Origin of the sequence: Paraburkholderia sp. JHI869, from assembly GCF_038900775.1 — a bacterium.
Classification (GTDB): Bacteria; Pseudomonadota; Gammaproteobacteria; order Burkholderiales; family Burkholderiaceae; genus Paraburkholderia.
Window position 1 is genome coordinate 171025 of record NZ_JAYMSC010000013.1, and the last position, 57671, is coordinate 228695.

The 57671-nt window shown below is 62.4% G+C and carries 47 protein-coding genes and 1 pseudogene (2 of these 48 only partly in view); 17 read left to right on the forward strand and 31 right to left on the reverse strand.

Translation table 11 applies throughout. From position 1 onward, the window contains the following. Together VSR72_RS22700 and VSR72_RS22705 are read left to right on the forward strand one after the other, a co-directional pair. A protein-coding gene (locus VSR72_RS22700; RefSeq protein ID WP_342954572.1) for a LysR substrate-binding domain-containing protein crosses the window boundary here: on the forward strand, window positions 1-483 show its 3' end. The gene continues 501 nt to the left of window position 1, outside the view; the window shows 483 of its 984 coding nt (coding positions 502-984); the start codon falls outside the window, past its left edge; it ends in the stop codon at window positions 481-483. Between the two features lie 34 nt (window positions 484-517). Further along, window positions 518-1378: a class I SAM-dependent methyltransferase gene (locus VSR72_RS22705; protein WP_342954573.1), complete on the forward strand. Its 861-nt coding sequence runs from the start codon at window positions 518-520 to the stop codon at window positions 1376-1378. Between the two features lie 59 nt (window positions 1379-1437). On the opposite strand, the gene VSR72_RS22710 is transcribed toward VSR72_RS22705, so the two are convergent. From VSR72_RS22710 to VSR72_RS22720, 3 genes are all read right to left on the reverse strand, one after another. Beyond that, window positions 1438-1644 carry a hypothetical protein gene (locus VSR72_RS22710; protein ID WP_342954574.1) on the reverse strand — a complete coding sequence of 69 codons (207 nt, stop codon included), beginning with the start codon at window positions 1642-1644 and terminating at the stop codon, window positions 1438-1440. Window positions 1645-1766: 122 nt separating this feature from the next. Further along, complete coding sequence (locus VSR72_RS22715) at window positions 1767-2075, reverse strand: DUF4148 domain-containing protein (RefSeq protein ID WP_342954575.1); 309 nt, start codon at window positions 2073-2075, stop codon at window positions 1767-1769. Window positions 2076-2104: 29 nt separating this feature from the next. Beyond that, window positions 2105-3136, reverse strand: coding sequence for an AraC family transcriptional regulator ligand-binding domain-containing protein (locus VSR72_RS22720; RefSeq protein ID WP_342954576.1), 1032 nt, complete (start codon window positions 3134-3136; stop codon window positions 2105-2107). Window positions 3137-3342: 206 nt separating this feature from the next. Here VSR72_RS22720 and fabF point away from each other — a divergent pair, with 206 nt between their 5' ends. Continuing rightward, a complete protein-coding gene (gene fabF / locus VSR72_RS22725) occupies window positions 3343-4581 on the forward strand; it encodes a beta-ketoacyl-ACP synthase II (protein WP_342954632.1) in 1239 nt (412 codons plus the stop codon). Between the two features lie 290 nt (window positions 4582-4871). On the opposite strand, the gene VSR72_RS22730 is transcribed toward fabF, so the two are convergent. Next, on the reverse strand, window positions 4872-5759 hold the full coding sequence (locus VSR72_RS22730) for a LysR family transcriptional regulator (RefSeq protein ID WP_342954577.1): 888 nt from the start codon (window positions 5757-5759) through the stop codon (window positions 4872-4874). Between the two features lie 208 nt (window positions 5760-5967). Here VSR72_RS22730 and VSR72_RS22735 point away from each other — a divergent pair, with 208 nt between their 5' ends. Further along, on the forward strand, window positions 5968-6105 hold the full coding sequence (locus VSR72_RS22735) for a DUF3563 family protein (RefSeq protein ID WP_342954633.1): 138 nt from the start codon (window positions 5968-5970) through the stop codon (window positions 6103-6105). 69 nt (window positions 6106-6174) lie between these two features. Here VSR72_RS22735 and VSR72_RS22740 read toward each other — a convergent pair whose 3' ends face one another. After that, window positions 6175-6516, reverse strand: coding sequence for a hypothetical protein (locus tag VSR72_RS22740; protein ID WP_342954578.1), 342 nt, complete (start codon window positions 6514-6516; stop codon window positions 6175-6177). Window positions 6517-7204: 688 nt separating this feature from the next. On the opposite strand from VSR72_RS22740, the pseudogene VSR72_RS22745 reads away from it, so the two are divergent. Together VSR72_RS22745 and VSR72_RS22750 are read left to right on the forward strand one after the other, a co-directional pair. Continuing rightward, window positions 7205-7949: pseudogene (locus tag VSR72_RS22745) on the forward strand (bestrophin family ion channel); the annotation flags it as partial. Window positions 7950-8826: 877 nt separating this feature from the next. Then, the gene (locus tag VSR72_RS22750) at window positions 8827-9423 is read left to right on the forward strand and encodes a TetR/AcrR family transcriptional regulator (protein WP_342954579.1); all 597 of its coding nucleotides are present in this window, start codon (window positions 8827-8829) and stop codon (window positions 9421-9423) included. A 93-nt stretch (window positions 9424-9516) separates the two neighbouring features. On the opposite strand, the gene VSR72_RS22755 is transcribed toward VSR72_RS22750, so the two are convergent. Beyond that, entirely contained in the window at window positions 9517-10254 is a 738-nt protein-coding gene (locus VSR72_RS22755; protein WP_342954580.1) for an SDR family oxidoreductase, read from the reverse strand. 503 nt (window positions 10255-10757) lie between these two features. On the opposite strand from VSR72_RS22755, the gene VSR72_RS22760 reads away from it, so the two are divergent. Genes VSR72_RS22760 through VSR72_RS22775 form a run of 4 tightly spaced genes read left to right on the forward strand, consistent with a single transcriptional unit; the run spans window position 10758 to window position 17466 of the window. After that, window positions 10758-11789 (forward strand): efflux RND transporter periplasmic adaptor subunit, encoded by a 1032-nt coding sequence (locus VSR72_RS22760; protein ID WP_342954581.1) that lies wholly within the window; start codon window positions 10758-10760, stop codon window positions 11787-11789. A gap of 14 nt (window positions 11790-11803) precedes the next feature. Next, the gene (locus VSR72_RS22765; protein WP_342954582.1) at window positions 11804-14980 is read left to right on the forward strand and encodes a multidrug efflux RND transporter permease subunit; all 3177 of its coding nucleotides are present in this window, start codon (window positions 11804-11806) and stop codon (window positions 14978-14980) included. Then, window positions 14977-16452 (forward strand): efflux transporter outer membrane subunit, encoded by a 1476-nt coding sequence (locus VSR72_RS22770; RefSeq protein ID WP_342954583.1) that lies wholly within the window; start codon window positions 14977-14979, stop codon window positions 16450-16452. Before VSR72_RS22765 ends, VSR72_RS22770 begins: the two co-directional genes overlap by 4 nt. A 42-nt stretch (window positions 16453-16494) precedes the next feature. Beyond that, entirely contained in the window at window positions 16495-17466 is a 972-nt protein-coding gene (locus VSR72_RS22775) for a LysR family transcriptional regulator (RefSeq protein WP_342954584.1), read from the forward strand. A gap of 12 nt (window positions 17467-17478) precedes the next feature. Here VSR72_RS22775 and VSR72_RS22780 read toward each other — a convergent pair whose 3' ends face one another. Continuing rightward, entirely contained in the window at window positions 17479-18051 is a 573-nt protein-coding gene (locus VSR72_RS22780; RefSeq protein WP_342954585.1) for a helix-turn-helix domain-containing protein, read from the reverse strand. A gap of 116 nt (window positions 18052-18167) precedes the next feature. Here VSR72_RS22780 and VSR72_RS22785 point away from each other — a divergent pair, with 116 nt between their 5' ends. The 4 genes from VSR72_RS22785 to VSR72_RS22800 all read left to right on the forward strand — a co-directional run bounded on the left by VSR72_RS22785 (window position 18168) and on the right by VSR72_RS22800 (window position 22010). Beyond that, the gene (locus VSR72_RS22785) at window positions 18168-19346 is read left to right on the forward strand and encodes an MFS transporter (RefSeq protein WP_342954586.1); all 1179 of its coding nucleotides are present in this window, start codon (window positions 18168-18170) and stop codon (window positions 19344-19346) included. Window positions 19347-19379: 33 nt separating this feature from the next. Further along, complete coding sequence (locus tag VSR72_RS22790) at window positions 19380-20192, forward strand: isocitrate lyase/phosphoenolpyruvate mutase family protein (protein WP_342954587.1); 813 nt, start codon at window positions 19380-19382, stop codon at window positions 20190-20192. Window positions 20193-20240: 48 nt separating this feature from the next. Continuing rightward, entirely contained in the window at window positions 20241-20504 is a 264-nt protein-coding gene (locus VSR72_RS22795) for a DUF1272 domain-containing protein (protein WP_342954588.1), read from the forward strand. Between the two features lie 504 nt (window positions 20505-21008). Then, a complete protein-coding gene (locus VSR72_RS22800) occupies window positions 21009-22010 on the forward strand; it encodes a dienelactone hydrolase family protein (protein WP_342954589.1) in 1002 nt (333 codons plus the stop codon). A gap of 501 nt (window positions 22011-22511) precedes the next feature. On the opposite strand, the gene VSR72_RS22805 is transcribed toward VSR72_RS22800, so the two are convergent. The 13 genes from VSR72_RS22805 to VSR72_RS22865 all read right to left on the reverse strand — a co-directional run bounded on the left by VSR72_RS22805 (window position 22512) and on the right by VSR72_RS22865 (window position 33785). Continuing rightward, complete coding sequence (locus VSR72_RS22805) at window positions 22512-23129, reverse strand: type II secretion system protein (RefSeq protein ID WP_342954590.1); 618 nt, start codon at window positions 23127-23129, stop codon at window positions 22512-22514. Beyond that, window positions 23126-23515 (reverse strand): type II secretion system protein, encoded by a 390-nt coding sequence (locus tag VSR72_RS22810; protein ID WP_342954591.1) that lies wholly within the window; start codon window positions 23513-23515, stop codon window positions 23126-23128. The genes VSR72_RS22805 and VSR72_RS22810 overlap by 4 nt, the downstream gene beginning before the upstream one ends. Window positions 23516-23524: 9 nt before the next feature. Next, window positions 23525-24052, reverse strand: a complete 528-nt coding sequence (locus VSR72_RS22815; protein ID WP_342954634.1) for a type II secretion system protein — start codon at window positions 24050-24052, stop codon at window positions 23525-23527. A gap of 24 nt (window positions 24053-24076) precedes the next feature. Next, on the reverse strand, window positions 24077-26335 hold the full coding sequence (locus VSR72_RS22820; protein ID WP_342954592.1) for a type IV pilus secretin PilQ: 2259 nt from the start codon (window positions 26333-26335) through the stop codon (window positions 24077-24079). Further along, window positions 26336-26941 carry a hypothetical protein gene (locus VSR72_RS22825; protein WP_342954593.1) on the reverse strand — a complete coding sequence of 202 codons (606 nt, stop codon included), beginning with the start codon at window positions 26939-26941 and terminating at the stop codon, window positions 26336-26338. Next, window positions 26938-27504: a hypothetical protein gene (locus VSR72_RS22830; RefSeq protein ID WP_342954594.1), complete on the reverse strand. Its 567-nt coding sequence runs from the start codon at window positions 27502-27504 to the stop codon at window positions 26938-26940. Before VSR72_RS22830 ends, VSR72_RS22825 begins: the two co-directional genes overlap by 4 nt. Beyond that, window positions 27501-28034 (reverse strand): hypothetical protein, encoded by a 534-nt coding sequence (locus VSR72_RS22835; protein WP_342954595.1) that lies wholly within the window; start codon window positions 28032-28034, stop codon window positions 27501-27503. Before VSR72_RS22835 ends, VSR72_RS22830 begins: the two co-directional genes overlap by 4 nt. Beyond that, the gene (locus VSR72_RS22840) at window positions 28031-28921 is read right to left on the reverse strand and encodes a hypothetical protein (protein ID WP_342954596.1); all 891 of its coding nucleotides are present in this window, start codon (window positions 28919-28921) and stop codon (window positions 28031-28033) included. The genes VSR72_RS22835 and VSR72_RS22840 overlap by 4 nt, the downstream gene beginning before the upstream one ends. Beyond that, on the reverse strand, window positions 28902-30626 hold the full coding sequence (locus tag VSR72_RS22845; protein ID WP_342954597.1) for a GspE/PulE family protein: 1725 nt from the start codon (window positions 30624-30626) through the stop codon (window positions 28902-28904). The genes VSR72_RS22840 and VSR72_RS22845 overlap by 20 nt, the downstream gene beginning before the upstream one ends. Before the next feature lie 18 nt (window positions 30627-30644). Next, on the reverse strand, window positions 30645-31847 hold the full coding sequence (locus VSR72_RS22850; protein ID WP_342954598.1) for a type II secretion system F family protein: 1203 nt from the start codon (window positions 31845-31847) through the stop codon (window positions 30645-30647). A gap of 55 nt (window positions 31848-31902) precedes the next feature. Then, window positions 31903-32340, reverse strand: coding sequence for a type II secretion system major pseudopilin GspG (gene gspG, locus VSR72_RS22855; protein WP_342954599.1), 438 nt, complete (start codon window positions 32338-32340; stop codon window positions 31903-31905). Window positions 32341-32492: 152 nt separating this feature from the next. After that, window positions 32493-33149, reverse strand: a complete 657-nt coding sequence (locus tag VSR72_RS22860) for a response regulator transcription factor (protein ID WP_342954600.1) — start codon at window positions 33147-33149, stop codon at window positions 32493-32495. Window positions 33150-33197: 48 nt separating this feature from the next. Then, window positions 33198-33785, reverse strand: a complete 588-nt coding sequence (locus tag VSR72_RS22865) for an SCO family protein (protein ID WP_342954635.1) — start codon at window positions 33783-33785, stop codon at window positions 33198-33200. A gap of 326 nt (window positions 33786-34111) precedes the next feature. Between VSR72_RS22865 and VSR72_RS22870 the strand changes: the two genes are divergently transcribed. Next, complete coding sequence (locus tag VSR72_RS22870) at window positions 34112-35245, forward strand: ATP-binding protein (RefSeq protein ID WP_342954601.1); 1134 nt, start codon at window positions 34112-34114, stop codon at window positions 35243-35245. A 41-nt stretch (window positions 35246-35286) separates the two neighbouring features. Here VSR72_RS22870 and VSR72_RS22875 read toward each other — a convergent pair whose 3' ends face one another. Beyond that, a complete protein-coding gene (locus VSR72_RS22875) occupies window positions 35287-36066 on the reverse strand; it encodes a response regulator transcription factor (protein ID WP_342954602.1) in 780 nt (259 codons plus the stop codon). A 552-nt stretch (window positions 36067-36618) separates the two neighbouring features. On the opposite strand from VSR72_RS22875, the gene VSR72_RS22880 reads away from it, so the two are divergent. Continuing rightward, a complete protein-coding gene (locus VSR72_RS22880) occupies window positions 36619-37251 on the forward strand; it encodes a lytic transglycosylase domain-containing protein (RefSeq protein WP_342954603.1) in 633 nt (210 codons plus the stop codon). Window positions 37252-37780: 529 nt separating this feature from the next. Here VSR72_RS22880 and VSR72_RS22885 read toward each other — a convergent pair. The 7 genes from VSR72_RS22885 to VSR72_RS22915 form a co-directional block, all read right to left on the reverse strand. Then, window positions 37781-39505, reverse strand: a complete 1725-nt coding sequence (locus VSR72_RS22885) for a c-type cytochrome (protein WP_342954604.1) — start codon at window positions 39503-39505, stop codon at window positions 37781-37783. A gap of 2 nt (window positions 39506-39507) precedes the next feature. Continuing rightward, on the reverse strand, window positions 39508-40257 hold the full coding sequence (locus VSR72_RS22890; protein ID WP_342954605.1) for a hypothetical protein: 750 nt from the start codon (window positions 40255-40257) through the stop codon (window positions 39508-39510). A 117-nt stretch (window positions 40258-40374) separates the two neighbouring features. Next, window positions 40375-41307, reverse strand: a complete 933-nt coding sequence (locus VSR72_RS22895) for an outer membrane lipoprotein-sorting protein (RefSeq protein WP_342954606.1) — start codon at window positions 41305-41307, stop codon at window positions 40375-40377. A 43-nt stretch (window positions 41308-41350) separates the two neighbouring features. Continuing rightward, window positions 41351-41881 (reverse strand): hypothetical protein, encoded by a 531-nt coding sequence (locus VSR72_RS22900; protein WP_342954607.1) that lies wholly within the window; start codon window positions 41879-41881, stop codon window positions 41351-41353. Beyond that, entirely contained in the window at window positions 41878-50136 is an 8259-nt protein-coding gene (locus VSR72_RS22905; RefSeq protein WP_342954608.1) for an Ig-like domain-containing protein, read from the reverse strand. Before VSR72_RS22905 ends, VSR72_RS22900 begins: the two co-directional genes overlap by 4 nt. A 17-nt stretch (window positions 50137-50153) precedes the next feature. Next, entirely contained in the window at window positions 50154-51701 is a 1548-nt protein-coding gene (locus VSR72_RS22910; protein WP_342954636.1) for a multicopper oxidase family protein, read from the reverse strand. A 117-nt stretch (window positions 51702-51818) separates the two neighbouring features. Then, the gene (locus VSR72_RS22915; RefSeq protein WP_342954609.1) at window positions 51819-53387 is read right to left on the reverse strand and encodes a multicopper oxidase family protein; all 1569 of its coding nucleotides are present in this window, start codon (window positions 53385-53387) and stop codon (window positions 51819-51821) included. A gap of 563 nt (window positions 53388-53950) precedes the next feature. On the opposite strand from VSR72_RS22915, the gene VSR72_RS22920 reads away from it, so the two are divergent. Further along, window positions 53951-54805 carry a hypothetical protein gene (locus VSR72_RS22920; RefSeq protein ID WP_342954610.1) on the forward strand — a complete coding sequence of 285 codons (855 nt, stop codon included), beginning with the start codon at window positions 53951-53953 and terminating at the stop codon, window positions 54803-54805. A 123-nt stretch (window positions 54806-54928) separates the two neighbouring features. On the opposite strand, the gene VSR72_RS22925 is transcribed toward VSR72_RS22920, so the two are convergent. The 3 genes from VSR72_RS22925 to VSR72_RS22935 form a co-directional block, all read right to left on the reverse strand. Further along, the gene (locus VSR72_RS22925; RefSeq protein WP_342954611.1) at window positions 54929-55669 is read right to left on the reverse strand and encodes a 3-ketoacyl-ACP reductase; all 741 of its coding nucleotides are present in this window, start codon (window positions 55667-55669) and stop codon (window positions 54929-54931) included. Window positions 55670-56022: 353 nt separating this feature from the next. Continuing rightward, window positions 56023-56274 (reverse strand): hypothetical protein, encoded by a 252-nt coding sequence (locus VSR72_RS22930; RefSeq protein ID WP_342954612.1) that lies wholly within the window; start codon window positions 56272-56274, stop codon window positions 56023-56025. An 84-nt stretch (window positions 56275-56358) separates the two neighbouring features. Then, window positions 56359-57671, reverse strand: partial view of an AI-2E family transporter gene (locus VSR72_RS22935; protein ID WP_342954613.1) — the 3' portion only. The gene runs 643 nt beyond the window's last position; only the last 1313 of its 1956 coding nucleotides appear in the window; its start codon lies off the right edge, out of view; the stop codon is at window positions 56359-56361.

Sequence of the window (57671 nt, forward strand, 5' to 3'; positions counted from 1 at the left end):
CAGTTGCGCTACGAACCGCTCGCGGGCGAACCGGTATGCGCCGTGGTGCGGCCGGGGCATCCCATGCTCGAGAAGGCAGCGGATAAAGCCCAACCGATCACGCTCGCCGACATCGCGCGCGCCACCTGGGTCGTGCCGCCGGTGGGCAGTGTGCTGCGCCACCGCTTCGAACTCATGTTCCAGCGCGCGAGCCTCGCACCCCCTTCGAACGTGGTCGAAACGCCCGCGCTGCTCTTCATCACGCGCGTACTGGAGCAAAGCGACATGATCGCCGTGCTCACCGAAGACGTGGCGCGCTACTACGCGGCGCACGGCATGGTCGCGATCCTGCCCGTGCCGATGGATTGCCAGATGGACGACTTCGGCATCATCACGCGTGCGGACGGCCTGCTCACGCCTGCGGCGAGCGTAATGATCGACGCGTTGCGGCAAGTGAGCGCCGACATTTACGGGGCGCACAGCCGCGAGCCAGCCGCGCGATAATCGTGTGACGAAACCCGCACCAGAGGACTGCACCATGCCCGCCAGCCATACCGCCGCTCCCGACAGCACCGCCATTCGCGTCGCGCTGTGGCGCGCGCTGCACGTCCAGGTCGACGACGCACCCTATGTGCTCGAAGACGAAACCGGCATGCAGATCGCCGCGCCCGAGTCGAACTGGCGCGAGCGGCCCGATATGCACCCCGAAGGCACGCGCGGCTATCGTGCCTCGATCGTCGGGCGGGCGCGCTTTGTCGAGGACCTCGTGGCCGAACAGACCGCAAAAGGTCTCGCGCGGCAGTACGCGATTCTCGGCGCGGGGCTCGATACGTTCGCGCAGCGACACCCCGAGATCGCCTCGCGCCTGCACGTGTACGAGGTGGACAAGCCGGGCACGCAGGCCTGGAAGCGTCAGCGGCTCGCGGAGCTGGGGTTTCGCGAGCAGCACTGGCTGCGCTTCGTGCCGGTGGATTTCGAAGCCGGCGAGTCGTGGTGGGAACGGCTCGCCGCGGCCGGGTTCGATGCCGCGAGTCCCGCGGTGATCGCCTCGACGGGCGTCTCGATGTATCTCACGCGCGAAGCGAACCTCGCGACGCTGCGACAGATCGCAAAGCTCGCACCGGGATCCACGCTCGTCATGACCTTTCTCTTGCCGCTCGAACTCATCGACGAGCCGGAGCGCTCGCAGCATGCCGCCGTGTATGAACGCGCGAAGGCGGCGGGCACGCCGTTCGTGAGCTTCTTCGCGCCCGACGAGATGCTTGCACTTGCGCGCGAAGCTGGGCTGCGCGACGCACGCCATGTTTCGACTGCCGATCTCACCGCACGTTATTTCGCAGGCCGTAGCGATGGGCTGCGGCCTGCGAGCGGAGAGTCGATTCTGGTGGCGACGGTTTGAGCGGCGATCGCAACTGTGACGATCACCTGATTCAGAAACTTTCCAGGGAATCCAGTTTTCTAATATTCCTCAATTAATCGGGCTAGCGATTCGGCCTCTCGGGCGACAGCTTCGTCTGCTGATACACCATCGCTTATCCATAGCTGGACAGTATCTGCGAACGCTTTCTTTGCCGCGCCGCACAACTGAGCGATGCGAATTCTATAAACGCCGTCGAAGCTGAATACCTCCAGCTGCCCCTCGTACTCACGCGCATAGAACTTCATGGTTCGCTCCTTGAGTCGCCGCCGCGCCTGGACGTGCTGCCGACTTTGTACCAGCGCTACCAGAAAGCCGGATTCGCCTATCGTGCGCTCAATTGGCCAGCGGTCAAGGATTTCGTGATCTCTCACCCAGATCGAAACGCCTTGCACTCCGCGTTGAACCAATCGTCGACCCGGCGCTGCGCCGCCTGTAGATCCTCTGGGTAGTATGGGTCGTCCCATGGTGACGGGTTGTAGCCCGCCTTCCTCAGGGCCGCAAGTTCGCTGTCGCGTTGCGCCTTCGTCGGAGTCGCGTTGCTTTTGAGCGCAGCCAGATCATGACACTCCGTTGGGCTCAGATGCGGTCCGCTTTGTGGTGCACCGCCAACGGCACAGCCCGTTAGCAGGAGCGTCAACGCAGTGAGCGTCGAGCGGCTTTTAATGCGGCTTTCCATAGTGCATCTCCACACATGACGCTTTCTCGTCACTCACCCTGGCGCGTACCCTTGCGATAATCAGAAGGACTACTGCCGGTCCAATGTCTGAATGCGCGACAAAATCCGGTGGCGTCGGAAAAGCCGAGATCAAACGCCAGCACTGCCACGCTCGTGTTCGAGTTTGCCAGCCGATGGACTGCAATGTCCCGTCGCAGTCCGTCCTTCACCAACTGGAACTGCGTACCCTCCTCGGCAAATCTACGGTTGAGCGTACGTACCGAGGTGTGCAACGCCTGCGCAAGGTCCCGTATCGTTGTCGGCTGCTCGATATGCTGTTCAAGATACTCGCGCGTTTTGGCCACGATGGAACCGTGATGAAATGCGCTGAATGTCCAGTCTCCGGGCGCACGTTTCAGGAATGCCCATAGCTCGTGCTTCTCGCGCTTGAACAGTTCCGCACAGTCCTCATACAAGAAATAAATGCTCGTCATCCCTGTATCGAAGTGCACTGCGCCGGGGAACAGGAACGCATAGTCCCCAACATGCCTGGGCCTCGCGAAGCTGAACTCGATACGGTGCAGGACGATCTCCCTGCCAAGCAGCCATGACGCTACGCCGTGAGCCAGCTTCATCATCAACTCATGCCCAAGTGGCGTGACCTGCGTGCCAGACGCCCTTTCCACCAGAGCCAGGCGCACCAGATTGTTCTTCGTCGAAATCTGCAGTCGATAATCGTCCAGCAGCAAATTCCAGAAGCGAACAAAACGGTTGAACGCGACTAACACGGTTGGCGCGTCCAGCAAGCTGAGCATAAGGTACTTCAACGTGCCACCGCGGATTGGTCTGGACCACAGTCCCAGCATTTCATCGTCGAGTGTGGCCGCAACCGCCCTGTACAACGCGACGTATTGCTCGCGTGTCATTCGTGCATCTGGCTGATTGAGAAGCGACTGGGGGATGCCGGCGCTTGCGAGTGCCCGTGCTGCCACGTCGTCCCCGTGACGCGTGCGAATGAAGCGCAGCATCCCGTGCAAGAAGTGAGCGGAAAGCGTGAGAGGACTGTGCCGGGACAGGTTCATGGTCCGATCATTATGGCGCACTTTGCATATCGATTGGCGCGATGCGCCAATTTTCTACTCCCTTCCTGCCTATACTGGCCGGAATTTCTGCGGTTATCGAAGCCTGTGATCGTTGCCAGATGGCGCATTGCGTCAACCTCTGGCTGCCCAACTTCGCCAATCAAAAAGGAGCTGCTTTGAATACGAGACGCATTGTCGTGACGGGAATGGGCATCGTGTCACCGCTGGGATGTGAGGTTGAATCCGTATGGAGCCGTCTCTTGAATGGTCATTCAGGCCTGGCTCGTTTGCCTGACGATCTCACGGAAGGGATCGCATCGAAGGTCGGTGGCGTCGTGCCCATGTTGACGTCCGACTCCCCTTGGGGATTCGATCCTGCCATCGCAGTTGAACCCAAGGATCAGAAGAAGATGGACCGGTTCAGTCTGTTTGCGCTGGCCGCAGCACGGGAGGCTTTGAATCAATCCGGGTGGCGGCCTGACACTGAAAGCGCTCGCCAAAGGACCGCAACCATTGTGGCATCTGGCGTGGGCGGGTTCGGTGCGATTGTGGAGGCCGTCAGAGTTACGGACAGCCGCGGGCCAAGGCGCCTTTCTCCTTTCACCGTTCCCAGTTTTCTGGCCAATATGGCGGCGGGACAGATATCCATCCGTCACGGCTTTCGCGGTCCCCTGGGGGCACCGGTGACGGCCTGTGCAGCGAGCGCGCAGGCCATTGGCGACGCAGCGCGCCTGATTCGTGCTGGCGAAGCCGATATCGCCGTGTGCGGCGGAGCCGAGGCCTGCATCGATCGCGTCAGCCTGGGATCATTCGCCGCCGCAAGAACCCTGTCCACGGGCTTCAATGACGATCCCACACAGGCATCCCGCCCGTTCGATGCCGCACGGGATGGCTTTGTCATGGGCGAAGGTGCCGGCATGCTCGTCATCGAAGAACTGGAGCACGCATTGCAGCGAGGCGCCACGCCGATTGCCGAAGTGCTCGGTTATGGCACGAGCGCCGACGCACACCATATGACGTCGCCGCCCGAAGACGGCGCCGGCGGACGTCGAGCGATGGAACTGGCCATCCGGCAGGCGAATCTTGAGCCCGGGCAGATTGGGCATTTGAACGCCCATGCGACGTCTACGCCCGTGGGTGACATCAGTGAACTGGCTGCCATCAAGGCGATATTTGGAACGGGTAGAGGTCCCGCCGTGTCGGCCACCAAGGCCTCTACAGGACATTTGCTTGGGGCGGCTGGCGGCGTGGAAGCCATTTTCACCGTGCTTGCGCTGCGAGATCAGCTTGCGCCACCCACACTCAACTTGACGCAGCCTGATTCGGCAGCGGAAGGCATCGACATTGTCAGCGGTTCGGCCCGCAAGATATCGTCGGAGTATGCGATCTCCAATGGCTTTGGTTTCGGGGGCGTCAATGCCAGCCTGGTATTGCGTCGACTTTGATCACGAAGATCAGAGTCCGCGCTGGACAACGTAACGCCGCAAGCTGGGTTTCCACGGACTCAACCCAAAGCACGTGCGGCCGTTAAAATCCTCATGGAGCAGGTCAGCCGGTCCTACGACTTGCGGACCGGCGTGCGGTGTGGAGTTCGGCAATTGATGTCGCGGTTTGACAATCAATTCTTGTCGTTTTGAGCCGCGAAATCGGGCTTCCGAAACGCGCGACCGCGAACGCGATCGCGTGAACATGACGCAGATGCTGACCAGCACGTTCTGAGCCGACTGCGCGCTTGCTAACCAAGGAGTCTCGAAGCCGTCTGGACGATTTCCGCGACGAACACTTTGACCATTGGATGATTGCGCTCGCCGCGGCGATAAGCGACATAGATTTTTCGGCGAAGCTCTGGCCTCAGCTTCACCCATGCGACGCCGGGCGGTGAACGTAGCCTCCTGAGTCCGGGGACGATTGACACAGAGCAGCCGGAAGCCACCATCGCTTCGATCATCTCGGATCCACGGCATATGGCGTTGGTCCGAGGCTCGTAGCCGGCGCGACGGCACAAATCGGCGACGAAGCTGCCAAAGGGTCCCCCGCTCGATTCGATCGCCCACGTTTCGTCCCTGAGATCGGCCAGGCTAAGCGACGGCTTCTTGCTCAGCGGGTGGTCGGTCGACAGTGTCACGTACCACACATCCTCGGCCAGCGGCACAATCGCGATGTTTTCCCGATTCTCGCCCGCCACGATTGAGAGATCGTCAATCAAGGCGATGTCCGTTCTCCAGGACCGCAGTGCCGCGACCCCATCAATTGCCTCCAGTTCGTCGATTGCGATCGCCAGACGCGGATACGCGTGCTGCAGCGTCTTGACCGTATGAGGAAGGACAACCGAAGCAATCGACGGAAACGCGGCGACGCGCAGCTCGCCGGCGATCTCACGCCGAAGCTCTGCCATTTCCGAGCGGGCCTCGTCCAGCACAACCATCAGCCGCTCGGCGTAGCCCACCAGTGCGTGGCCCGCTGGAGTCAGCCTGACCCTGCGGCCGATGCGCTCCGTGAGCGTGACGCCGGCCTCATCTTCAAGTTGTGCGATCTGCTGTGAAACCGCTGAGGGCGTCAGGAACAGAGCCTCGGCGGCGGCGGCAATCGTGCCACACCGCGCCAGCTCGAGGAGTGCCCGCATTCGACCGAGCTCCAAAGCAGGTACCTCCCGAAAGAACAGATCGATTCAACAGAATTGCTAATGTATTACGTCAAAAACGATAAGTATACGTAAGCATACTAGCCGCCTAAGATTGAATCGCCGAACAGCGCAATAGAACGGCCGCAAGGCACATGCGTAGTGTCGAGTCCGACCAGTGTCACCGGTGAACAACTTTCTGGAGATTATTATGTTTGCCTTCCTCCTTACGCGGATCAGCCGCTGGTTCGAGCGCGCCGAACAACTCCGCAATGACGAGTACCTTGCGGGCGCACGAGACATTGCCGAACTCGAACACCGTATGCGCTCGCTGGAAAGCGGCTGCTAAATGACGTGAGGCTTGCGCAATCAAAGAACCAAGAGCAAACCGCATTGATCTTTTGGTTCGCGGGAGCGCTCAAACGTTGAAGTTTGACGCGATGTTCCCTCGCGTCTTGAGCGCGATTGACGGGCGCTGCGCTGTGAAGTAGTGCCGCAAGATTTCGAGGCGACGGGCGCGTACATCGAGCCTATCGGCATACGCGTTGCGCTCCACAGCGCTTAAGTCAACGGCCTTTACGTGAAACGCCCCAAGTTCGCACGGGACCTGTCGCTCGCCAGTCGCCCAGACGAACTGGCGTGATCCGCCGTCTTTCCAGCGCGCTTCGCGCAGATCCGCCATCTGGTACAGCAGACCGGTTGTCGAACCCGGCCAAAGACCGATGCGGTTGCCTGACTTAACCTCCAGTGCGTACGCCACGAGGATCTTACCTCGTTGCGTGAATCGCACACAGAACGTTGCTCTGTGCGAGTCAGCGATCGGGCGCATCGTCGTAGTACTCGAGAGACACGATCTTGCTGATGTTTGCCTCGTCGTTCGTTTCCGTGTGATTGTGGTCGACCACCTGCACGCCGATCTGATCCACTCAGACTCGATTTGGCTTATGCAGATATCGGCTGTTGGGGCATTCCCACGCGGACAATCTTCCTGTTCGCATCCAACAACAAAATGTCATGGCCAGATAGAGATGTCTGGTCCCACGCGCGGCTCCCGGCCTGTTCGGTCAGCCCAATGCTGTCCATTCATCAAAGGCCATTGACGCGTGCCTGTCAAGTCAGCGAAGGCGAATGGACTGCGCAGAACCGTGACGCTCGGGCGAGGTTGGAACGGCCACAATGATTCGACCATCCGAAACAGCGATGGAAAGTAAAACGCCTTCTCGCTTGCATATGTCGTCAGTGTCGACGCCTGCATTGCGCTCCCATTCCCGAAAATCGCGACGAGCGAATTTCAGCACTATCTTTCTTCTGCACAAGATCGCAGGTCTAGCCCGATCCACTACGTCGTCCTCTCCGATTCTTAATATCGGCAAAGAGCGGTCAATGCCGGCCAACAAATGAACAAACCGCATCGGTGCTATCAAAACTCCAGCTAATAAAAGGCCATCATGATCGTCCGGCCCCGAGAGAACTGGTTCCGGTTGTTGTTCGTCTGGAACGGCTCGATTCTGTCATCCATCATCCCCCAACTATGCTTCATCGCAGTGGTGAGCACGCTTGCGGTCTTCACGCACGAGCGAGTGTTCGGGGAAAAAATTCCGCTCAACACCGCGCCCTTCACGCTGTTCGGTGTCGCACTGGCTATCTTCCTCGCGTTTCGAAACAATGCCAATTATGAGCGCTTCAACGAAGCGCGGCATCTCTGGGGCAATTTTCTGATCGCTTCGCGCACGCTGACTTCGCAGATGCTTTGCTACATTCCGGAACGCGCCGATACCCTGCGTATTGCCCAGCAGGTAATCGGATTCGTTTACGCACTCAAGCATGAATTGCGCGGCACCGATCCCACGATGGATTTTCAGCGCCTTCTTTATCCCGAAGCATCGCATTCATACGCCCGATACGAAGCTGTGGATGCTCGACGCACAACTCGACGAGTTGAGCAAAGCATTGGGCGGCTGCGAGCGGATCGCCTCGACACCGGTTCCGTTTGCCTATAACGTGCTGCTGCATCGTACCGTCTACGCCTACTGCGTTTTGCTGCCGTTCGGCCTCGTGGATTCTGCGGAGTTTTTTACACCGCTACTGTGCGTTTTCATCGCCTATACGCTGATTTCACTTGAAGCGATTGCGAGTGAAGTCGCGGATCCGTTCAGCGTTGCGCCGAACGCGCTCGCGCTCGACGCAATGTCGCTGCTTCAAGATTTTTTCAATTTCCGTAGTACTTAGACTCGAATAGTCTTTACTGACCTTATCGAACATACGTTCTTTTGTATGCTCACTTAAATAACTAAGTAGCATCCCAAGAAATTTGGGCTCTGCGACGAGCTTGAACCTGACAAATCTTTCATTCAATCTGGCATCTTCCAAATACGCTGCAACTTGGGACGCGAATTTATTTCGCTATGACTCTTTACGTTCACTCTCAGAATAGGCGGCTGCTTGCTTCTCCGTGAGCGTGGATGCACTGTGATGCTCGTTAGAAAAGTCATCGACTAGTTGCAGCCCGGACGAATCCTCCTTTGACGCGAAGAGGCGTGCACGCCCCTCTCCTGCTACTACAATCCACGTTGCGTTGCCCATCGCCACTCCTCATGTCGTTTGCCAAAATACGTGCATTGGTCAGGACCGAAGCAGGCTTAAAGAACCACGCTTTGTAAAGCATACATCGTTCGGCCGCAACACACGCCGGTCTTTGCGACGGATTTTTCGCCCTCCCTGTATCGATGCATCGCATCACGCATCTCGCAGTTTGAAGCAGGATTTTCGCCCGCAATCGAAGGCGTAACGGGCGGCAAAGTTCCTGCTGCTGGACGCATGCCGCCGGCACATCGTGGAGCGGCGAGGCAGTATCGTCCGCCGGGGTGCGCCATGATGAGTTCATTCGCACGCACCCTCGCCCAGACATTCAGGTGTAGGCTCCACTTTGAAAGCCGCCTGATCCAGGATGCGAGGACGCCGCGGGTACTGGGGTCGGCTGCGTTCTTCGTGCGGCGCGACGATTCTCCTGGGAGGTTGATTTTCAGCGTTGATCAGATTATTGTGTCGACTGCTACAGAAAGGAAAATCCATGTCCGCCATAGGACGACCAAGAGAGTTCGATCGCGAGGCCGCCTTGCATGCCGCCATGCTGGTTTTCTGGCGCAAGGGCTTCTTCGCAACCTCGATGAACGATCTTTGCGACGCCATGGGGATCAGGTCCCCGAGCCTTTACGCGGCGTTTGGAAGCAAGGAAGACCTGTATATCGAGGCCGTGCAGCGCTACAACGCTGCGGCCCGTCGGCTGATCTGGGATCACATCGACGACGGCCCCACCGTACGGGAAGGTGTGCGAAAGGTCTTGCTCGCCGCCGCTGCCGTGCTGCCTGGCGACGAAGGGGTTCCACCGGGATGCATGGTGAATCTGGCAACCGTCGGTGCCGATTTTCCCGGTCCGATTCCCAAGACGCTTCAAGATGCCCGGCTCGACGGACTCAAGATGTTGCGATCGGCGATCAGGCGCGCGGTGACCGCGGGAGAACTGCCTCGCGCAACCAACGTCAACCGCCTTAGCCGTTTCTATCTAGGCACGATTCAAGGGATGGCCATTCAGGCCCATGACGGCGCGACCCGAAACGACCTGGCTGGCACGGCAGAGATGGCGATGGCCGCATGGCCCGGCAAGTGAGACGACAGCGTGGGTCGGTGACGGAGCCGCACCTGAACCGACTCTCATCAAAAGAACAGCAAGGAAGGGCTCGAACTGCAGCCCTTTCTCGCGTCAGGCGTTCGCGCCACCGTCGACAGTCAGCGCAGTTCCCGTGATGTAGCCCGCTTCGGCGCTCGCGAGGAAGACGACCGCTTGCGCGATGTCGTCACCGTTGCCGTAGGCTCCGGTTGCCGTGAGCGCCTTCATCACTGGCGCGAACGGGCCTTCGGCCGGGTTCATGTCGGTGTCGATGGACCCCGGCTGAACCAGGTTGGCGGTTATGCCCTTCGGGCCGAGTTCTCGCGCCAGACCTTTGTTGAACGCCACAAGGGCAGATTTCGTACCGGAATACACGCCAAGGATCGACGCCGGGACGCGATCGGCGAAAAAGCTGCCGATTGAAATAATTCTACCGCCCGCCCTGAGATGCGGAATCGCGGCCCTGGCCGCCACAATCGGTGCACGCACATTGACGTTCAACATTGCGTCGATGTCTTCCAGGGAAAGGTCCCTGACGTCGCCCATCCTGAGAATGCCGGCGTTGTTCACCAGGATGTCAAGTCCTCCGAGAACCTCGACAGTTTTCTCTACCGACGCCTGAATCGCAGATGCGTCCGCGCTGTCGGCCTGGATCGCGACACCGTGCCGGCCCGCCGCTTCAATGTCCTTCACTACGCCATCGGCTAGTCCGGCCGATTTTTCGTAAGTGATCGCTACGTCTGCACCTGCTGCCGCAAGGGCCTTCGCAATGGCAGCGCCTATTCCTCTGCTCGCCCCAGTGACCAAGGCACGCTTTCCATTCAGCTTCATCGTCGACTCCTTTTGTGTTGAACGACACACAAGTCTAGAAGCGACTCACTGCGAGAGTCAACAGTCTTTTGTAGTGATCAGCACATAAATAGATAGACACATAGAGCCCTGAAGTCCACTACTGTCGGGCCGCAAGCGCGTTTGCGGAACGATTTAACCAGTTTATGGGGAACACTTCCCCATCGCGACACAGTAGCGTGACGCAACTGTCATGTTTATAGTTGCGTCACGCTACTAAGCAGCAGGGATTTGACAAGAACTCTTGTATCTCACGCGGGAACGCAAGCTTAATGAGGAACACCATGAATGACAGTTTTGATCAGCTCGAGGCTGAAAGCGTAGTCAGTGACCCTCCAGTGCGGCCTGCGGGCAAATCGCGCGTGAGTCTGGCTGCGGGGGTAGTTGTGATCGCGGCGGCAGCGGCAACGGCGCTTCATCTCCACCAGTCAACACCAGCGCAGGCTGTTGTTCCGCCCGCGCCATCCGTTGCGGTCAGCGCGCCCTTGCAACGCAACATTGAAGACCGACTGGGTTTCCTTGGCCAGTTCTCCGCGGTCAGCCGTGTGGAAATCCGCGCGCAAGTCGGTGGCACGCTCACGGCGATCCATTTCAAGGATGGCGACATCGTTCACAAGGGCGACGTGCTCTTCGAGATCGATCCCGAGCCGTATCAGATCAAGCTAAGCGAGGCCACCGCGCAACTGGAATCGGCAAACGCGAAGCTTGCGCTGGCGACGCGCGAGCTTTCCCGCGCGCAACAACTCCAGCAGGCCGACGCCGGCACGGTCGAGAACGTCGATCAGCGCGTGGCCGATCAGCATGCGGCTCAGGCTGCTGTCGACGCCGCACAGGCCCTGGTTCGCGACGCGAAGTTCGACCTCGATCACTGCCGGATCGTGGCGCCTCTTACCGGCCGCATCGGCAACCACCTTGTTTCCACTGGCAATCTGGTCGCGGGCAGCCGCGCGGCGACGAGTCCGACCACGCTGCTGGCCACACTCGTATCAATGGATCCGGTGTATCTCGACTTCGACATGAGCGAAGGCGACTACATGGCCTTCCAGCGCGCGCGCGAGATGGCAGGCGGCGACGTGGCAAGCAAGGTCGACATTTCGCTCAGCGACGAAACCCGCTTCACGCACCGCGGCACGCTCGATTTCGTCGATAACGAACTGAACCGCGCTAGCGGAACGATTCATGCCCGCGCCATTGTGCCCAATAGCGACCTGCTTCTGACGCCCGGCGGCTTCGCCCGCGTGCGTCTGGCCGTTTCCACGCCCAGGCCCGTTCTGCTCGTGCCCGACGCGGCGGTGCTTGCAGATCAGTCGGATCACATCGTTCTCGTCGACGGTCCCAATGACGTGGCGACGCCCAAACAGGTGCAGCTGGGCGATCTTCGCGGCGGACTTCGGGTGATCCGTGCGGGCCTCGCGCCGACCGACAGGGTCATCATCGACGGCATTCCCAGCGTCAGGCCGGGTTCGAAGATCGCGCCGCATGCCGGCACGATCCACGCCACTTCCGATCAAGGCTAAGGCGGAGTCATGTCATGAAAATCGCGCATTTTTTCATTGAGCATCCGCGCTTTGCCGCGGTGGTCAACATCTTCATCACGCTGTTCGGCCTCGTCGCGCTGACGTTGCTGCCGGTCGCGCAGTACCCCAACATCGTTCCGCCTACGATCCAGGTGACCACGGCCTATCCCGGCGCTTCGGCCGACACCATTGCGCGCACCGTCGCGACGCCATTGGAGCAATCGATCAACGGCGTCGAAAACATGGACTACATCAGCAGCCAGTCGACGAGCAACGGCGCGCTGACCATTACGGTGACGTTCAAGATCGGCAGCGACATGAACGTCGCGCAGATGCTCACGCAAAATCGCGTGCAGGACACGCTTTCGCGGCTGCCTGAAGACGTCCAGCGCCAGGGCGTACAGGTCAAGAAGACGATTCCGGCGATCCTGCTCGGCGTGCATCCGTATTCGCCCGACCATTCGCGGGACGCGCAATATCTCTCCAACTATTTCATCCTGCACGTCAAGGACGAGATTGCGCGGCTGCCAGGCGTTTCCGATCTGAGTTCGCTCGGCGAGCGTCAGTATGCGATGCGGATCTGGATCGATCCGGACAAAGCGGCCGCGCATGATATCAGCGCGAGCGAGATACTCGGCGCGCTGCGCGCGCAGAACGCGCAAGTGTCGGCGGGCAATCTGAACCAGCCGCCTGTGCAAAGCGACGCCGCCTGGCAGGTCAACATCGAAGCATTGGGGCGACTCACCACGCCTGAACAGTTTGGCGACGTCGTCATCAAGTCGGATTCGCAAGGCCGCGTGACACGCGTTCACGACATCGGCCGCGTCGAATTGGGCTCGACCGATTACGGCAGCATTGCCTACGCCGATCGCGATCCGTCGTCACCCACGTGGGTCTATGCGGTGCCGGGCTCCAACGTGGTCACTGTCGAGCACGAAGTTCTGGACAAGATGAAGGAGCTTCGCAAGAGCTTCCCTCAGGGCGTGGACTTCAAGATGATCTATGATCCGACCACGTTCGTCACCCAGTCGATCGACGAAGTCGTCAAGACCATCTTCATCGCCATTCTGCTCGTGGTGGGTGTGGTGTACCTCTTCCTGCAAAACTGGCGCGCGACCATCATTCCGGTGGTGGCGATTCCGGTGTCGCTGGTAGGCGCATTCACGATCCTCGCTGTGCTCGGCATTTCCATCAACAATCTCTCGTTGTTCGGCATCGTGCTCGCGGTGGGCATTGTCGTGGACGACGCCATCGTGGTGGTCGAAAACGTCGAGCGCAACATGCGCCTGGGCATGTCGCCACGCGAGGCCGCTCATCGAACCATGACGGAAGTGTCCGAAGCGCTGATCGCCATTGCGCTCACGTTGTGCGCAGTCTTCATCCCCGTCGCTTTCATTTCGGGTATTCCGGGCCTCTTCTTCAAGCAGTTCGCGGCGACCATCGCCGCCTCGACCGTGATTTCGTGCTTCGTTTCGCTCACGCTGAGCCCGGCACTGTGCGCGGTGCTGCTGAAGCCCCATGCCGAAGATGATGGCCACACCACCGCGCGCGGCATCGGCGGCCTTCTGCATCGCGGCTTCGGACGCTTCAACGCGGGCTTCCACTGGCTCTCGTCGCGCTACGGCAACATGACGGGGCGCTTCGTACGTACAACATCAGTGATGCTGATTATCTACGCAGCCTTGCTCGCACTCACGACGTTCCAGTTCTCGCAGATGAGTTCGGGCTTCATCCCTGAGCAGGACCAGGGCTACCTCGCGGTGATCATCCAGTTGCCACCGGGGTCGAGCCTCGATCGCACGGACAAGGTTGTGCGCGAGGCCAACGACATCATCCTCGGCACGCCCGGCATCGAACATACCTCGCCGACCAGTGGCTTCGACGTGGCCACCGACACGAGCGCGCCGAACAGCGGCACGATCTATCTTGGCCTGCCTTCGCTGTACAGCCATCACATTCCGGGCGTGAACGCGGCGTCAATGCAGCGGATTCTCCAGAAACGGCTTTCCGTCATCAAGGATGCGTATGTGGTCGTGGTCCAACCCCCGCCTGTGCAGGGCATGGGATCGGCGGGCGGCTTCAAGCTGATGCTGGAGGACCGTGGCGGCCTGGGTCCGCAAGGCCTTTACAAGGCGACGACGGCGCTGGTCGCGGCGGCCAGCAAGGACCCGAACCTGACCCGCGTGTTCACGTTGTACAACGTCGGTTCGCCCTCGGTCTACGCGAATATCGACCGCCTCAAGGCGGAGAAAGTCGGCGTGACGCCGAGCGACGTGTTCTCGACGCTGCAGCTTTACCTCGGCTCGCAGTACGTGAACGACTTCAACTATCTCGGGCGCACGTATGAGGTGCTCGCACAGGGCGACAGCGCCTACCGCAAGACGCCGGACGACATCCTGCGGCTGAAGGTGCGCAACGCCTCCGGCGACATGGTGCCGATCGGCACGGTGGCGACCCTCGAAGACCAGACGGTGTCGTATCGTGTACCGCGCTACAACCTCTATCCCGCAGCCGAGATTCTCGGTTCGGCGGCGCCCGGCGTGGCATCGGGTACGGCGCTCAAGAGCATGGAGACGCTCGCGAAGCAGGTCCTTCCGCCGGGCATCACGATCGAGTGGACCGATATCGCGCATCAGCAGACGCTGCCGGGCGTGCCTCCTGCCGTGATCTTCGGCGTCGCCGCGCTGTTCGTGTTCCTCGTGCTCGCCGCGCAGTACGAAAGCTGGAAGACGCCGCTTGCCATCGTGCTAATCGTGCCGATGTGTCTGCTTGCGTCGTCCACGGGGCTACATGTACGCGGGATGCCGATCGACATCCTGGCGCAGATCGGTTTCGTGGTGCTGGTAGGGCTCGCGGTGAAAAACGCGATTCTGATCGTCGAGTTCGCCCGTCACCGTGAAGCCGAAGGGGCAAGCACCGAAGACGCGGCGAAGGAGGCGGCACAAACGCGTTTGCGTCCGATCCTGATGACGTCGTTTGCTTTCATCATGGGCGTGATTCCGCTCGCCATCGCAACCGGCGCGGGTTCGGAAATGCGCCAGTCGCTCGGTACCGCGGTGCTGTTCGGCATGATCGGCGTGACGTTTGCCGGCCTCCTGTTCACGCCTGCCTTCTATACCTTTGTCCGCAAGATGGCCAGCGGGAAGCGTCATCGCCTGGTCGGCAAACTCAGCAGTGGGAGCGCGAAATGAGCAAGTTCTCGATGGCAATGCCGAAGACCGTACTGAGCAGCCTCGCGCTCAGTGTGTTGCTGGCCGCCTGTGCGGTAGGTCCCGACTACGTGGCGCCGAAAGCGGACATGGTGCCGTTCCACAACGCCGCGATGGTGGCGAACCGGCAGACCACCCTGCCCGCACCCCGTCTCGACAACTGGTGGACGGGCTTCAACGATCCCGAACTGGAGAAGGTGGTGCAGCGCGCACTCGATCAGAACCTGGACTTGCAGGCCGCCATGGCACGCGTCAGCGTGGCGCGTGCTGCCGCCCAGGCGGCGGGTGCCCAACTCCTGCCGACGGTTGACGCAAACGCGTCCGCTGCCGCGCTGCATCAAAGCACGACGAGTCCGCTTGGCACACTGGCGAGCGCCTTTCCCAACTACAACCGCAATCAGCGCGAGTACACCGTCGGGGCGACCGCGAGTTGGGAAATCGACCTCGCCGGCGGGCTGAGACGCGCCCATGCCGCCGCCAACGACGAAGAGCAGGCGGCCGAAGCAGCGCGCATGGGCACGCGTATCACGGTGGTCGCCGACGCAGCCGATGCGTATCTCCAGGTGCGCGGCCTTCAGGCGCGCGTGGCCGTCGCGCAGGACCAGATCGCAACGGACGCTCATTTGCTCGAACTGGTGCAGGCGCGCAAGCGTCTGGGCTCGGCGGACGAACGCGAAGTCGCGCAGGCCGAAGCGTTGCTGCGTAACGCGACCGCCTCGGTTCCAACGCTACGGATTCAGCTCGAGGCGCAGCTCAACCGGCTCGACGTCCTCATGGGCGCACAGCCCGGCACCTATGCGGCGGAGCTGAGCCAGAACGCCGGCATGATCCCGCAGATTCCCGCGATCGGAAGCGGCGACCAGCCTGTCGACGTGCTCCGGCGACGCCCGGACATCATCGCAGCCGAGCGCCATCTCGCTGCATCGAACGAACAGATCGGCGTGGCCATTGCGGACTACTACCCGAAGATCTCGCTGTCCGGCGCGCTGGGATTCGACAGCATGTCGCTCAACGGCTTCTTCAGCGGCAAATCATTCCAGCAGGTGGGAGCCGGTGCGTTGCAGTGGCGTCTGTTCGATTTTGGCAAGGTCGATGCCGAGGTGAAGTCCGCGCGCGGCAGCTACGCCGAAGCCCTCGCGCAGTACCGTGAGGCCGCGCTGAAGGCGACCGAAGACGTGGAAAACTCGTTCATGGCGCTCTCGCAGTCCGAAGCCCGTTCGCAGGAACTGGAACAGGAGGTGGCCGCCCTCACGCGTGCCCGCGACCTCTCCGAGAAAGCGTACAAGGCCGGCTCCATCACGCTCACCGACGTGCTCGACGCCGACCGGCAGCTCCTCGATGCACGGGACGATCTCGACAGCACGAGAGCCGACGCGGCGCGCGCCGCAGTCAGAACCTTCCGCTCCCTCGGCGGCGGCTGGGACCAGCCGCAGCAGGTAGCCCGCGCTGACTGACACACGGCAGGCGCGATCAACCCGGACAGCTTTCTCCCGGAATTGCACATTGCCCCTACAATGCTGCCATCTAACCCATCATGGACGTGTGAGTTGGACCGCCTCGAAGCTATGGAAATGCTGCTGACGGCAGTGGACAAGGGAAGTCTCTCGGCAGCCGCGAGGGAACTGAAAATCCCGGTCAGCACGCTTACCCGCAAAGTCGCCGATCTCGAGGAACTGCTCGGCACGCGTTTGCTCATCCGCACAACGCGAAAGCTCACGCTGACCGATGCGGGCACGTCGTACGTCGCGTCCGCGCGACGCATACTCGATCTCGTTCGCGAACAGGAACACGAGGCGACTGGCGAATTCACGGCGGCGCGCGGCGAACTGGTCGTCACGGCGCCCGTGCAGTTGGGCCGGCTTCACGTTCTGCCGGTCATCAACCAATTTCTGGCGCAATACCCGGACATCACGGTTCGCCTGCTGTTGTCGGACCGCAATATCGATCTGATCGACGCTCACGCGGACCTTGCGGTACGGATCGGCGAACTGGCGGATAGCAACATGATCGCCACACGAATTGGCTCGTTGCGCCCGGTGCTTTGCGCAAGTCCAGCGCTTCTGCAGCGACATGAAACGCCGCGTGAGCCCAACGACCTCACGAAGTACCCGTGCGTGGTCTTCAATAGTCCTTATCTTTCGCCATGGCGTTTCCGCCCGCCAGGCACGGGCAAACTACTGACGCTCGAGGTCCAGCCACGACTGGAGGTGACCGCGCCGGACGCAGCAGTATGTGCCGCTTCGGATGGTGTTGGAGTGACGCTGGTTTTCGAGCATGACGCCGACGAGGCGCTCAGAAACGGCCAGCTAAAGGTACTGCTGCCGCAGTTCGAGGTTGAGCCAGTGCCGGTCCACCTGGTACACGTGCAACGCAACCTGATGGCCATCAAGCTGCGCCACTTCATCGACTTTTCAGCACCCAGGCTCAGGGAGTCGTTGTCCCGGTTCGGCAAAAAGCATCGGCACTAAACGCGTGTCGACTCAGGAGTCTTCCGTTTCTTCGCCGAGCACGCGCTCGTTGCGCCTCTCGATCATCTCGCGCGTCGACCTGGTGGCACCGGGTCCTGCCACGTATCGAACGTCCCTGAACGACAGCGCCCGACCGTCCGGACCATGCACGTCAAGCGTCTCGACAGGATGGCCGCTCTCGTTGTCCAGCAACTTGATGGTTGGCTTCCCATTCGACAGGAGCCACTTGTCGCCCCATTGCATGAGCGCGACGAGCACGGGATAGAGATCCATCCCTTTTTGCGTAAGCTGATATCCAAACGTATTGGCACGCTCCGGTAGCGGGAAACGCTCGACGATGCCCAGTTCGATCAGGCGCTCGAGCCGCGCGGTGAGAATGTTCCGGGCGATGCCGAGCGCGCTCTGGAACTCATCGAAGCGCTTACTCCCCTGCGTGCACTCACGGACGATCAAAAGCGTCCACCACTCGCCCACTTCATCGAGTGCGCGAGCGATCGAGCAATTCATTCCGTCGAAGCGTTTCCTGTACATGGCTATCTTCCCTGCCGACGTTTCCAATACGTCTTGTACCACAGGTTGCGTCATGCAACTTCCCCGGATTCCGGTTAGCTCTTTCCCGATTTCATTTCTGGCGCGGCGGACCGTGCTTTCGTATAGTTTCGTCACGCAACTTAACTATTCAACCCTTACGGGCAAACATCATGGATCGCCGTCTTTTGACACTCGCGCTGGGCATGTTTGCGCTCGGCACCGACAGTTTCGTCTTCGCAGGCATCCTGCCTGAGATCGCACGCACTTTTCACGTCAGCATTGGTGCAGCGGGCCAGTTGACCACTGTTTATGCGCTCGCTTATGCCTTGCTTGCGCCAACCATGGCAGCGCTTGCCGCGGGCGTGGCCCGCAAACGCCTGCTGCTCAGTGGCATGGGTCTGTTCGTCGTCGCCAATCTTTGCACCATCGTCGCGCCGAACCTCGGCTTCGCGCTGCTCACGCGTGCCGTGGCCGGCCTCGGCGCCGCGATGTTTTCGCCGGCTGCCAGCGGCACCGCCACCATGCTGGTGCCGCCCGAGCGCCGCGCGTTCGCCCTTTCCATCATTGTGGCCGGCCTGACCATCGCAACCGCGCTGGGTACGCCGCTTGGTGCAGTGATCGGCGGGATGGCAAGCTGGCACTGGACCCTCGCGTTCGTCGCCGCGCTGGGCGTTGCAGGATTCGTGGGAATCTGGGCGCTGCTGCCGGAAGTTCCGCTGCCGCCTGCGGTCTCGCTGCGCAAACGGCTGGCCCCGCTTGGCGATGCACGTGTGATGCTCACGCTGGCCACGACGGTGCTTGCGCAAGTGGGCACGTTCATCATATTCACGTACTTCTCCGTCGTGTTCGATCGTGCCATCGGCCACAACGCCTCCGTGCTGGGCGGACTGCTCGTGCTCTGGGGCCTCGCTGGAACGTGTTCGAACCTGCTGACCGGCCGCATCCTCGACAAGGTGGGTTCGCGTCCGGTGGTGATCGTGATGCTCGCCGCAGTGGCGCTCGTCATCCTCACCATGCCGCTCTCCAGCACGCACCTGTGGAGCGCTGCCGTCGCCATCACCGTGTGGGGCGCATGTGCATGGGGCGTGCTCGTGCCGCAGCAGTTCCGCCTCGTGGGCCTGAATCCGTCGATGGCAGCCGTGCTCGTCGGCCTGAACACCTCGGCCACTTATGTTGGCGTGTCTATCGCAGGTGCCGTCGGTGCGGCGGCGATTCCTGTGATCGGCAGCCATAACCTGGGCTACCTCGCCAGCATTGTGGTATTCGTTGCCCTCGCCGTTTCCGAACTCGCGACCTGGCGCATCGCGTCGGTTGCGAATGCCGAAGCTAGCGCCACCGTTGCGGCGTAAGCCGCGCAATCAAAGTGATACAGGAGAAAGCTCATGTCTGCCGCAATCGAATTTCGTCAACTGCATCACGGCTCAACGCTGCTTCGACTGCCTAACGCATGGGATGCGGGAAGCGCGCGACTTGTCGAAGCACAAGGCGCCAGTGCCGTCGCTACGACGAGCGCGGGTTTCGCATGGGCGCTGGGTTATCCGGACGGACGGCTGCTTCCCGTCGATGAAGTCGTCGCCGCTGTAAAGCGGATCGTCCGGGTGCTGAGTGTCCCGCTATCGGTCGATGTCGAAAACGGCTATTCAGATGATCCTGCCACTGTTGCCAACGTCGTCATGCAGCTTGTCGACATCGGCGTAGCTGGCATCAACATCGAAGATGGGCCGGACGCGCCTTCGCTGCTGGCCTCGAAAATCGAGGCCATCCGTAACGCCGTTTCGAAAGCGGGAGCCGACATCTTCATCAACGCACGCAGCGACGTATTTCTGGCAAACCTCGTCGATAAGCCGAAGCAGGCCGGCGAATCGATCGCGCGAGGCGACCTGTATGCTTCAGCGGGGGCTGACGGTCTGTTCCTTCCAGCGCTCAAGGATTCGTCCGATATCGAAGCGATCGTCAAGGCGGTCCCGCTGCCGCTGAACGTAATGGCGATTGCGTCACTTCCCGACGCTGCCGCGCTTGAGCAACTGGGCGTGCGGAGATTGAGCGCCGGTAGTGGAATCTCGCAGGTCGTGATGGGAAGGGCGAAAGAACTGGTAAAAGACTTCCTGCTGAGCGGACAGTCGGAAACGCTTTATGACGGAGCGCTGCCGTACTCAGAGATGCAAAGTCTTTTTGTCGATCTTCGGGCGCGTTGAAGCTCGAGATAGACCTTCGTGAAACGCCCCCAGCAAGGAGAGTAAGAGATGCTACAAATGCGCCCCGGCTGCGAGTGCTGCGATAAGGATTTGCCGCCAGATTCATACGATGCCCGCATATGTACGTTCGAGTGCACGTTTTGCAGCGATTGCTCGGACCTGCTGAACGGGATATGTCCGAACTGTGGCGGCGAACTGGTCGCCCGCCCGCGACGCCCGGCCGCCAAACTGGCGAAATTCCCTGCGTCCACCGAGCGCGTATTCAACCCGGAGTGTAAGCAGCACGCCGCAGACGGGACTCGAGGCGTCTGAAGCGTAACGCCGATCGCTAGCTACACGTCTATGCGGGCCCGAGCCCGTCCGGCTCGGACAAGGACTCAACTGGCTACTAGCGCCAGCGGGGGCGTTCTCGCCGCTCATCCGCGACGATTCGGGCAAAGGGCCCATTCTCGACTCAACGTGGAAGGCGCCATCAGAAAGAGCCACAGAGTCTAGTACGAAAAACTCAGAATCGCCCTATCGGATGTCTTCGAACATCTGCGATCCGGCTGTGTGTTCAATCATGCGATTAATAGCAAACTTAGGCCATGCGTCGTAACGCGACTGCTAGTGCAGCGGTCTATCACGGCAGCCAGTTCGGCTCGTAAGCAGCGGTCATGCCGCCGAAGTCGCAAGGCCGGAAAACGCGTGCCCAGCCAAGGAGCAATCACTGACACTGTTCGCTTCAATTCTCAAGGGGAAACCAGAATAGCGTACCGTCTGGCGTGCACTACTCTGCGTTCAAGAACAGACTGACCGGTTTGAAGAGGTGCGACCATGTTCGCAATCGAAAGACGTCGGTCATTTCAGCGATGCCTGGTTTCGCTTGCGCTGATCTTGCTGACCGCAGTGCTGCCGAAAATCGGATACCCGCAAGTCGCGCGAATGGAAGTGCTTTCCCTCCAGTCCAGGACTTTGACGGACCAGGAATTTCTCGTCGGCGGCATAGAGGGTCAGCCGGTGACCCTGGGCGGCGAGTTGCGGCTTCCGCGCTCCGGAACCGACCGCCTTCCCGTGGTGATCCTGCTACACGCCTCAGGCGGTATCGGGAGCTACGAGACTGACTGGGAGCGCGACTTGCTGGCGATGGGCGTTGCCACCTTTGTTGTTGACAGCTTTTCCGGTCGTGGAATCAGCAGTGTAATTAACGACCAGTCGCTGCTCGGCAGATTTGCGCAGACTGAAGATGCCTACCGGGCGTTCGAACTTCTGGAGAAGCATCCCAGAATTGACCCGACACGAATCGTGCTCATGGGATTCTCGCGAGGTGGCACCTCGACACTTTACGCCGCACTGAAGCGGTTTCGGACCATGCACGGTCCTGCATCCAGACGCGAGTTCGCAGGTTATCTGGCGTTCTATCCTGCCTGCAACGTTGCCTACCACGATGATGAGGACATCACCGGAAAACCCGTACGCATCTTCCACGGCGAGGCCGATGATTATGTCCCCATCGCGCCTTGCCGGGCATATGTCGAACGTCTGGCCCGCAAGCAAGGGTACGACGTCAAACTAACGGCATATCCGGATGCGTTACACCTGTTCGACTGGCAGGCGGTCAAGGCACCCACAATCTTGCCGAAGGCACAAACGACCCGAAACTGCCGACTCGCGGAAGCGGATAACGGCGAGATCATCAACGTCAAGATGGCGCAGCCATTTACCTACAGTGACGCCTGTGTGGAACTGGGGCCTTCTATTGGCTACAACGAGAAGGCATCAGCCGAGGCTCGAGAGGCAGTCAGGCAGTTCATCGCCGCCTTGATCAAGACCCAGTAGCACGGTTGGGCAGACGCTGACCGGGGCTTTGCAGGAAATGAATGCCCGTACTGACATGGTGGGCTGCGGAAGTTCGAGGCTCCGGCGCATAAGAAGTGAACCCTCTTGAGGAGTCGTCTCGGCAGCGGATGATCGAACGACGGCAACGGGTCGGCTACAGCCGACCCAATCGGGCAATAGCCGGCCACAAAGAGCCATTCGCCGACCATCAAGCCACGACATTCAGGCGTCGGCTCCAGCCGGCAAGCGGCCATTCAAACCTGCGAGGTGCCCAAAATTGAATATCTCTTCCGGGCCTTTCAGGGGGCAAGCCCAGCGAGATAGCGGCCAAGCCGCATCTCCAACTCGCTTCGCGTTGCGAGACCCATCTGGTGCAGCTTGCAGGCTCGGGGCAGCGTACCCGGCCAGGTCAAGGACAGAACGAAGGCAGAGTCGAACCTGGGCGCCGGGAGCCCTCTCCCGGCGCTTTTTTCTCGTGGCGTTGCAGCGCCCTCACCGTGGTCACCGTGACCCGGGCATCCGCTGTCCCGGCAGAAATCCACCGTCAAAGCCAGACAAGGCAGGAAAGCTGCCCGTTCTTCCGGGCGCAGTGAGGCCGCCGGGGTTGCTCTGCGTGGTTCGCAACCCCGGAGCCAGATAGAGGAACTTCCACCCGTCATAGGTCTGTGCGCCCTCGAAGTCTTCATATTGCCGTGGAAATCCTGCTCGCTTGATCGTGGCCTCCTCTGATCGGCTGAAGACGCCGTAGAACCGGTCGCCCTGCAGCATGGGCACCCAGTCGGCCTTGCCAGTGACCGGATCCGGGTAGACAAAACGCAAATGATGCAACGGCCTGGGAAAGCGCGTATCGTTGAGCAGGTCATCGACCGATGCGGGATAAGCCCGGCCGACGCGGTAATACCGCAGAATCGCCAGCCGGTACTGGTTGCCGGCGAACAGTAGCTGCTTCTCCTGCTCGCGGCGCCGTTGCAGCGACCACACGTCGAGCGCGCCGGCCAACGCGATCGACATCAGCATCAGCGCGATCAGCAGCGCCAGCAGCACTAGCCCGCCCTGGCGCGCAGCGCGCGGCCTGACGCGCCGCTTCACAAGCACATTCACGCGCCTGGCGCCGCTCATTTCGGGGCCCCCTCCGCGCGCGGAGCCACGGCCTGCGGGCTGCTCGCCGGCGCCACGTCGTAGACGCCCGGCTTGGTTTCGTCCGGCGAAGCGATCACCGCCCATTTGTCGTCGCCATTGACCGGATCGACAGGTACGGAGCGCAAGTAGTGCTTCGCCACGAGTTCGTCGAGCGTCTCGGGATACTGGCCGTTATCTCCGTAGTACTGATCAATCGCATTGCGCATCACCGCGACGTTCTGCTGCCGGACCTGCTCCTTCCCGCGTTCGATGCTGTGCATATAACGAGGCACGGCTATCGTCAGCAGCAGGCCGATGATGGCCATCACGACAACGAGTTCGATCAGCGTGAAGCCGCTAGTCTTGCGCGTACGGGCGGGTTTCATGATGCACCGTCACCATTGTTTGTACGGGATGCCGTTAATGCCGACGCGATCGGATTTCGACGACACGTCGAACACATCTTTGCCAGCCTGATCGCTCCTCATGGTTGCATCGCCGCCCGCTGCCTGATCCGGCGGCTCCCCATAGGCCCGCACGCTCCACGTATCCTCGGCAAGCGTGTCGGCGTCGCCGCGAAAGAATGGATCGCGAGGCACGTGACGCAGGAACATCAGCAGCCCGCCTTTCGGGTCCTTGGCGTTCTTCACACCCGTCACGAGCACGGACAATGTCGGCGGATAGCCGGAATCTTCCGCTTCCTTGTCGATGTACCCGGTATCGCTCGCCTCCTTGTAGGCGTCGAGCGCGGTACGGATCTCGCGCAACGCGTCGGCGAGCTGCAACTCCTTCTGTCGCTGCTCGGCGAGTTCCGAAAACGGCAGGATCGCGAGCGCGAGTATGCCCACGAGCGCGAGCGTGATCACCATCTCGATCAGCGTGAATCCACGTCGATCGAGAAGGTGTGCGCCGCGCAGGCGCATCGCGCGCTTTCCGGTAGCCACGGTTCAGTACCCGCTCTCGACCGGGCGTAGCGGGTTATCGCTCGGCATGGTGCCGGGCGGCATCTGCAGCATTGGCGGCGGTGCAGGCGGCGCAGGCGGTGCGGCCGGCGCCGCTGCGGGCGCGGGCGCCGCGGCGGCCTCCGCTTCGCCGCCCGCCTGATCTGCCGCCGCAGGTGCCGCCGGCGCCGGCGCTGCGCTCTGGCCATACTGCGGCGCGGGAGCCGCTTGCGGCGCGGGCGATCTCGAGAAGCGTCCGCCGTACGGTTCGGGCGGCGGCGTCGTGCGCGGCGCCGGCGCCATCTGTCCGAACGCGCCGTTCGAAGGCGAAGGCAGTGCGGGATACGCCTCGGCGCCCGATCGCGAAGACGCGCCACCTACCGTGCCCCCGCCGACCATGCCGGGCATCGGCTTCACCGCAGGCGTCACGGACGTGGCCGCGTTCGCCACCACGGGATCGAGGCGAAGCTGATCGGCGTGCACATTGACATCGGTGCCCGACCACAATTCCTGCGTATCCGGATCGGCGGCGATCTGCGGCCGGACGATGTGCGGTGTGATCTGCAACACGATCTCGGTCTTGACGTGGTCGCCCTGGTGGTTGGAGAACAGTCTCCCCAGCACCGGCAACTGCCCAAGACCGGGCACCTTGTTGGCGTTTTTTCGGTCCTCATCGGAGATGAGGCCGCCTAGAATCTGGGTTTCTCCGTCGCGCAGGCGCAGACTCGTCGATGCGCTGCGTGTTCCGATCTGATAGGCGAGCGAATTCAGTCCGTTCGAATTGCTGCTCGAGATCGTGTTCGTGATGTTGCTGACTTCGAGATTGAGCTGGATGCCGACGTCGCCGTCGCGATAGACCCGTGGCTGCACTTCGAGCTTGATGCCGACATCGAGGTACTGAATCATCTGCGTGTACGACGGACCGCTCGTGCTCGGCGTGCTGGAACTCGAAATCACCGGCACCTTATCGCCAATCATGATGCGCGCCTTTTCATTGTTGCGCGTCCTGATGCGCGGGCTCGCAAGCAGATCCGCATCGGTGTCGGTGAGCTTGAAGTTCGCCGTGGCCGAGAGGCTGCTGACATTGAGCTCATTGATCGTCAGGTGATGCAGAATGCCCCATGTCGTCGCGGTGCTCGGGGTCGACATCGTGAACGAGTTCGGCCAGTCGATGCCAAGATCGGTGAGGCGCTCGTGCGACACTTCCAGCACTTCCACCTCCATCATCACTTCGGGATCGGGCAAGTCCTGTGCGGCGATCATCTCCTCGGCAACCTTGATGGTGTCCGGCGTGCCGCGAACCGTCACGGTATTCGAATGCTCGTCGATCACGACTTCCTTGATCTTTAGAATGCTCTTGAGCAATTGCTGGATCTGCTTGGCTTCGACGTTCGACAACTGGAACGTGCGCACCTTGAGCTCCTGATATTCGAGCTGCTTGGCGGGGGTGGCGGGATAAATGAAAAGCGTATTCGCATTGAGCTGCTTCTTGTCGAGCTGATTCTGCATCAGGATCATGTCGACCGTGTCCTGCACAGAAGCGTTCGTGACGAAGATCGTCGTCTTCAGGTCCGCGCGCACGTCGCGGTCGAAGATCACGTTCAACCCCGTGGTGCGCGACAACGCTTCGAACACCATGCGCACGTTCGCATCGCGAAACTGCAGCGTCACCGGCTTCTGCATGATCGACGAAGCCGCAATCTTGTCGTCGCGCTCGGCACGTTGCTGACTGAGTATCGCGTTGAGTTCCGTCTGCATTTGCTGCGCGAGGCTATTGGTCGGGTTCCCCACCAGCACGCGATGCACCCGCTCGGACGCCTGCACATAGGCGCCGCGCTTCATCATGCGCTCGGCCTCCTGCAGGATAGCCAGATCCTTGCGGTCCTGGTCGATCTGCAGACCGATCTTGCGTATGCGCTCGTTGGTCGGGTCGATGGCGTACGCCTGAAAGAGGTTGCGGATCGCGTCGTCGAACTGGAAGTTCTTGCGGTACTGATCGGCTTGATCGAGCAGCGTGTTGACCTGGGCGTTGCGCTGGTTCAGATAGTCGACCTTCGCCTGTGCGTCGGTCGGATCGTCATGAATGTTCGGGACGTGCATGCAGCCGCTGAAGGCGAGCACCGTCATGGCAATCGCAAATGCGCGCTTTCGCGCGGCCTGCGTCGCGCCTGGGAACGGGACATGGATCAGGATGACTGGCGAGAGGCGTGTTGATGGGCCGCTGTCCCCGTCGCGGCTCGCACCCCGTACACGTGAGGTTTTCATCTACTTGTCCTCTCCTGGAATGGATACCACCTGCTTCTCGTGCAGCGGCAGATAGGTCAGCACCACCTGCGAGTCCGACACCGACTCGACGCGGTACTGGCTATCGATCACGTCGCCCGGCGAAACGATCAGCAACTGATCGCCGTTGCTGAGGAAAACCTGCGGCTTCGCTGCTGTTGCGCTGAGTTGCCCCACATAGGCAAAAGGCACGGGAGGCGCGACGGGCGGAGCGGGCCGCACCGGTGCGGCCGGCGCTTCGACGGGGGGCGGCGGCGGAAGCCACGAAGAAGCGGTGAAAGGATCGTGTGCCGATTCGACGGATAGTGGCGCACGCAACGAAGCGAGCTTTGCGCGGGACTGATCCGATGCGGTGCTCGCAGCCGCGCCGTGCGCCGCAGTCGTTGCGGCGGACCTCGCGGCGGACTTCGATGGCGCGGTGCGGTGCGTGCCATCTGGCCGTGCGTTGACGGCGTTGCGATGATGGCTGTCGAGCACGGCGACGGGCGCCGGCATCTGGCGTGCCGCGACCAGCACGCGATACCCTGCCCCGGCGGCCGCGATAACGCAAAACACCAGCAGCACACGCATGGGCAGGGCGGGTTTCATGGTTGGGCGCTCCGGTAAATCAATTCGAAGCGCACGCGCGCATCGAGAATATTGCCGTCCACCGCAGGACGCTCGACATGAATTTCCCGTAGCGCCGCATTCGGCACGTTGTTGAGCACCAACGCAAGAAAATGCCGGATCGCACTGTATTGATCCTTGACGGGCAACATCACCTGGTAGCGCGTGAAGCGCGTGCCTGCTTCCGTGTTCACCTGGTACTCCGCGGACCCAAGTGCGAGATTGCTGCCGCGCGCCTGTTCGAATATCGACGCGATATCTTCCGCGCTTTGCGAGAAGTGCGGGAACAGTTCCGGCAAGGCGTCGAGCGCTACCGCGTCCACCGCCGCGCCGTGCGCGCCGGCTGGGTGGCGCGCCTTTGCCGCCTGCGCAATCCGGCCCGAGTCCTGCATCTCCCTCGTATCGGCATTCACGCTCGCGATCTCGGCGCACATGAGCGCTGCCGCGACGATCATCAGCGCGCCTGCGAGTCCGGGCAGGCCATACGAGCGCCGCAGTTCGAATCGCAGCGTCAGCAGCATGTCCCGCAGTTGATCCGCTTTCATGACTTCCTCCAGACTGCGGTGATCTGGAAACGCACCGGCTTGCCCGGCACATTGTTCTCGACCAGGTGATCGTTGAGCACGGCTTCACGCAGCAGCACGCTCGTTTGCAGATACTTCAGGTACGCGATCATCGCGTCGACATTCTTCGCTTCGGCCGTGATGCGAATCTGGCTCTGTGCAGGGTTCTGATCGATGCCGATCAGCGCGACATCATGGTCCGGATAGTCTTCCACGATCGAAAAGAGGTCCTGCCACGGCACAGTCAGTTCGCGCAGTATCGAGAGACTCTGCTTTTCCGCGAGCTTCGCAGCCGGTGTGGACGGCGGCTTCACCGGGTGTTGCTGCGCGAACACGCGATGCCTTACGGCGTCGACCTCCGTCTGCACGCGGTCGTTCTCGGCATACGCATGCCAGAGCCGCGCGACGCATACGAGCAGCAGCAGCACGGCGACGCCTAGCAGAATCAAGCCGCGCTTCCCGGTGCGCAACACGCGCCGCCTGCCGAAATCGATATCGAGCGTCTGGTTCATTGCGCATACTCCATCAGCCGACGCGCGGGCGAGTCGTCCGCCGCCGGTTGCGCCGGGCGCACAGCAGCCGCAAAACGCGCTTCGAATGGCGCCGGGTCGGTGTCGTTCCCGTACAGATAGATCGTGCAGTCTTCGCGCTTGAAGCCCGCCCGCGTCGCCGAACGCTCGAACAACTGCTCGGCCAGTTCGGCAAGCCGCGAAGCATTGCCGGCATCACCGGGAAAGAGGCGCTGCGCATCGTAGGCGGCCCAGCCGCGCCGCTCGATCATCACGGCCTGCATCAACTCCTCGGCGACGAACATCAGCAGTGCGTCGCCGCTCGCGGCGAATTCAATGCCATTGAGCATTTCCGGAAGACCCAGTTTCAAGCGGGAAATACGCACATGTTCGGCGGCGCTGACTTCGTGAATGCCGTCGTGAAGCGCGCGCGACATCGCACTCGCAAACAGCGCACGGCCGCCCTGCTGCACGCAGCACCGCACCAGCAACGAATCGCCGTCAATTCCATAGGTATCCGTGAAATGGGCTAGCGCGACTTCTTCGAGTTCGCGCGCTCGCAGTGTGCGAAAGTCGCCGCGCAATATCGCGTGGTTGCCCCAGAAGTCGTCCAGCACCACGTGTGCGAAGCGCGTGGACGACTTCTCCTCCCTGGGGTCTTTTTTATCTGCTTCATCGGCAAGCGCGCGAGGCGTGGTGACGAGCGCCGCGCGCAGCGCATCCAACAGGCCCGACTCGGTGCCGTACTGGTCATCGGGAATCGCGAAGCTGGCCGGCTCCGCTGGCGTCAGGTGCTTGCGCGCGCGCCACAATCCGGACGCGCGGACCCCGACGACGATCTCGCGTGTGCCGACTCCGATCGCAACCGGACTATTCAACCATCGTGACACGGTTGATCTCCTCGAGTGTCGTTTCGCCGCGCTTCACCAGCTCGATCGCGGCGACGCGCAGTGTCTGCATGCCGTAGCGCATCGCCGCGGCCTTGATTTGCCCGAGCGGCGCGCGCTCGGACAGCAGTTGTCGCAGCTCGTCGTTCATGCGCAATGCCTCGGCGATCGCACGCCGTCCGCGATACCCGCTGCCACGGCATGCGGCACAGCCGGCCCCACGGCGAAAGAGGTAGCTGCCTGCTGTGTCCGGGTCGATGCCGGAGCGCACGAGCGTTTCCTTGTCCACGGTGTCTTCGGTCAAGCAGTCCGGACAGCATTGGCGCAACAGGCGCTGCGCGACCACGCCATTGAGCGCCGAAACAAAGGAATACGAATCGACTTCCATATTGGTGAAGCGGCCGATCACGTCGAACACGTTGTTGGCGTGAACGGTCGTGAACACCTGGTGCCCCGTCAGTGCGGCCTGCACGGCGATCTGCGCCGTTTCCGGATCGCGGATCTCGCCCACCATGATCTTGTCCGGGTCATGCCGGAGGATGGAGCGCAGTCCGCGTGCGAACGTCAGTCCCTTCGCCTCGTTAACGGGAATCTGCAGAATCTCGCCGAGCTGGTATTCGACCGGGTCCTCGATCGTCACGATCTTCTCGAGACCGTTGTTGATCTCCGTGAGAATCGCGTAGAGCGTCGTCGTCTTGCCGCTGCCGGTCGGCCCGGTGACGAGTAGCATCCCGTACGGCATCGACGCGAGCTTGCGCATAAAGCGCGTGTCGGCCTCCTGAAAACCGAGCGCTTCCAGCGTCAAACCGCCTGCGGATTGCGAAAGCTGGTAGCGGTCCAGGATCCGCAGCACCGCATCTTCGCCGAACTGGTTCGGCATGATCGACACGCGGAAGTCGATCTCACGTCCCGCGTACTGCGCCTTGAACCGTCCGTCCTGAGGCACGCGCCGCTCCGCAATATCGAGCTCCGAGATCACTTTCACACGCGAGAGCACCTGGTCCGCGACGTCGCAGCCCTCGGCACGTCCGACCACCGCGAGCACGCCGTCCACGCGGCACTTGATCATCAACCCGTTCGCGCGGCATTCGAGGTGAATGTCGCTCGCCATCATCTTGAGCGCGTCGTAGATCGTCGAGTTGAGGAGTCTGACCACAGGACTGTCGTCGCTGCTGATGCCCTGCAGCGTCAACGCGAGCGAGGCGGGATCGACCGTGTTCTGGATCGGGTCGTCGAGCGCGAGGGAGTCCATCGCGCGAACGTCCTTTTCGCGCACGGTCAGATACGCGTTGATGTCGCCGGCGCTGGCAAGCGCCCAGCTATAGGGCACGCCTGGCTGCGAGCGCATCCGGTGCTCGACCCAGCCGCGCGTGCGCGCATCGAGCGGATCGGCAATCGCGAACAGCAGCCCGTTGCTGTCGTCGGGAGCGTGGAAACACACGCAGAGCCGGGTCGTCGCGTCGACGAACGAAATCACTTCGAAGTCCGGTTCGAGCTGATTGAGCTCGCGCATGCCGATCGACTGCATCCGGAAGAGCGAAGCCAGTTGCACGCGCAATTCGTCCGCGCTGAGCGAGGTCTGCGTCATCAGCTCCTCGAGCGCGCGGATGCCGGACCCGTGCCGCTCGCCGAGCGCTCTCAGTGCGCTGCGCAGATCGGCGCGCGCTTCGGCTTGATTGCCTTCCGGCTGGGCGGTGACGGTATCCACGCGCTTCCCCAATACGTTCTACTGAATGCTCGACGCGATTTCGAAGATCGGCATGTACATCAGCACGACGATGCCGCCTATCACCACGCCAATGAAAATCATCATCGCGGGCTCGATCAGCCGCGAAATCAGATCGATCGTGCGTGACACCTGCGCCTCCTGGAACGCTGCAATCCGGTCGAGCACGGGGCCGAGGCCGCCCGTTTTCTCCGCGACCGTCAGCAGCCGGTATGCGATCGCGTTGGCGAGCCCCGCCTGCTGAAACGCATCCGAGACCTTCGCGCCATTGCGCACCTGCTGCAGCGCGCTCGCGAGCGCCGCCTGGTCCGCGCGTCCGACCAGACCTTGTGCAAGGTCGAAGGCCTTCACGGCGGGAATGCCGCCGTCCACAAGCATGGCGGTCGTGCGATAGAACTGCGACTGGCGAAAGACACGAAAGTGTTGCCCGATGCCAGGCAGCGCCAGCATGCGATCGGCGATCCAGATCCGCACGAACGGGCGGCGCAATGCGAAGCCTGTCGCCACGGCCATCACGGCGAGGCCGAGGCTCAGCCCGGAACCGTGCGCGTGCACCATGCCGCCCCAAGCCATCAGGATGCGTGATAGCAGCGGCAGCTCGCGCCCGCTGTGTTCGAGAAGACTCGCGAAGCGCGGCACGACGAAGCCGAGCAGGAACAGGACGACTGCCGCGCCGACGATGAGCAGGACGGTCGGATAGATCGCCGCCGACACCACGCGTGCGCGCAGTTCATGGAGCGTCGCGCTGTTGCGCGAGTAACGCGTGAGGCTATCGGCGAGGCCGCCCGTCTGCTCGCTCGCCTTCACGCACGCAACCAGAACCAGCGGGAAGATATGGCTTGCGTGCTCGAGCGCCGCGGAAAGCGATTGTCCCTCTTCGAGCTGGCGCAAAAGGTCGCGATACACTTGCGCCGACGTCTCCCGGCGCTCGTTGCCGCCAAGCGTGCGCAGCGCGTCGACGACACCCACGCCCGCGTCGAGCAGCGCGGCGAGCTCGCGGGCAAAGAGTTCGACGTTGAAGCGGGCGCCAGGTATTCCCAGCCGGTTCGCACGACGCCGCTGCCGGCCGCCGTCGGCGCGAACCGACACGACGCGCAGGCCGCGGGCACGCGCAAGCGCCGAGGCGGTCGTGGGCGAATCGCTGTCGATGCGAAGCGTCTGAACCGAGCCGTTCGTATCGAACACACGCAGCACGTACTTCACGTCGACTCTCCTTGCAGCGAACCCACCACCGGCGCGGCGGCCCCGCCGCGCATCCCTACCACGACGAGATCGTGACGTTCTCGCCCGTGCCGTCACCGCGGCCGTTCTTGCCAAGCGAAAACAGGTCGTAGTCGCCGTGGTCACCCGGCGAGCGATACTGATACGGGCGATCCCACGGATCCGCCGGCACCGCCTTCTGCAAATACGGTCCGCTCCAGCGGGTCGCATTCTGCGGTTTGACCACGAGCGCATCCAGACCTTCTTCGGTCGTCGGATAAACGCCGACGTCGAGCCGGTATTGATCGAGCGCCTGGCCGAGCGATACGATCTGCGCGCGCGCGATCTTGACGTTCGACTTGCCGACCTGTTCGAAATATCGGGGAGCAACGAGACCCGCCAGCAGTCCGATGATGACCATCACGACGAGCAGTTCGAGCAGCGTGAAGCCGCGGCAGGCGCGCGCACGCTGGATAGAGGTCGATTCGCTAAGCACGGCTCCCCTCCCCTGTATCGACTCACGGCTTCAGCGTCGCTGAAGCCGTTGAATGCATTCTTGTTCAGGTCGATACGGGCAAGAAGTAGGGAGTGTCGTCCAAAGACATGGGTAAAGACCCTCCAGTTGCACCGTCTGCGTCTGGAGGGATTTCACACATGCTCGTCGTCGGGCACGCTCAGCACGCCCATGTCGATCGCGAGGCGCACGAGGCCGTTCAGGTTCCGGATGCCGAGCTTGCGCATGAGGTTGGCGCGATGCTTTTCAATCGTCTTGGGGCTGAGGCTCAGGCACTCGCCAACCTGCCGGTTGGTGTGCCCCTCGACCACGAGCCGCAACACCGTGCGTTCGCGGCCGGTCAACGCGTTCCAGAGCTGCGCTTTGTGGGCGATGTCTTCCTGCGATCCGTGCTCGCCGCCGCAGATCCGGTTGGCCCCGGCGCCGGCTACGCGCTTGCCTTGCATGACGAAACGCATCTCCCGGACCAACTGGTCGAACGATGCGTCCTTGACCACGTATCCGTCGGCGCCTGCGGCGAACGCCTCCCGCACGTGGTCTTCGCTCCAGTGAACCGTCAGGACGATGATGCGGATGCACGGGCACTCGCGCTTGATGGCGGTGATCGCGTCGAAGCCGCTGCCGCCTGGCATCGTCAGATCCATCAGGATCAGATCGGGCAGGGTCTCCCTCGCGAGGCGATGCGCTTCGATTCCGCCGCTCGCCGCGCCGACGATGCAATAGTCGTCCAGTTCGGAAACCATGTGGCAAAGGCCGCTGCGCAATAAATGCTGGTCCTCGGCGATCAGCACGCGATGTGTCTTTTCCAATTTCGTCGCTCCTCGCTGGACGCTGTGCGCCTAGTTGGAAGCCACCACGTCGTGATAGGCGGCGAGCAGCTCCGAGGGCGTCGCGAAGCCGTCGATGCGCAACCAGGGCTTGCCGGGCGCGGCGCGCAGGAATGCAACCGGCGTGTGATTCATCTTGTCGCCCCGATAGACGTTGAACGCGCGTTGGGTCTCGATGCTTGCCTCGACCGTGCCGGTATAGTGCTGCCATTCAGGGCCGGCTTCGAACCTGGCTGCATACGCTTTGAGGCGCGCAGGCGTGTCCTCTTCCGGATCGATCGAGATCGACACGATGTGAACCTTGTCCCGCTCGCTGCCGAGATTGCTTTGCAGCTCCTCGAGCGTCTGGCTGACCATCGGGCAGATCGTCGTGCAGGTGGTGTAGATGAACGTCAGGATCACTGGCCGGCCATCGTTGAGCTCATCGACAAGCGAAACGGACTTGCCGTCATCGCGTACGAGCTCGACAGTGGGCAGCGTGTACTGGGCCGTCGTGCGTGTCGTCATGCCCGCCATCATGTGATGATGCATGTGAGGGTCGGCAACGGCCGCAGCGTCGTCGGCAGGCGCACACCACGCCGCGGTTGCCGCGAGCACCATGCCTGCGAGCACGCCGATCCTCAATTTCGTAGTCCTGTTCATACCGGTCTCCAAAAACGGGAAGAAAGGTCACACTGCGCGATACGGCAAGACGTGACGCTTTCACTCCTTCGCAATTGCAGTGTCATGAATACGCCAGCAAGCGTCATTGGATGAGGGACCCCAAACCACGGTAGGGTATCTCCGCTTGATGGAAAACCCGCATGGCGCAGCGGGGATGTTCCCATACGACGATCCTGGCAATTCCCCGTTGCGGTGCGCCTGATTCACGACCTACAATGCCCGTGATCTTACGATTTGCTTATGCCGACGCATCGGGAGCTCCAATGGATGAACGTCAGCCTGGGGGACCGCAGGTAAGATTGCTCGATCTGATCGAAGCAATGCGCAAGCTTCGTGGCGCGGCCTACCCGAGCCAACGCGCCAGCGGCGTCGTCACTGACGCGCGTGGCGCCGCGCTCGCGATTCTCACGTGCGATGGGACCTTCGTGTCGGCAAACCGCAGCGCCGCCGCGCTGCTCGGCTATTCGAGCGCAGAACTCGCCGGCAAGGACCTCATCGACCTCGCACCCGATGACTTTCACGCCGCCCTCGCAGACGCATTGTCCGCAAGCGCGGCGCGCGAGTTTCATTCGTTCAGTGCCGTGCTCACCGGCAGGACGGGCCACCCAACGCGGCTCGCGCTGCATCAGCAACGGTTACCCACGAGAGAGCCGGGACCGCCCGTCTTGCTGACGCTTTTCGAAGAGCCGCTGGCCTTCGAGCCCAGGTCAGACGATCCGACAGGGCTGGTCGATGCAAGCGAGCGGTTGTGCCAAACGTATCTGATGATGGGCCAGCAGAAGGAACGCCAGCGTCTTGCCGCGGAACTGCACGATGGCCTCGGCCAGGCATTAACGCTCGTCAAGCTGATGACGGAGGACGCATTGATACGCATCCGCCGCGGGCAGGTCGACGATGCAGCGCAACTGCTGGATGCGACCGTGTTCAGGGTCCGCGAAACGATCGGCGACGTGCGGCAGATATGCGGCGAACTCAGGCCGCTCATGCTGGACAAGCTGGGCCTGCCCGCGGCATTGGCTTCGCTGTGCCGGCGGGTCGAACACGGCACGGAGGCGATGTCGGTCGTGTTCGACTGCGATGTCGCCGACAAGGACGTGCCTGAGCATTTGAAGGCGGACATGTTCCGCGTGGCTCAGGAGGCGCTGAACAACGCCGTCAAGCACGCCGAGGCAACGGAAGTCTCCCTTAGCCTGCGGCGTGACGCAGGCGGCTTGCTGCTGACGATTCAGGACAACGGCGTCGGCTACGCGAACCACCCGCTCGCCACAGAAGACGCGTATACGTCGGGATTGGGTCTCGTCGGGATGCAGCACCGCGTCGAGTTGCACGGCGGCACGTTCGCGATCGAGTCATCTGCCACGACGGGTACCCGCGTTTGCGCGACCTGGTCGCTCTAGCGCTGTCCTCAGCGCGTCCGGATACCCGATCGGGTACGCGCTCAAGTCCCCGTCTCGCCAAGCCGGTATTCGGGCAGTTCACCCCCCGGGCCTGCACCGGGCGCAGGATCGGCGCGTTCGGGCAAGTGCTCGTCGTCCACGTCCGGTTCGGCGCACTTGGCGGCGAGCGACGTCAACAGACCCATGCTCATCGCAACGAGAACGAGTTCGGTCAGGTTGGCGATATGGAGCTTGTGCATCATGCTCGCGCGATACTTCTCGATCGTCTTTGGACTCAGGTTCAGGTACTGTCCGACCTGCCGGTTGGTACGCCCTTCCGCGATCAGCTTCAGCACGCTGCGCTCGCGCGCAGTCAGCACGTCCCATGCATGCTTCGGCGCGGGCGCTTCGTGACCGCTGACGAACGAGTCGACCATGTACCCGTACACGTCGGCGCTCAGATGCTTTTTTCCCTGCATGACGGCGCGCATCGCGACCAGCAATTCGTCGAACGATACGTCCTTCAGCACGTAACCGTCGACGCCGGCACGCAGCGCTTCCCGGACGTACTCCTCGCTTTGATGCACCGTGAGCGCAATGATCCGCACACCCGGTGATCGCCGTTTGATTGTCGCGCTGGCGTCGATGCCATTCATTCCGCGCATCGACAGGTCCATCAGGATCAGTTGAGGGGCGAGCATCATCGCCTGCTGGCAGGCTTCCTTGCCGTCCTTCGCTTCGCCGACGACGTCGTAGTCGCCTTGCGCACACAGCATCGAACGTAAGCCATTTCTCAGCAGATCGTGATCCTCTGCAATGACAACGCGACATTTCGTATTCACGTCTTGTCTCCCAGTCCCGAAGCCTTCGGTCGCCATCATCGCTTTACCGACTTGACGATATTCTTTCATTCCGTAATACTCTCACCACTTCCCTTCGAATCCCTAAGTGTTTCCTTCATGCTGTCTGCCAGACGACGGTAATGCGCCTGCTGTTTGCAAGGTTCACGCCACTTCTCTGCGAGCAAGTCGCGGCGCGCACGTGCATTTTTCTGGGGACATCGCGAGCCAGGCAGACATCAAAATACGTTTCATATTTGAACTGTTTTGATTTTCCAAAAGTATTAGCACGCCTGCGAATAGTTGAAAATCCATTACTTCTTGTCATTGGAAGCTAATTAGCTCATGGCAATTGCACAAAATGAGAGGAAAGCAGCCAACGTGCATGACGTCTGATTTATTCCATTCAGTTACCGCCCATTACCATTTGTTTCGAATGTTAAGTTTTTGTACTGTGGCTCGCGGCGGCCATTTCGCGGCTCGAAGTGTAGGGAGGTGACCCATTGCCGATCCGTTTTTTCTTGCACCACAATTGTTGTGCAGGAGAAGACCAAGATGCATCGCCACTCGTCATTCAGCCTGGAAAACGCGATTGTCGTCGCATGCGCGACGCTCGGCGCGGTGTTGCCAGACCCTGCGTGCGCACAGATATTTGGCGCGGTTGACAGCAATGGCGCCATCGTTCTCACGAACGTGCGCGGCAAGCCCGGAATGAAGGTGATCGTCGCAGACAACCCGCCCGGAGTTGGCGGCGCGAAGCGCAGCTCCCGCAAGCCATCCGGTAGTGACCAGCTCGCCCTTTACGCGGATTTGATCGACGAGGCAAGTCGTTCTTTTCGCGTTCAGCCCGAACTGCTGCGCGCAGTCATCGACGTCGAGTCCGGATACAACCCGAACGCCGTTTCGGACAAAGGCGCGCTGGGACTGATGCAGTTGATGCCAGACACCGCCAGGCGCTTCTCGCAAGGCGACATGTTCAATCCACGAGAGAACGTGCTGGCCGGCGCGCGGTATCTGCGATTCCTCCTCGATCTGTTCAAGGACGATGTCGAGCTCACACTGGCCGCTTACAACGCGGGTGAGAATGCGGTGATTCGCGCCGGCTATCGCGTGCCGTCGCTGCCGGAAACGCGTCTGTACGTTCCGCGCGTTCTTGCGCGTTACAAGCAGCTTCTCGCGGCAAGCTAGTCGCCGAATGCGCTGAATGCTTCGCACTCTCGCCATAGCGAAGCGGCCGACTGCGGACCAGGACAATCGGCCGAACGCCCTCTGCTACGCAGGACGCGGAGGTCACGTCCTACGCTTCCCGCGCGCCTTTCTAATTCTGTTTTTATGTCGATTTGAATTCGCGCTGCATCGAATTCAATTCGAAATTCCTACGATAATCTTTCTATTTACTTACTCGCATTCGATACAAAAGCGGACGCTACATACAATTTGCTTTCGATACCCCGACATTCTGCTGTAACAGTGCAAAAAAGAGGTGCCCGTCCCGGGGGAGGTCCGAGCACCCAAACACTTCTTCGAAGCGCAACACGACAAAACCTTTTGCACTGCACGCGACGTCTTCACTGTGCACGCGCGCAACCGGAATCGGGATGGGTCAACCTCCTCTTCTTGCAGTAGGGGAAGCGCTAGATGTTCTGGCGTGTTGAACTATCAACCATTTGCCCAATTGGACTCGTGAGCGATACACGCGCGCAACACGTAATCGGCCTCACGGCACGATCCAGTTCCCGTCTGCCACGAGCTTGATGCGATCCGGCTCGGCGAAGCGGACGATATAGCCGCCTTTGGATGCGAATGTCTGCCCCGGCGCCAGCGTCAGGCGCGGGTAGTAACCCGTCAGAATGCGGCGCTCGAGCATGTCCTGAATCCGCTCGACCAGGTAGTCCCGCACGAACGCGTCGACCATATGGCTCAGTGTCTCAGCGAGCAGGCCGCATGCGAGATAGGTGTCCGCCTGCACCTGGGGAGCCACCATCGGAATCTGTCTGATCGAGAACCAGCCGAACGCGTAGTCGACGCGCACGCGCCGCCCTTCAGGCAAATCGAACGGGTACGCGAGGCGCGTGACGCCGCGCCAGCTGGCCGGCACGGGCGTGCTGTCGAGCCCGCCCATCAAGCCCGACATGAACACGGTATCCGTCGCCGGAGGGATTCGCGCGAGCGCCGCAACGTCGGGCGGACGCAGCCACAACACGAGCACGTCCGAGCGCGGTATGCCATGCAGGGAACGCGCGACGCTCTCGCCGGGTGCCAGCGCATGGTTCGATACCGCAATGCCGTGAGACTTCAGCGCAGCGGCGAGGGCTTGCGCGCCTCGCTCGCCGTTGTCGCCCGCACGATAGACCTGCCAGACGGTCTTCAGGGCTTTCGCCGCTCCCGCCCCCTGCGCCTCGCGCGAGCGGGCTTCATCGACAATGCGCGCCGCAATCAGGTCCGACTCCAGCAGCACGCCTTTCGAGAAGTACACGGAATAGAAATCATGATCGGCTTCGACCGGCACCTCTACGTTGGGAAAGAGGCATGGCACGGCTTCCTGCTCACAGAAGTCGTGAATCGGCGCCCAGTTTCTGCCTCCGAGACCCGACAACACGGCGAACACCGGCTGCCTGGCCAGAAACTGCGTGAGCTGTTCACGCCATGTATCCGGCGGCCCTTTGAGCTCCCACACGTGCAATTCCCAGCGGCGGTTCACCATGAACATCATCTTGCGCGACGAACGCAACGGCGGCACCGCGCCGAGCGGAAAGACGTTCTTGTCGGCGAAGTAGTGCGTGAGCACGTCTAGCATGCCCGCCCGCTTCACGGGGTCGGCGTCGGGCGTGATGATCGTCGCGAAGTGCAGCACGGTATCCGTGACGCCCGTCGGCCTGCGCCGATCCAGGTGCTTCAGATAGCCGATCAGCGCCTGCATATCGGCGTCGTTCAGCGCGTACTGCGGCATCAGGCTGCTGAGCGGCTTGCCTTCCGAGTCGATGCCTTCGCGAATGGCTCGCGCGATCGTCGCATCCGTGTAGGGTTCACGTTCCGCGCGCATGCCGGGAACATAAGGCAAGTCGACATCTTCCGGGTTTTGCGCGCGCGGCTCGACGAGGTAGCGCCACGTGATCGGCGGGATGCTGCTGTTGCCCTCCCTGGAGCCCAGGCCACTGCGGCGATGGCAGTTCACACAGGCCGCGGCCGCGCCTTGCAGGTGCACGCCCCCCTCGTGCATCGCTTCGAGCGGTTCACCCGAACTCAACACGCCCTGCGTGTAGAGCGCCGCCCCAGCGCTCGCAGTCGCGACCGGCTGCTTGACTGGCGGCGCGGCCTGCTCGGAAAGCGCCTCGCCCGCTGGCACGATCAGCGCCGTTAGCACCACGCACGACGCAAGCCATCGCGCCACAAGCGAAAGTGACCTTGCGCGGCGTCCCGGCCCGCTTTCGGCGCGGTTCATGATCAGGGCGACGGATGTGCGTCGCGAGGCAACCCCGGCGACGCATCGACGTCGATGGAAACCGATTTGCGATGCATCTGCGGTGGCGCGGGTCTCGTGAAAATCCCATCGTCCAGCGCCGGATTGAGCGACACCTTGTCGATCGTCAGCGTGTCCTTTTTATCCGACGCCACTGTGCCGCTCTCGATCTTGAGCGGTATCTGCAACCCCTCGACATCCCTGAAGTCGCTGTAATCCACCAGCACCACGACCGTTTTCCCCTGCGGAGTGCGCACCTGGTGGTCGACCTGAACGTCGAGGAACGTTTGAGCGTCGATCCACACATGGCGGGTCACACCGGAAGGGAGCCTCGCCGCCAGTCGATACGCACTGCGCCCACCCACCTGTTCCGTACCCTCGAGCGTCACGCCGACGCCCTTCGCTTCATGGTCGATCAAAAGCCCGTCGATCACCTGCTCGTCGCGTGCGGATGTCACCTCATCCATCGAGTACGGCCGCGGCGTGGCGCTGCCCATGCCGTTCGGGCCCAGCTTCCAGCCTTGCCTGCCGTCGAACACCCGCACGGACTTCTGGTTGAACACGGTGACCTCGAAACGTGTCTTGTTCGGGCGCTTCATGGCGAGAATGAACGGCAGATCCGGGGCGGGCGCATTGGCGCTATCCACGTGGCCGGACCAGATCATGGTCTGGACTTTGCGCCAGGCGTCGAGCCCGCCTCTCGCGTCGACGTTCTTCTCGACGATCTGATCCACGCTCAAATCCTGTCGGGGCAGCTGCTCGCCGGCGAACACGGCTGCCGCGAGGCAACCGGCGAGCACCCATACTGCGAGTGGTTTCATGGCCATCGACCTCATTCGGGCACCCGAGGGCTAGTGGCTCGAACTCTGGCTCGCGCTTTGGCGTGGGCTCGGGTGCGCAGCGGGGCTCGCGGTTGCACTCGCAGTCGGGCGCGGGCTCGGGTTCGGATTGGCGACGACAACCGGCGCCGGGTGCGTCACTTTCGCCACGGTGATCTGCGGCTTGGCGAAGGCGGTGTCGTCCACCTGCGGGTTCAGCGTGACCTTATCGATGATCAGCTTGTGCGTGCCTCTCGCGCCGACGACCGCCGTCTCGAGCGTATGCGGCACGACGAGGCCACCCTCCTTCCGGTAGTCGCGATAGAAGATCGCGACGTTGTGCATCTTGCCGTCGAGCTTGCGCGCGTCTCCGTCGATCTTCACTTCGAGAAAGCTGGACGAATCGATCCAAACGCGGCGTGACGTGCCGTCCTTCATCGTCAGCTTCAACACGTATGCGCGATGGCCTTCGACCATTTCCATGCCGAGCACGTCGACTCTCGTGCCCTTCGCCGCATAGTCCATGAGCGGGCCGTCGAGCTCGGCCCACGATGCGGCGGCCTTGGCCTCCGCGGGCGAGTACGGCTCCACTTCATTGCGGCCGAGGAATGGTCTGACCTTCCAGCCTTGCGCGCCGTCGTAGACCTGGAACGCCGTCTGATCCTTGAAGCGGATTTCAATGCGGCTCTTGTGCGGGCGCTTGAGCGTCATCGTGAATGGCAGTTTGGTGTTCTTCGTGCCGCCCGCCTCCAGCTGCCCCGACATCGTCATCGTGTTGACCGCGTGCCAGGCCTGCAGGCCGCCGCGCGCCGCGACGTTCCGGTCGACGATCTGCGTCGCGCTCATATGCGCCGCTCCCGCGGTCTGTGCGCTTGCCGCAGAAGACCCCGCGAGCGCGGCCGATGCGCTCGCCAGAAGCGCCGCGGCGAACGCGGACTGGATTGCCAGCGAAAGAAAGCGGTTCATGACTCATCTCCTCTTTGTCTGCGCCCGAAAAGCGGTTGCGCGATCACTGGACTATCAGCCCGTCGACGTGAAACGACCCCACGAAAACGTCGACGCGCTCCCCCGCCTTGATCAGCCCGCCCTTGTTCGAAAACACCATCCAGTACTCCTGACCAACCTCCAGCGGACCGGTCTGGCGCAGCGCGCCGACCTTGTCCATCACCGGGATTTCGAGCAACGCATGGCTCGTGCGCCCGAACATCAAGGCCGTTGCGGTCTTTTCGCCGAGCGGCCGCGCCGCCACGGGATCCGTCACGCGATAGCTGAAGCGGATCAGGTTGCCCGACGCCGTGCGGCGCACGCTCACGTTGTCGATGCCCTGCATCAGCTCGTAGAAGCCCTTCGCGCGCTGTGGCAGGCTCGCCGGCGCGTACGGCGACTGCTTGAGCGCCGTGCCCGCCGGTTTGTGCGCCGCGCTTGCGCTTTCCTCGCCCGCAGCCGGCTGAAGCAGGGCTGCGGCGAGGCAGGCACTGCCGGCAATCAGCACGGCGCGCGGCAACCGCGTCAACCGGGACCGACTGCGACGTCTGCTCATGGCAACGCTCCCAGCGTCTTCGCAGCCGTCGGCGACGTCTGTGCGGGCGGCGTGACCACCGGCTGCCCCTGGTTGCCCTGCGCACCTGCAGCGCCAGACTGTCCCTGGCTGTTCGCGGCGGGCAAGATCCCTTGCAGCAAGCCGAGCAGCGTCACCGGATTGTTGACCCCGAGCGCCAGCGGGTACGGCTGCGATGCGAGCACGCCAGGCCGCACGAACTCCACGGCGCCGATGTCGTAACCACCGAGCTGCGGCCGCGCCGTGCCGAAGATGTCGCGAGCCGGTGCGCCCGCCGCCGTGGCATGGTTCACCGCCGGCGACGTCCCCGGGATCGTGTAGTTGCCGAGCAGCACGTTCAGTTGCGCGCCCGTGCTCGCCTCGTTGAAGAGCGACAGCGGACCGTACGACATGTTGATCCAGTTGTTGCCTTCGTCCGGAGTCGCCGACGGCAGCAGGCTGAACAACGGATTCGGCAGCACCGTATCCGCAATCCCCGGCGGCACTGTGATACCGATGCCACCCGCCTCAGGCGGCACGCGCGCGCCGTTGCAGTACTGACGCACGACGCCCGGGTTCGATCCGCTGTTGTTCGCGTTCGGATAGTCGGCGGCGTCGGTCAGGATCGAGTACCGCGGATTCATCGTCAATCCCGAGCCATGGTTGTTGGCGGCCGTATCGCCAAACGCGCCTATGTCCCAGTAGACCGCCTTCGGGTCGCAATAGCCCGTCGCGTGGCCAGCCTGATTCAGCGACGGATTCAGCGTGACGATGTTCTGCAGCCCCGCGATGCCCGGATCGAGTCCTCCCACTGTGATGTAGAACGTGCGGTTCTGCCAGAACAGGTCATTCGTCAGCACCGGGTTCGAGAACGTCGTGCAGCTCGGGTTGCCTGCTGGACACGCCGCCGCGCTCCCGCCCGCGAACGCCGCCACCAGGTTCTGCGTATGGCGCGCGGTCTCGAGCCCGGCCGGCTGGTACGTCGACGTCGTGGTCGGCTGGCACGTCGTTTCCGACCCCGAAGTCGTGCAGTTCGGCGGCCCGACGTTGGCCTGGGTCGCGGCGGCGGTGTTGAACAGCACGCCTGCCGTCGCCGTCGTGTCGTTGGAGATGACCGTGTTGTTGATGAAGCTCACGGCCACCGCATCCTGCAGCGACACGCCACCGCCGGCCCAGCCCGCCACGTTGTTCGCGATGATGTTGTTGGTGACCCTCACGCGATACCAATTAGTGCTGTTGTTCGGACTCCGTTGCACGTCGGTGCCGTTGACGTTCTGCAGGCGCAGGCCGCCGCCCTTGCCGCTTTCCGCCGTGTTGCCGATGATCAGGTTGCCGTCGATCGTGATGCCCGGGCCTGCGCCGTCCGAAAGCTCCGGCGCGCAATCGACGTCCGTGGCCGCGTTCTCGCAGAAGGTGCCATCTGGCGGCACACCCTGAACGATCAGTCCACCGCCGTAAGTCGGCAGCGTTGGGTTGTTGCTCTGATTGAACAGGATCCAGTTGTGCGACAAGTCGCCGTTGTAGCTGAAGCCGAAATGCGCGACACCGCCGCCATCGCCGCTGCTGATGTTGCCGCATACCCAGTTGTAGTTGAACTTGTAGTAGTCGGCGCCCGAGCAGAACGTCACCCCTCCGGCCGAAGACGGCGTGGTCGAATTGATTTCGTCGCCATACGAAGCGTTGGACGTGACCTGGTTGTTGTGCACGTTCACATGGGTGTTGTACAGGAACGGCAGCTGGGTGTTGTTCGCCGCGATGTTGCCGTCGGGCACTTCGACCTGGCCGACGATGATGCCGCCCGTGAGCGTTCCCGCGTTGGAGAACACGCGGTTGTTCGACACCTCCGTGCTGTGATTCCAGCCATGCAGGTAGATACCGCCGCCGCCTTGCGAGCTGTTCGTGAACGACATGCCGTCAATGCGCGACGGGTTGCACAGGAAGTTGCTCGGGTAGGCCGTGCAATCCGCGTTACTGTTGGTGAGCGGCGTGCAGATACCGTTCGCCACACAGTTCTGGTCCTGTGTCAGCACACCGCCCGCCAGCACGTCCTTCACGCCCTTGCCGAGCACGGTGATCGCCGCGCCCTCGTACGCGCCCATCAGCGTCGGCTCGATCAGCGTCTCCGCGAGGTTGCCGTTGAGGTTGAAATCCCAACCGGACGTCGGCTCGAACGGGATCCCGTCGATCTTGCGCTGCATCGAGGCCAGACAGGTATATGCGCCGGACGGGTCGTACGGATTGCTCGCCGAGATGAGCCCGCCGTTGAGCGCATCGCCGAACAGGCAACCAACCTGCCTGCGCCACGGGTCGAGCTTGCCCGACGGATGCGGGTTCGCGTCGATCGTCACGGAGGTCGCACCCACGCCTTGCAGACGCAACGGCTTCCACATCAGCAGCATCTCCTTGTAGGTGCCCGGGCCGACGATGATCATGTCGCCCGGGGAGGCATTGTCGATCGCGGTCTGGATCGCATTGCCCGCCGTGTTCTCGCTGCCCACGAAGGTCGGCGCCTTGCCTCCGACCGTCACGGTGACCGCGTCGATCGAGCGCTTGCCGCTGGCCGCCGTGACGACGAGCTGGCCGCACTGGGTCGGCGTCGCCACCCCGCGCTGCTGGATCGTGCAGGCCGCACCGGCTCCGATCAGCGGGGGCACGACCACGGTGATCTGCGCGTCGCTCCACGCTGTCACCAGCGCAGGGATGCCCGCGATCGTCACACCACCCTGTTGAGCGCCGAAACCATAGTTGCGCGTGATGAACTTCTGGTTGAACGGCGCACCGGTTGCACTCGGTCCTGTGTACGCGTGGTTCGGCACCTGCTGCGTACCGACCGACTTGATCGTCAGCGTCTTCAACGGTGCGCTGACCCACGGGCCCGCGCCGCCGTTGCTGCCCGCCGACGCATTGCCGGCAATTGCGTCGCCCGTCACCGAGGCAATGCCCGGCGTGCCGTCCGGATACGCGCAGTCGACCTGGTTATACCCGTCCGCGAAGGCCGAAACGGGCACCACCGGCGTATCCATGTACTGCGTCTGTCCTGGCATGAACGGAATCTCGTAGCAGAACTGGCTGTATGCCGGGTTGTAGAGCGGGTCCTTGATGGTCTGCCCCGAGTGCGCCGGGTCGGCCATGTACGGGTCGTTCATGCAGGCGACCATCATCGTTGGCGCGTAGCCCGTCGGGTTCGGCGGATTGACTTGCCAGGTCGAGTAGGTCATGCCGTTGAAAATGCCCCACTGGTCCGAATAGGTGCGCGAGATTTCGTTGCCTGCGAAGTCCTTGAACGACACCGGCACGTTCGGCACTGCGAACTTTTCGCCGAACTGCGGCGAATACGGATCGAACTCCGACGAGAAGTCGTCCAGCATGAAGCCCGTGTAGTGCGCGGCGACGTGTGTCGAGCTGAAGATCCAGAACTTCGCGAGCACCGAGCTCTGGTCGGTGAGCTCCACCTCCTTGCGGTCGCACAGATTCCTCGATGCCCCCGCGAACGGCGAGACCTCCTGCGAGCCCGGGAACAGGCTGATGTAGTCCGGCACGATCCGCAGCTCGCCCACACACGGCCAGAAGCGTTCGATGGACCCGGTGTCGCCTTCGGCGTGCGGGGTCGAGCCGAGATTCGTGGTGGGATTCTGCGCGTTGTTCTGGTTGTAGGTGGAGTTCATCGCGGCCTGATCGGGCAGGATGAAGATGTCGCCGATCCCGCCGAACTGCTGCGTGACGGGCGCAATGTAGTTATCGCCGATCAGGATGTTCTTGTCCTCCTCCTTCACCAGTTCGTAGCCAGGCGGCACGATGATCTCGACCACATACTTGCCGGGCGGCAGCATCTGCGTGCCGTCCTTCGTGGGGTTCGCCTGGCAGATCGTGCAGTTGGTGCCGGTCGGCAGGCCGCTTTGCGGGTTGCGGCTCGTCACGCTCGGGAACTGGTACATGCCGTCGTACGGCGCCGGCTGCACCTGGTTGAACACGTGCATGCCGTCGTAGCACTTGAACTGCGAGTTATTGGGCAGCGCGCGCTGCTGCGGGTCGAGCCACATCTTCGTGTTCTGCAGCGTGAAGAAGTACGGATCGCTCGTGCTCTGGCCCGGACAGTTCATGTTCGGCACGCCGTCCGTACGGAAGCCCTGGGCCCAGTCGTCCCAGCTCGCGGTCTTCGTCGAATCGACGAGCTTCAGGCTTGTGGAGCCGTCCGCCGCGACGCCTTCCTGGTACAGGTTCACCGTGACATTGGGCACATTGGGCGTCCACTTCGTGTGAATGAGCAAGGTGGGATCGTCGAATGGGCGCGTCGAAGCGTAGATGACCTCGCCCCGGATGCCGCCATTCTCGTTCGCCGCGAACTGCGTCTTGCCGAATTCGATGAACGAGCTCTGGCCCGAGAAGCCCTGCCAGCCCATGGTGGTCACCCACGGCGGATCGACCCGGCCCGTCGAGGGATTCGAGCCCGAGCGGTCGTTGCAGTCCGCGTCGTTGCAGTACACCGCGCCCGGCACCCGCAGGTTCGTCGGCAGATGGACCGATTCCTGCGTGTTCGCGAAGTTCGCGGCGATGGTCGACTTGCCGCCGCCTGGCGTGCCGTCGGGCGGACCGCCCGCGTCGTAGACAACGTGCACGCCCGTTTGCTTGAAGCGGGCCTGGTCGGTATCGACGACGTACCAGTTGAACAACGGAAACTCTTCGTTGAACGACGCATAGCCGTTCATGTCCGTGTTGTTGAAATCGGAATAGCTGCCGTCACGGAAGCGGATGTTGGTCGGCAATAGCGCGAGACCTGGCTTGCTCGGATCCCCCACGCCGTTGCCGTTCGTGTCGAGGAACGTCCGTGTATAGAGATTCGTCTGCCACTGCAGCACCGCGATATCGCCAGCGTCCGTTACCGCTCCGCCGCCGAGTGTCACGGCCGATGCGAGCCCGTCGACGATCTGGTCGTTCCACTGATCGAACACCGTGATGCGGGTAATACCGGCAGGCAGGCCCGTGAAGCTGAACGTGCCGTCCGCGTTGCACTTCGTGAAGGCGTAGTCTTCGCCGTCAGGATCGCCCACGCTCACGTAGCACTGCGTGAAACTCAACGGCTTGCGCGATTGGCTGCCGTACAGGTGCTCGTCAGGCGGGCGGCTGTAGTGCAGATTCGTCACCCGGCCCTTGAGGCCGTTGTTGCAGGTCGAGGTGGCGCACAGCAAAGGCAGCCGCGCGTTGACGATCTTCGGGTTCGCAAAGCCAATCGAAACGTGGAAGCCCGCCGGGCCAAACTCCTGGAAGTACGCCGGGCCGCCGATCTTGATGAACGAGTCGTGGGCCTTTTGTCCGTCCAGCGTGTTCGTCTGCAGCCACTCCTCGCCACGCGCGATCCGGTCTGCGGCCGGGGTCGCGATAATGCCGTACCTGCCCGGCATCAAGTTGGCGACGATCGCCTGGCCGACGAGCGGCGACAGCGTCTTGCCGTCCGACTCGTATTTCGGGCAGGTCGGGATCATGCCGACCAGGCCGTCGGTCGATGTCGAAATCGGGCACGCGTTGAGACCGGTGACCGGATCGATCGTGCCTTGCAGCGAATTGGACAGCGGCATGTTGAACATGTCGTAGGTCATCTGCCCGGTCGGGCTGCCGCTGCCGCCGGCGTCGTCCCACAGCTTGATCTCGAAGCCGCCGAGTCCCGGCTCGCGGGCCGAACCGAAGGTGTCGGTGCCGCCGCTCACGTCCACTTCGCCGTTCAGCGGTGCGTCGTCCTCGAACACGAACACGGAAACCTTCGCGGTCGGGAATGGCGACTCCTCGAGCAACACGTTGACCGAGGTCTGGCCGGCCGCGATCGTCGCGCCACCCATGCCATTGCCGCACTTGCCCGTGCCCGGCGCGAAGTTCGCGACGGTCGGACAGTCTTTGGAAATGTCGAACTGCCGCTGCGTGCCTGTGGGGTTGTTCGGATCGACCGGCTGCGGCGCGCCGCCGCCGTTCGTGAACGAGTTGTAGGCGTTGCCCGGCAGGATCGAGATGTAATAGCGCTTCTTCGGATCGAGCGCCACCTGTGACGGATCCACCGGCACCTGTTGCGCAGCCGTGGTCCGGCACACGCCATTGCCGATATCGCACACCGCCGGCTTGTGGGTCTGGCTGACCGGATCGTAGACCGTCTGGCCCGCTTCGCACGCGGCGACGCCCACACAACCCGCCGCCACCACCGGCATGTAGCTCGTGTGGAAGTTCGCGCCAAGGCTCGGCACGGGCAGCGGCGGACACGTCGCCGGACGCGTGGACGAATTCACCTGGCAGGCCGGATCGATCTGGAAGGTACGGTCTTCCTCGATGATCCAGCGATAGTCGCTGATCTTCACGGGCGTTTTGCCCGGTTGCGTGCTGGGCGCATCCAGCACGTTCACGACGAGTCCGCTGCCGCCCTTGAACGTCACCGTCACCGTTGCCGTGTTGCTCGCCGTGTTCTGCGCGTTCACCGCCTGGTACTGGAACGTCACGCTGGCGGACGCAGCGTTGCCCGACGGCGCCGTCGCCGGGCTCGCCGTGAACGAGCCGTCCGGATTCAGCGTGACGGAGCCGCCCGAGGGGGTGCCGACCAGCGTCGCGCTAAGCTGCAGCCCGTTCGGATCGCTGGCGTATGTGAGCACGCCGGGCTCGGCGATCTGCAGACGCGAAGCGATGTTGCTCGTATAGGCCGCATTGCCGGCCGTGGGCGGCCCGGACTGACACCCGTTGCCCGTCGTGCACGCCGTGAGCGTCACCGTCGCCGCGGCGTTCGGATTGCCGTTCGCCTGGTACACGAAGCTGTCAGCCGTGGTGCCTTGATTCGGCGTGTACACGAACGTGCCGTCCGGGTTCAGCGTGAGCGTGCCGCCAGTCGGTGCTGTCTTCACCTGCACGCCATAGACGTTGGCGTCCTTCGCCGCCACGCCTCTCGCCGGGTCGGCCACAGTCAGCGTCTTGCCCGGCACGAAGAAGTACGTGGAACCGGTGACCGTCGCGCTTGCCACGGCGGCCTGGGTTGCCGCACTAGCGTTGTTGACGCTGATATAGCCCTGCATGCCGCCATCGCGCGCGTTGTTCGTCGACAGGCTCAACTCGCGATCGAACACCGGCAGCGCGGAAGCGCTTGCGCCCGGCATATTGACCAGCGCATCGTAGGTCTTGCCGGCCGCCATAAACACTTCCGACTGAATGCGCGGATTGCCGGGCAGGACGTTGCCGTCCTCGGCGACCAGCGCGAAACCGGAAATCGGCGAAGTGCCCGTTTGCGCGCCGACCACCGCCGGCACGTGCATGCGCAGACCCGCGTTGACGAAGCGCAGCATCACCGGGCCGGTGGTTGCGGTGCTCGTCGCGGCGAACGTCGAAGCGCCCGGATTGGTGCGGTCGAACGAAACGCCGTTGATCAGGTAGTAACGCGGATCGTAGTTCACCGTGGGCGGATAGCAGGTGCCGAACGCGGTCGACTTCGAATCGCCGCAACCGCCCGGCTGCCCGGACCAGGCCATGGTCTCGCTAAAGCCTGCGGTCGCGACCGCGGCGGCGACCGCCGTGTTCTGCACCGGATCGATTTCGCTCAGCACGAGCGGCACGTCGGTGTCATAGCTGATGCCCGGATAGGCTTGCGCGGGCGTCGTGCCGTTGGCCGCTGTTCTCACCACGAGTACGCCATACAGCCCCATCGGCCCCTGGATCGAAGGATGGGTGCCCGACTCGATCAGGTAGGTGCCGGGGTTCAGGTTGTTCCATGTGAGCGCCTGGGTGCTTCCGTGCGCAACTTCGGTCGCGAACGACTGCACGCGGGGCGCTTGCGCTGGCGGCGTAAAGGACGCGCCGCCAGGCGCAGCGGCGGCTGTCGGCCACGTGGTCGCCGTCTGGGTGGGGTGCGTGGGGCTCGCCGTGCGCGTCGGCGTCGCACCCAGACCGCCGCCCAGTTGCCCGACGATCACGAGCGAGGTCGGCACCGCGCCCGGCAGGCTGTTGGTGAGATTGATCGTGAGTTGCCCTGGCGGCACCGTGATCACCACGGGTGACCAGTTGGTTCCCGCGCCAGGATTTGCGGCCGCGCACGCGGCAGGCGCAACGGCGGCCGAGGAGCACGTGTAGCCCCACATCGGCACGCTCTGTCCGTCGGGCATCACAGCAGTCGTGGCCTTTGCAGTCAGCGTGACGGTAGCCTGGGCAAATGCCATCCCGCTCGCGCACAGCAACGCGGAAGCGGCAATCCATGCCTTAAGGATGACTAACTTATTAGCCTTGAGTGTGGTGGATCTCATCGCTGTTCTCCCCGCCTCTAATTCGATTCGTCGATCAGGAACGCTTGCGGATCAACGAGCATCATCATCATCATTCCGCCAGGGAAGATGTTGTTCGTGGTGATCTCGCGCTCGTTGTGCGAGTGCCACATGAATGCAAAGCCGGCTTCCGTTTGCGGCGGATTCACGACCGTACCGCTTGGCGGCGTCGTGCCCGTGGGTGAGGTTGCGCGCATGGTCGCATCCGGTCCCAGATAGGGGCTGCCGCCGTACCAGAAGCCGTTGGTCAGCACGTGCGAGTCGGGCAACGTGACCGGGCCGCCGCTGCCCACCTTGCCGAACGGATGCGTTTCGAGCGCCTTGTTGTGATCCGCGCACCACTCGTAGTAGTTCGGCGCGGTGGGATCGGACGTGTAGTAGCCGTTGGCGTCCGGGATGCACACGCTCCCGTCGCCGGGGTAATGCCCGTACACGTCCCAGTTCAAGCCCCTGCCCGTCCAGTAGAAGATGCCGTCCATCGCGAGACCCGGCGTCGTGGTGGTCGTGAACAGCAGCGGGCCCGCGACCTTGGTCGCATCCGTCTTCGCGAGCAGCATGTTGCCGTCGCGCGCGAGCACGCGTACGTGATTGCCGTGTTCGTGGAATGGATGCTGCCAGCGTCCCGTGCCGATGATCCGCAGCAGGACCAGTTCGCCGGGGTGCATGTGCGGGTTGCCGTTGTACGGCTGGTTCGGATACTGCGCCGCGTAGTTCGGGTCCATGTCGTCCGGCATCGAGCGTCCGTTCACCATGAAATACGCCGGGTGATAGGGCTCGGTCTCGACGGTCATGCAACCGGTCGGATTCGTGCACGCATTGCCGGCCTGCTGCTCGGCCTGCGCATGAATGCGCGGATCCATTTCGGAGAACTGAAATAGATACTCGCGGTCGTAGCACGCTGCGCTGTGGTTGTAGGCCGCGGCGGCGTTGCGGAAGTCGGGCTGGCCGTCCAGCAGCTTGCGCGTTCCCTGGATCGGATTGCAGCCGGTCGGCACGGCGATCGTGCCTGGCGACGAGGTAGGCAACACGATGACCGCGCCGTACATGCCCATCTCGATCTGCAGGTCGCCCTGTGTGCCGCTGTAATAGGCGTGCGTGCCGGGCGTGACGGCGACGAAGCTGTAGGTGACCGTGACGGTATGCGACGCCTCTCGCGTGAGCAGCCCCTGCACGCCGGTTGGCGTGCCGGAGCAGACCTTCGTCGTCGGGTCGATGGTGCCCATGCAGACGTCGAAGCCGGGAAAGAGAATCGACGTGTTGCCCGCTGCTGCCGGGAGATTGTTGGTGAGCGTCACCGTGACGATGTCGCCCTGGTTGACGATCAAAGTCGGGCCGGGAATCTGCATGGTCGGACAATTCGCGCCGGCAATGTTGGGCGGCGAAAATCCGGCCGGCGCGGTATTGCAACCATAGCCCCACGAATAGACGCTATTGCCGTCCGGCTGGGTGATACGGCTCGCCTCGGCCCGCAGATCGAAGTGCGTGCCCGTGATGCCAGGCGCGGCCGCGTGCGCCTGCAGGTAGAAGAGCGTCGCGAGCGCCGCCACGCCGAACCGTGCAAGCCGTCCGAGGCGAGCGAGGGTCGCGGTCCCTTTGCGGTAAGTGATGTGTCCCACGGCTCTTCTCCTAAGTGCAGGACTTCCTGATCAAGGGCAACAAGCGGCTCATAGCGAGCAGACCTTGGTGGTCGGGTCCACCGACCTGCAGATATGCACCTCGGTCATCAGGCCTCCGAAGTTTTCCTGGTCGTTCGCCAGATGATCCAGATTCGGCGTGTACAGGTAGAAGACCTGCCCTGACTGATACTTCGTCGTGTCGCTGGCGTCGAGGATCAGATCGAGCGACTCTCCGCCGCCGAGCGTGATCGAATTCGTGTAGTAGGTCATGTCGTTGCCGGCCATGTCGCGCAGCAGCCGCGCATTGACGGCGACCACGTGCATCGGAATGCCGAGCGAGGCGAGCGTCTGATATTCGGTGACGTCGAGATCGGAGATGCGCAGCAGCACCTTGCCGCCAACCGGAATATTGATCAGCGACGGCAGCGGTTGCGAGAAGCGCGGCACGCCGTCCGAGGCGGGCGTCGACAGCGCATTCTGATTCACGGTGTCCGGATAGCTGCGGCCATTGAGCATGAAGAACTTGTCTTTCATGTCGGTGAACGGTTCCGGATTGAACGTCATGCCCACGAAGTGGAAGTTCGGATCGAAGCCGTGGATCTGCACCGGATACTCGACGTCATAGGCGGTCGAGCCGTCGCCGTCGTTGTAGGCGTAAAGCGTGGGCTTCCCGCTCAGGTTATTCACATGCAGCACGCCGTTCTGCGGCGGCAACGGCGTCGTGCACAGAATGTCGGTGCCGCAGCGCGTGCGCAGATCCTGTTGCTGCAGCACCAGCGACTGGTACAGCGACTGGCCTGCGGGCACCCGGTTCTGGCGCGGCCGCACGAAGATCTGGCCGACCATGCCCATCTGCAGGTGCTCCGGCGGCGTGATGTGGCAGTGCCAGAAGTAGGTGCCCGCATCCGGCGCGAGATAGTAGTACGTGAAGCTCGCGCCAATGTTGATCGCGACCGAGGCGTCCGGCACGCCGTCATAGAACGACGAGGCATTCGGATAGCCGTGGAAGTGCACCGTATGCCTCTCGAACAGGTCCGGGCGCATGATCATGCCGACGTTGGTCAGCGTGAGGAAGAACTCGTCGTCCTCGTCGATCGCCATCATCGGCGCGGGCTCATTGCCGTTCATCACGCCGATGTCCATGATCTGCCGCGGATCGACATGGCCGGTAAGCTGACCAGGCGGAGTGGATTCGGGATCGGGCGTGAGACCGACCGCGCCGTTGTAGGTCGGATCCGTTCTGGGGTCGCCAACGGTGTTGAACACCGAGGCGAACTCCGTGCCGGGCAGGCCCGCCTTGATATCGGCGAGACCGGAAAGCGGCCCGAACGCGAACAGGTAGGTCTGCACGCCGTTGGCCATCGTCGCGTAGCCGTCGCCACCCGAGATCTGCTGGCACTTGATCGCACCGTTGACGACGTTCGTCGATGTCGAGTTCTGGCCCGTGAACGACGGCCCCGTGTATGCCGGCTCGCCTGCGCCCGCCGCCAGGGCCGTCGGATGAGAGGGCGTTGTCGGCGGGCATTGAACCATGAACGACTGGGAAAATGAGGGAATCGCAACCATCGTGAGCAGCAGTGCTGCCACGCTATTGCGACACATGCGGATGCTGAACATATGACCTCCGTCCTTGGGGTCAAGCAGCGCGCGACGCGCTGTAGTGCATGCTCGACTGACGATACGGGCTCGTGAATTCTTCACACTGACCCGTATGTAGATTCTGGATTTGGGCAGCGGCGCCCGCGATGGGTCACCTCCCTACACTTGCAGTAGGGCAAACCCAGTGCGTTATGCGAACGCTGTCTGGACGAACGACGAAGTGTGTCCTGGCCAACATAAGCGAGGTGTCGATTCCACAATGAGAGCCGAACCCTGGGACAGCGTAGTTTCTTTCATTTATATTTCACCGAAGGCCAGGTTCCGGCGCGGCCCCGATCTCTGATGAGGCCTGGAACAATCGCGCTGGCTCCTCGAAAAAAACTGAAGAATGAAATGTCGTTTTACGTGTGCTCCGTCATATAGCAACGTAATTTCGGTTGAGTACAATCGCGCGTATTCACGTCCTGCGCGCAAATGCGAAATCCGCAGACGCTTTACGATCACGCGGTCAAACGGACGGCACTCACCTCCTGGTTCTCACCGGCGAGGGGCTTGACGTACTTGGTGGTTGGGGGGCAGTCATGTTTTTCCTTGAAAAAAAGGCTGTGGTGAATCTCGTTGAGCGCAAGGATCGCGTCCTCGAACTCGTCGGGTTCGATCACGAGAAGCAAACGTATTACCCTGCCACGTCAATGTGGTTGAAGCTGGGGCAGCTACGGGTGGCGCAACAACTCGTCGAGCCTCTGGACGGAGAGCGGCAGCCAATGCTGTCCACATCGCTACACGGGGTGGCGCATCTCGACGGCCAGCAACTCTCGATCATTGGCATTCCTCAGCACGCGACGCACACGCTTCAAGTGTCCTTCGAGGCGCGCGAGGTCAGCACGGCTGACCGGCTAGGTTTGCGCGCTTTGGAGGACGAACTGGGCAACTCGTTGTCGGACGTGGCGCTCGGCACTGCCCGGCTGGGCTTCAATTCTGCCGACGAGGAGACGGCGGAACCCGACCAGTGGTGGCTCGTCTGCCACATCCCCCCCGCCTGCCTGCAGGTGCTTGCGAAGGCGATCTCGGAAGGCCAGCTTGGCGCGGTAGAGTTGGGGCTGGCAATGCGGCACCTCTACACGGCCGAAGATCCGGCGGCCAACCCTGCGCCCCAGCCTCAGCTATATCTGCGGCCAAACGAAAGTGAAGACACGATCGAATGGCCGAATATCGCAACGGGCTATGTCACTCACCTTCGGATCGACTTTGCGACAGCCTCATTGCGTGGCTCCGCGGCGAGCGGCGACCAGACGGCCGCGGCGAACCTCGTCGCCGATGCCGTGAGCTCCCTGGGACCGACGCTCCTCAACCTGAGACTGACGGTGCGCTGGATCGGCATCCTCATTGCCTTGTTGCTTTTCCTTGAAGTGCTCGAGCAGATGCGGATCCGGTGACCGTCTGGACGTCTCAACGCCAAACCCGCGCGCCAAAATACAAAGCGGGAGCCGGCTTGACGCCGCTCCCGCCCGAAAACTTCGTTATGCCCACAATCGCCGCGCAAGCAGCCGCGGCAAAACTCAGCTCATGTGCAGACCGCCATTGAGCGAGAAGTCTGCGCCCGTCGAGAAGCCCGCTTCGTCGGACGCTAGCCACGCCACGATCGAGGCGATTTCCTGCGGCTCGCCGAGGCGCCGCACCGGAATGCTGTCGACGATCTTCGAGAGCACTTCGGGCTTCACCGCCTTCACCATGTCCGTGCCGATATAGCCCGGCGAAACGGTATTGACCGTCACGCCCTTGGTCGCCACTTCCTGCGCTAGCGCCATGGTGAAACCGTGAATGCCGGCCTTGGCCGTGGAGTAATTCGTCTGACCGAACTGGCCTTTCTGCCCGTTCACCGACGAAATGTTGATCACCCGCCCAAAACCCCGCTCGATCATGCCGTCGATCACCTGCTTCGTGACGTTGAAGAGGCTCGTCAGGTTGGTGTCGATCACCGCAATCCAGTCTTCATGCGTCATCTTGCGGAAGACGACGTCGCGGGTGATGCCCGCGTTATTGACCAGAATGTCGATCTCGCCAACGTCCTTCTTCACCTTCTCGAACGCTACGGCCGTGGAGTCCCAGTCGGCCACGTTGCCTTCGGACGCGATGAACTCGTAGCCCAGCGCCTTCTGCTCGTCGAGCCAGCGCGTTTTGCGCTGTGAGTTCGGGCCGCAGCCCGCGATCACCGTGTAGCCGTCCTTGTGCAGACGCTGGCAGATGGCCGTTCCGATGCCGCCCATGCCGCCGGTCACGTAGGCGATACGCTTTGCCATAGATCCTCCTTTTGCTTTAGGGGGTAGGTGAGTTGGGAAAGACTCTGGAGGATGGAGTCAGTTTGACGAGCGCTACCCGGCCGGGCGATGGGGAAATACCCGTACAGGAAAACGCCTGCCGCAATCGTTCCGTAAGACAGGGGGTGCCGGCGTTGTCTCATGGGGCCAGCGGATCGGACAAGCGTATCAGCGTCCTTTGGGGGACACAAGACGATCACGCCCTCATACGTGGGAAAAAGCGCACAACTACCTGGCATGCCTCAATAAATACAGGCCAGGAAAATGTGTTTTGCATAAAGACACGGCCCGGCACCATTCATGGCCGGGCCGCAAGCAGGCGGACTACAAAGCAATCAAAGGCCGGCGGCCAGGCGCTCGTTGCCAAACCCCTGGGGCAGTCCCGTCACCTCATCCAGCCGCCCCACCGCTTCGAGCAGCGAGCGGCCGGCAATCGTGAGCGACAGCCGGCGGTGACCTTCCGTCCATTGCTCGAGCGCAACCAGCTGACGCTCGAGCAGCGTGTCCAGTTCCTGGCGATTCATGTCGATCTGGTCCGGCGAATGGCGGACCAGCATCAGCGTGGCGAATTCCTTAGGGCTCAGCAATGTCGTCTCCCAGTAACTTTCATGCCGCAACCAGGGGCACAGGGCCGCATATATTCGAGGTTCAATGTGACACGGGCATGACTGTCACAATTTCGCTCCAGCACTATATTGATCCTGCATATGCGGGGTTATTACCCTCTTTTCGGCCGTCAGCGCTTGACCCGGCATGAGCGCCGCGCCACATTGCTCGACGAGGTTGCGCAGCGAGGTGGGAAAGAGCGTGTCGGGGTCGTCGGCAATGCCGGCGCCGTCGTCGCGCAGCGCCGCGCCGATGCCCACTACGATCGTCGCTTCGGGCGCGCGCTCGCGCAGACGCCGCACGAGATTGCGCAGGTAAGGCGCCGACTCGGGTGCATCGAGCGACACCACGCAGATGGCCGGCGAGCGCTCATCGATCGTGGCTCCGCGCGTGGCGCGCACTTCGTCGTACGTGGTGGCCGTGCAGGGAATATTGCGCCGCATGAGCAACTGGCCGACGATCGCCACCGCCACGTCGTCGAACGCGCCGCGTCCGGGCACGCAGAGCACCTCCCCCGCGTCCGGCGAAAGCGTGAATTCGATCACCCTCGCGCCGTCGCCCGCACCTTCGGCGGCGCGTTTCGCGCCCTCCTCCCCGGCTGCGGCGTGGCGCGAATCGTCTACGGATTCGAGGTCTTCGACGATATCGAGCAGCGCCTGGTTGATGCGCGTGACCTGCTCGGCGGGCAGCACGCCGCGCAAGGCGTCGTTGCGTGCGAAGCGCAGGCCCTCGAACACCACCTGCTCGTAGTAGTCGATGAGCGGCATGCTCGTGAGCAGGCGGTCCGCCTGCAGCAGCGCTTCGTGCGGGTCGTCTGCGAGCAGGCGCTGGTAGCAGGTTTGCGCGGGCGTGAGCGCGGGCTGGTCGCCCAGCAGGATCGTGAGGAAGTTCAGGCGGTCCACATAGCGGCCCAGCGTCACGATGCACAGGGTGAGCGGCGTGGAAAGCACGAGCCCCACCGGCCCCCACAGCCAGCTCCAGAAGATCGCCGCCACCACCACCGCGAGCGGCGAGAGACCCGAGCGCCGGCCGTAAAGCATCGGCTCGGCGAACTGCCCGGCCACGACGTCCACGACGATGAAGAAGATCAGCGTCGTCACGCCCATGGTCCACTGCGGCTGCGTGGCTGCGGCTACGATCGTCGCCATGACCGCAGCGATCCAGATGCCGATGTACGGCACGAAGCGCATGAGCGCCGCCACCGCGCCGAACAGCAGCGCGCCCGGCACGCCGATGCCCGCCAGCCCCAGCGCGATCACCCCGCCCACCGTGACATTCACGCCGAGCTGCGCGACGAAGTAGCGCGAGAGCCGCTGCGAGGCGTCGTTGATGGCGGTCGTGGTGCGGTGCAGATCATCGGAGCCGAACACGCTGATGA

Excerpts from the sequence above, each read along its gene's own strand:
- VSR72_RS22705 (WP_342954573.1), top strand. The coding sequence starts at position 518 with ATGCCCGCCAGCCATACCGCCGCTCCCGACAGCACCGCCATTCGCGTC.
- VSR72_RS22710 (WP_342954574.1), bottom strand. The coding sequence starts at position 1,644 with ATGAAGTTCTATGCGCGTGAGTACGAGGGGCAGCTGGAGGTATTCAGC.
- VSR72_RS22715 (WP_342954575.1), bottom strand. The coding sequence starts at position 2,075 with ATGGAAAGCCGCATTAAAAGCCGCTCGACGCTCACTGCGTTGACGCTC.
- VSR72_RS22720 (WP_342954576.1), bottom strand. The coding sequence starts at position 3,136 with ATGAACCTGTCCCGGCACAGTCCTCTCACGCTTTCCGCTCACTTCTTG.
- fabF (WP_342954632.1), top strand. The coding sequence starts at position 3,343 with ATGGGCATCGTGTCACCGCTGGGATGTGAGGTTGAATCCGTATGGAGC.
- VSR72_RS22730 (WP_342954577.1), bottom strand. The coding sequence starts at position 5,759 with ATGCGGGCACTCCTCGAGCTGGCGCGGTGTGGCACGATTGCCGCCGCC.
- VSR72_RS22735 (WP_342954633.1), top strand. The coding sequence starts at position 5,968 with ATGTTTGCCTTCCTCCTTACGCGGATCAGCCGCTGGTTCGAGCGCGCC.
- VSR72_RS22750 (WP_342954579.1), top strand. The coding sequence starts at position 8,827 with ATGTCCGCCATAGGACGACCAAGAGAGTTCGATCGCGAGGCCGCCTTG.
- VSR72_RS22755 (WP_342954580.1), bottom strand. The coding sequence starts at position 10,254 with ATGAAGCTGAATGGAAAGCGTGCCTTGGTCACTGGGGCGAGCAGAGGA.
- VSR72_RS22765 (WP_342954582.1), top strand. The coding sequence starts at position 11,804 with ATGAAAATCGCGCATTTTTTCATTGAGCATCCGCGCTTTGCCGCGGTG.
- VSR72_RS22770 (WP_342954583.1), top strand. The coding sequence starts at position 14,977 with ATGAGCAAGTTCTCGATGGCAATGCCGAAGACCGTACTGAGCAGCCTC.
- VSR72_RS22780 (WP_342954585.1), bottom strand. The coding sequence starts at position 18,051 with ATGACGCAACCTGTGGTACAAGACGTATTGGAAACGTCGGCAGGGAAG.
- VSR72_RS22785 (WP_342954586.1), top strand. The coding sequence starts at position 18,168 with ATGGATCGCCGTCTTTTGACACTCGCGCTGGGCATGTTTGCGCTCGGC.
- VSR72_RS22790 (WP_342954587.1), top strand. The coding sequence starts at position 19,380 with ATGTCTGCCGCAATCGAATTTCGTCAACTGCATCACGGCTCAACGCTG.
- VSR72_RS22795 (WP_342954588.1), top strand. The coding sequence starts at position 20,241 with ATGCTACAAATGCGCCCCGGCTGCGAGTGCTGCGATAAGGATTTGCCG.
- VSR72_RS22800 (WP_342954589.1), top strand. The coding sequence starts at position 21,009 with ATGTTCGCAATCGAAAGACGTCGGTCATTTCAGCGATGCCTGGTTTCG.
- VSR72_RS22805 (WP_342954590.1), bottom strand. The coding sequence starts at position 23,129 with ATGAGCGGCGCCAGGCGCGTGAATGTGCTTGTGAAGCGGCGCGTCAGG.
- VSR72_RS22810 (WP_342954591.1), bottom strand. The coding sequence starts at position 23,515 with ATGAAACCCGCCCGTACGCGCAAGACTAGCGGCTTCACGCTGATCGAA.
- VSR72_RS22815 (WP_342954634.1), bottom strand. The coding sequence starts at position 24,052 with ATGCGCCTGCGCGGCGCACACCTTCTCGATCGACGTGGATTCACGCTG.
- VSR72_RS22820 (WP_342954592.1), bottom strand. The coding sequence starts at position 26,335 with ATGAAAACCTCACGTGTACGGGGTGCGAGCCGCGACGGGGACAGCGGC.
- VSR72_RS22825 (WP_342954593.1), bottom strand. The coding sequence starts at position 26,941 with ATGAAACCCGCCCTGCCCATGCGTGTGCTGCTGGTGTTTTGCGTTATC.
- VSR72_RS22830 (WP_342954594.1), bottom strand. The coding sequence starts at position 27,504 with ATGAAAGCGGATCAACTGCGGGACATGCTGCTGACGCTGCGATTCGAA.
- VSR72_RS22835 (WP_342954595.1), bottom strand. The coding sequence starts at position 28,034 with ATGAACCAGACGCTCGATATCGATTTCGGCAGGCGGCGCGTGTTGCGC.
- VSR72_RS22865 (WP_342954635.1), bottom strand. The coding sequence starts at position 33,785 with ATGGTGCTCGCGGCAACCGCGGCGTGGTGTGCGCCTGCCGACGACGCT.
- VSR72_RS22870 (WP_342954601.1), top strand. The coding sequence starts at position 34,112 with ATGGATGAACGTCAGCCTGGGGGACCGCAGGTAAGATTGCTCGATCTG.
- VSR72_RS22880 (WP_342954603.1), top strand. The coding sequence starts at position 36,619 with ATGCATCGCCACTCGTCATTCAGCCTGGAAAACGCGATTGTCGTCGCA.
- VSR72_RS22885 (WP_342954604.1), bottom strand. The coding sequence starts at position 39,505 with ATGAACCGCGCCGAAAGCGGGCCGGGACGCCGCGCAAGGTCACTTTCG.
- VSR72_RS22895 (WP_342954606.1), bottom strand. The coding sequence starts at position 41,307 with ATGAACCGCTTTCTTTCGCTGGCAATCCAGTCCGCGTTCGCCGCGGCG.
- VSR72_RS22900 (WP_342954607.1), bottom strand. The coding sequence starts at position 41,881 with ATGAGCAGACGTCGCAGTCGGTCCCGGTTGACGCGGTTGCCGCGCGCC.
- VSR72_RS22905 (WP_342954608.1), bottom strand. The coding sequence starts at position 50,136 with ATGAGATCCACCACACTCAAGGCTAATAAGTTAGTCATCCTTAAGGCA.
- VSR72_RS22915 (WP_342954609.1), bottom strand. The coding sequence starts at position 53,387 with ATGTTCAGCATCCGCATGTGTCGCAATAGCGTGGCAGCACTGCTGCTC.
- VSR72_RS22920 (WP_342954610.1), top strand. The coding sequence starts at position 53,951 with ATGTTTTTCCTTGAAAAAAAGGCTGTGGTGAATCTCGTTGAGCGCAAG.
- VSR72_RS22925 (WP_342954611.1), bottom strand. The coding sequence starts at position 55,669 with ATGGCAAAGCGTATCGCCTACGTGACCGGCGGCATGGGCGGCATCGGA.